Below are 51,669 nucleotides of genomic sequence, written 5' to 3' on the forward strand. Positions count from 1 at the left end.
GTTTGAAGTATGACAAACATTATAAGTCCAGCGGACACCTGTTTATTGGCTGGTCGGCAGGCGTCATTTAGGAGGCATGACCAGTATTTGGGCTTATTTACGGAACTCGGGAACCTGTGCCAAGATGCAAAGTGAAATGCACAATAGCGCAAACTAGAGGCAGAATAGCGAAGCTTGACACAGGGACGGATCAGTCTGTAGTAGTGATGAAGTTTCTGTAATGGAAATGGAGCGAAGGGATTGACTTATTCAGTTTTATCAATTTTTACAACTCGCAAGAGGATGATTGAATTTGAGAAGACAAAATCATTACCTATTACTAAAGAAATGGTATGGGAAGCTTATCTACAGGTAAGGCGCAAAGGGAAAAGTGCAGGGGTAGATGAATTGAGTATGTCACAGTACGACCTACAAAGACATCGACACTTATACAAAGTCTGGAACCGCTTAGCCTCGGGCAGCTATTTCCCACCTCCAGTCCTACAAGTTGAAATCCCTAAGAAAAACGGTTCTGTCCGTCAATTGGGGATTCCTACCATTAGCGATAGAGTAGCTCAAACGGTTATAAAGAATCAACTAGAAGAAAGACTGGAAAAGATCTTTCATCCACACTCCTATGGTTATCGACCAAAACGTAGTGCTCATCAAGCACTTGATCAGGTTCGTGCAAACTGTTGGAAATACGATTGGGTGATCGACTTGGATATCAAGAATTTCTTTGATGACATTGACCACGACAAGTTACTTAAAGCGCTAGGCAAACACGTGGATGAAAAGTGGGTGCTGCGATACATTGAAAGATGGCTCAAAGCTCCACTGCAAACCCGAAGAGGTGAAATTATTTCAAGAACAAAAGGCACACCGCAAGGTGGGGTGATCAGCCCACTCTTAGCCAATTTGTTTTTGCATTACACCTTGGATGTTTGGCTTGGAAGATTGAACCCTTCTATTGAATTTGTACGTTATGCCGATGATATTATCATCCATTGTTCGACACAAAGTCAGGCAGAGCAAAATCTACAAGAAATCAAAGAAAGGGTGGAGCATTGTGGATTGACCTTACACCCAGAGAAAACGAAAATCGTGTACTGTAAGGATTTTAGAAGGCAACAAAAGTATGAAAAAGTGAAGTTTGACTTCTTGGGATATACTTTTCAGCCTCGCACCTCAAAATCCAAGAAAACAGGGAAACTGTTTTTGGGCTTTGATTGTGCAATCAGCATCCAGTCAAGATCACGGGTATTTGAACAGATCAGGAAAATGGAAATCCCAAGAATGCAGTGTAAAAGTATTGTTGGCATAGCACATCACTTGAACCCAAAACTCCGAGGGTGGATACGTTACTTTGGTAAATACCGTGGCTACAGCTTATCCAAAGTGTTTTATGTACTACGCATAAAATTGGTAAGATGGGCTAGATATCGTTACAAACGGTATAGAACTAACTTGATAAAAGCCTATAAATGGTTAGACAGGGTTCGGGAACAATATCCCAGCCTCTTTTACCACTGGCATTTGGGTTATTCGAATTAAAGGTATAAATTGAATAAGAAGAGCCGTATGATGGGAGACTATCACGTACGGTTCTGTGAGAGGCTCGGGGTGAAATTCCCCTTGCCTACTCGACGTGTGCTGTGAGTGGGGCATAAACCTCACGTAACTATTTATAAGATGGTGGAACCGACCCACCAGAATCTGCTTGTAGGAGCTGGTTCTAAACCACTTCTCTAATGCATTCAAAGTAATTTGTTTGTGTGAAGCGAGAGAAGAAAAGGCAGACTGGATCTGTCAGGTGTTGATAAAAGAGATGAGCGAAAGCGAACCTTCCGATGAAGCGTCGAGAAGACAAAACATGTTGCCAAAACCGAGAAATGTCGAGTTCTCAGGGACAAGGATAGCGGAAACCTATTTACTGGCTATTCGGCAACCGTCGTATAGGGGGCATGACTTTTATCTGGGCTTATGGATGGAACGCAGGAAGCCTTACATTAATGTAAAAGGGAAAAATCAAGCAGAGCAACTGCAAGATGATTACCAATGTAGTGTAAGGTGGCGGACTAACTCGTAGTAGTGAAGAAACTCCTGTAATGGGAGTGGAGCAAAGGGGTTAGCTAATTTAAAATATGATTTGCCAACTTGAAAGAGGATGAGCTTATATTTTGTAAATTAAATTAGAAGAGCCGTATGATGGGAGACTATCACGTACGGTTCTGTGAGAGGGGAAGGGTGAAACTCCCTTTTCCTACTCGACACCCAAACGTTGGCAACAAGCTGAAATCAATCAAATGGAACGTCGAACGATAATAATAATTGGATTCCTATTCTGTTTAATCGGAATTTTGATTGCGCCATTATTTTATGAAAATACGCAATACGGAGAAATTTTCTTTTTGTTAATTATATATCCAATTCCTGCACTGATTTTAGCAACTCTAAATGGATACCTACTTCGATTTACGGAATTGAAAACTCAAAATCTGATTTTAAAAATCGGAATTGGATTCATTCCTATTCTAATTATGATATTGTTGGCCAATGGAAAGGAATCACCAATACAATTTATAGCAACTTTTGGAAGTATTGGAATTGGAATAACTGACCTAATTTGGATTACAAAATTGACAAAAAGCCAATTGACAACAAACTAAAATGAACGAAATTAAGAAAGTCAAAATTTTTACAATACTAATTCATTCGTTCATAATAATTGGAGCTGGACACGGAATTGGAATTATGGGAATAATTGATTTTGCGAGTATTCCAAATTTAATAGACAATTACGGATTTACGTTAAATCGAAATTTTGATGATGATATTATGTCAATCGGACATTTATCTCTAATTGGAAAAATATTGTTGATTTTTAGCCTGTTTATAAAAATTAATAGGATTAAAAACCTGACTGCTTTAATCGGAATTTTAATTTTATGGGTTTCAGTTTATTTTCTGACTTCTGGAAATTGGAATTATGACTCACTTTATGAATTAGCTTTTTGGACAAGTATTCCGTTTCTGATTTCATCAATAATTCTAACTTATTTAATAATTAAAAACATCAAACAAAATATAGAACGGAATAAAAAGCCAGTTGCCAACAATGTATCCTATGAAAAGCCCTAGTCCAGTTCTTTAAAGTTACTATTTAATTTTTAATTATCTCATAATGTTGTTTTTGGGGTGTTGAATCGTTGATAATTCCGATAGGATTATCAATCATTCAATACCTATATAACTTGCTCAGCATCCTATATGTGGTCCATGAATTTTCAGTAACCGAAAATGGAACTGAAATATCAAATGGAACTTATGAGTTAATTATGAAAGAGTCTATTTACTCTGGAAAAATGGAAAGACTTATTCAATTTCCTGAAAACGAACAATATTTAGGGTTTGTGAAAACTGGAATAATAAATATTTACAAAAACGAAAAACTCAATATTTCTGACAACAATGCTGATGGAATTGGAAGTGAATTTGTAAGAATTGAATAAAACTACACTAAATAGCTTGCCTTCGTGAGGCCGTTACAGCCTGTCCCGTTGAAGAACGGGAACCCAGAATGAATACCGTGTTGACTGAACCGGTTGGTTGTCTGTTTGCTCGCTATAAGCCAACAGAGTTATGCAGGCAACATCTGCAGATTTAGGACTGATGGTTCTGCCTTACAACCTGAAAAGGTGGTTTAATCTTGGGGTATTCAAAGCTCTTGATTGCGTTATAGCGTACGTTTTAATGCTCATTAAGGCCTTTAGAAAACGTATGAGGTAAACTACAGTCTTAAAACAAAGACATTCCAATATTCGCTTTTTGTTTTGGATATCGCAGTCACTTCAACTACTTTTATAAACAGGTGGTTGTGAGACAAACTGCCGTTAGCACCAATATTCACGAATCTGAAAAATAAGTAAAACTTAAATAATGATAAAGTTATCTAATACTGTAAAAATCACTGGATTAATTTCTATCTGTTTATGGATAATTGGGAGTATTATCTTATTCAATGAAAAAAATGGAAGAGCCACTATTGTCCTTACTGCTGTAATTATAATAGCTGGATTGTATGCCCAAATAATTAAAGAAAGAAAAGTAAATTCGGAACATTAAGGCAAATTTTATTTTAATAAAAAACGCAACTTGTTGTTCTCTCTGAGTATTATAGTAGGACAAAATAATATTCATTGGGAACCGAGAAAATAAAGTGCGTTGCACAATAACTAACGTTCGTGCAGCCGGTACAGCCTGTCCCATTGTAGAACGGGAACCCAGCATGAACCGTGTTGACTGAACCGGTTGGTTGCTTGATGTCTTGATTTTCTCCTGAGTATCCTTATCGCTTCCTAAATGCTGTAGGCTTACAACCTGAAAAGGCTCATCAACCTTGGGATAGCATTCAATACTGCTATTCATTATTCAATGTCTCGTGTTTTTGGTTTGCTAAGGCCGTTAAAAGAAGAATATGCAAACGGTATTGCCTTAAGGCTACTCTTGTCTCTTCTTTAAATTTTATTGGATATCGCAGCCACTTCAATTACTTTTAAAGAATAAACAGGTGGTTATGAGACAGACTGCGTTTGGCAACAAGCTAAAATGAAAATGAATAAATTTTTATGGAAAAAACTACAATAATAGTTGGGATAATTATTCTTTTAATAACAACTTTTTTCAGTTGGAAGATTTTTGGTTCTAATAATAAAAAACAACCGGATAATAATTACAAAAAATGGAAGTCAAAATGGATTTTTTGGCAAGGTGTAATATTCCCGAGTATTATAGCAACATTTCTGATAATGTTCATTTTAAAATGGACTGGTGTATTGATTTTTTAAAATAAAAAACGGATCAGTTATGAATTTTTCGGATTATAAGGAGCACGAAGGAAAAAAGCCCAGTTGCCAACACAAATGGTAGCCGTAGCACAACCCCATAATTCTAAAAAACGTATTCATTTAAACCGTCCCGATAGCTATCGGGATGAGCGGTTTTTTTAGTTGTATACAGATTGTAAATCAACAAACCAGATTTCTTAAATAAGACCTTCCCACTTCCCGTGGATTCTAAGCCCAAGTAAACCGTTGTTCTTACACTAAGGGTTTGATTTTCAAAAAAATAAAAAATAAGTCTCGGTTTTTGTTTAAATTTAGGTATTAGGTATAGAAATAATTTATCCACTATAAAAGCGTTATCTCTTTGCAATTAAATGAATTAGCCCCATATCATTATGAGCAAACGTCTCCTTCTTCTTGTTGTATGGGTATGTTTTACAGCACATACGTTCGCGCAACAGGTTAGTGTTAGCAGTCCTCAACCTGCTGATAACCTGGTTAATCAACTCTTTAACGATGCCTGTGCTGAGGTTTCTAATATCTCCATTTCTGCTACACAAGCCGGTGGAATTTTCAACAATAACGGTGGTGCTTTTCCATTAGCAAATGGTGTTGTCTTACGCACCGGTAATGCACAATTTACGGCGGGCCCCTACACAGACACTAATTTGAGTACCCAACTCAACACCAATAATGATGCATACCTCCAAAGCTTGAATGAGGCTACCGGAAACGGGGCTCAAATTGAAGAAACGACCTTTCTTGAATTTGACTTTATACCGCTTTCCAGCAATTTTAGTTTCGATTTTATTTTCGCATCTAATGAGTATGGCGAATGGCAATGTGCTTCACAAGATATTGTAGCCTTTATATTAACAGATTTGAGCACCGGTCAGTCTCAAAATCTTGCTGTAACTCCTTCCGGTGAATCCGTTTCGGTCCGTAATATTAGAGATAACCAGAACAATCCGTCTTGCAGTTCGGTAAATCCAGAGCTTTTTGACTCGTATGAAGTCTCTAATGCCCAATCAGTTATCAATATGCGGGGGTACAGTGAGGTTCTTAATGCCGCTTCAACCCTTACTCCGGGAACCTCGTATACGATACGGATCGTTATCGGGGATTCTAACGATACCAATTTTGATTCAGCGATTTTTCTTGCCGGTGGAAGTTTTAATACCCGTGTAGATCTTGGACCAGACCTCACCTTGTGTAGTGGTGATGTGGCTGTTTTAGACACGGGTCTTGACGCTTCGGTTTATGCACACAGGTGGCTGCGTAATGGTACGATCATTCCAGGGCAAACGGGAAATAGTATTACCGTAAACCAAAGCGGAACATATACGGTACGGGTAACAAATAAGGGTTGTGTCATTACAGACGAAGTGATTGTTAGTGAACTTTCGGTAACCGAACCTCCAGATATAGAAGCATGCGCAAATGGCGGTCAGCCTTCGGCATTTGATCTCCGGGTAAATGATACAGAAGCACTGGGATTGAACGCTGATCAATTTGATGTCGTGTATTATGCGTCACTTGCCGATTTAAATGCAGATCAACCTATAGCAGAAAATGAGACAACTGCATACCCAAGTACAGGAAACCAGACTATTTATTTGAGATTGCGGAATACAAATACCGGTAGTTTTTGTGATGCTACTTATGATTTTGAACTGGATGTATTACCCGAAATAGCGGTTTCAGAACCGAATCCTTTACGCGTGTGCGCTCCTGAAGGAAATGATGTTTCTGTAGATTTAACACCGATTAATAATCGTATTCTGGGAGGTCAGAATCCGGCTCTTTTTCAAATAACCTATTATGCATCTGAGGCAGATGCGAATAGCGAGACTGACCCTGTAGAATCACCCTATTTAGTTTCTGGAGGAACCGCCACAACGACACGCTGGGCACGTGTTTCTTATGTTGATCAGGATACCTGTTACGAGGCAGTAGCCTTTGATATCATGATTAATGAGTTGCCACCGGTAGATCAATTAGGAAATGTGATAACCTGTAACGCCTATGAGTTAGAAGCACTCACAAATGGAGACTATTATTCAGGGTCTAACGGTTCAGGTATTCCATACAATGCCGGTGATATCATTACTGAAGATACGGTTCTGTTTATTTACAACGGCCCCGATGCCAATGGCTGTAGCAGTCAGTCTTCGTTTAGTATCACATTTGTTTCAGAATATGACTTGGGTGAAGTAGAGGCTTGTGGCGCATTTGTAATTCCACCTACTCCTGCTGGTGCTTTTTATACCGAATCTGGAGGTCCTGATGGAACAGGTGTGCGTTTGAACACGGGAGACGAACTCACTAGCAGTCAAACAATTTATTTTTATTTTAGAGAAAACGGGTCTGTGTGTAGAGATGAAGCATTGGATATCATGGTGTATCCGCTTCCGCCGGTAGATCAGCCTGCAGACGTAGTGGCTTGTAACAGTTTTATGCTTCTAACATTAACAGATGGTAGTTACTTTACCGAACCTGATGGCCAAGGCGCACCGCTTAATGCAGGTGATGATATTACTACGACACAATCGGTATATATTTATAACTATGATAGTACAACTCAATGTGAAAACACCTATGAGTGGCGTATTTTTATAGTTCCGGAGTTTAGCGATCTACAAGTATGTGGTTCTTATACGATCCCTGCTGTAGAAGAAGGTGCTTTTTACACTGCGGCAATGGGAGGAGGCGCTTCAATACCTGAGGGTACTCAACTAACAAGTTCACAGCGCATCTATTACTATGTGAATACCACGGCAGGTTCTAATTGTACTGATAATTCATTTTTTGATCTGGATGTTATCGCCATCCCCGAGGTTGATACCTTATCAGATCAATTATTGTGTGAGGGAGAGACTTACACACTTCCTGCATTAACCGATGGAGAGTATTTTGAAGAACCTGCAAGGGGAGGAGCACAGTACGTTCCGGGCGATGTTATTGACGCAACGCAAACACTATACATCAATAATGAAGTAAGTATTTGTCAAAGTGAAACTCAATTTACGGTTGAAATACGCCCCTTATTACCCGTTGATAATCTCAGCTTTGTATATTCGTGTGAGGCGTATGTTTTACCAGAATTAAATGACGGCAGGTATTTTACAGAACCTCAGGGGCAGGGGACCGAATTGTTTTCAGGAACCGAAATTGCTCAAACCCAAACGATCTACGTTTATAACGCGTACGAGGACTTTCCTTCGTGTTATAGTGAGAATACCTTTACCATAAATATCTTAGGAGTAGAAGTTGAAGAGTTTGAAGATGTGGCGAGTTGTGATTCCTATACGTTGCCTGCTTTAATTGAAGGTGATTATTTTACGGAAGCTGGAGGTCAGGGAACTAGGCTCGCTCCGGGAGATGTTCTTACCACTACACAAGAAGTATTTATTTATGCCAGAAATGGGACGCGTTTTTTCTGCGAAGCTGAAAGCAGCTTTACGCTTACTATTTCAGAAACACCAGTCCTGGTTCCTGAACCTGATGTGGAGCAATGTGGAAGGTATACCTTACCAACATTACCTCAGGATGTATTTACTCAGGGATATTATTTGGGTCCTGATAAACAGGCGCCCATGGATCCTGCCGAATACGAATTGGTACCGGGTACGTATACCATTTACAAATATGCCGAGGCTGCTGATAATCCGGATTGTTTTGCTGAAGATGTCTTTGAGGTGATCGTTTATCCCCTGTTAGATTTTACGGTTGAAGGTGGAACCGTCTGCCGAAATGCAGCGACCGGAGCGGTTGAAAATCCGGTGGTATTAGATTCTGGTTTAAATCCATCAGAATTTTTAGTGAGCTGGTTTTTAAACGAACAGTTGGTTGGTCAGGGGCAAACCTTTACTGCTGAAGAAGCTGGTGTTTATACCGTTTCAACCGAAAAAATAATTCCTGAGGTGGGAGCTGCCTGTAACTACAACCCCACAACAGTAGAAGTGTTTGAGTCTGCAGAGCCTATTTTTGAAGCAGAAGTCACACAGCCCTTTGCAGAGGTGTCAGCTATTGAGATTACTGTTGTTTCTGGTTTTGGAGAATATGAGTACCGTTTAGACGATCAGTCTTTTCAAAACACCCCGGAATTTATAAATGTTGCTCCCGGAGTTCATACCGTTACGGTTAGAGGTGTGAAGGGTACGTGTGGAGAAGCTGTGTTAGAAGTTCAGGTGATTAATTACCCGAAGTATTTTACCCCCAACAACGACGGGTATCACGACACGTGGAATATAGCTTCATTAGCGGATCACCCCGAAGCACAGATCTTCATATTTGATCGCTTTGGCAAGTTGATAAAAAATATCGCACCCACAGGACCCGGATGGGATGGGACCTATCGCGGCAGAAATATGCCTTCTGATGATTACTGGTTTAGAGTAGCATATACTTTTGAAGACGAACCGGCAGAATTTAAAGCGCATTTTACCTTGAAGCGTTAGCTTCAAAATCATATAGGGAATCAATTTTATGTTAGTCTTCAGTAAACGGAACATTTATTGAGGTGTATTTCTAAATTCAATTTATGAAACACCTGTATTCCGTTCTTGCCTTCTTGCTTGTGACCAGTTGTATTCCCTATAAATTCGCTCCTAAAATAAAAGGAGACCACGTTCAGCTTGCAAAGAAGTTCCATAGAAAACTACCGCGTCAAAATGCCTTTATCTTTGAAGACATCAAGGGTGCCGGAGAATTTTATGACTATCTGTATTTTAAATTAAGGCCAGATCCTGATTTGCATCCAGATGATTTCGCCTATAATTTACCTGCAGATATTGAGGGAATAAAAGGCTATCTCACCTTTTATGAGGTAGAACGCTCTTCAAATACGCTCAATTTAATTCCGTTAGTAATAGACGCTGCGCTCGAGGTAAACGATTATGATGCTCTTTTAGAAGATACCTATGCGAGTAGAACCGGTCACTGGTATATTGTGATGATCTTAAGAGATGAGGCGGTAAAGGATATGTTGAATCCTGAACACGAGCACTATAAATTGGCAAAGCAATACCTGAGTGACCTTAAAAAAGAATACCTCAATACCGCTAATTACGAAAGCTTACTGCTGACCCGGCACTAACTACTTATATTAATTATAAATACCAATGCCCAAGTAAATTGTTTTCAATTCTTAAGTAACTTTGCGCCGATGTCAAAATTAGTTACCTCAATATTGTCGATAATGCTATTGACCCAGAGCTTCAATTTGAGCTTTGGTGATTTTTTGCATTTTGAAGATTTGGTAAATCATTACGAGTACCATCAAGAGACGTTTGGGGATGATGTTTTTTCATTTTTGAATAAACATTATGGCGAGCTCAAAGCGGAACACAATCTAGAACATCAGGAAGAACGGGAAGATCACGAGAAACTTCCGTTTGAGCATCAGCATTGCTGTATTCATAGCGTTGTTGCTTTTTTAACTGATTTTGAATTGTTGCCAGCGCCTAAAATTATTCCCTTAGACCAGACAACTTCTAATTTTGCTTACCGGGATTCCTATTCTTTTTCGTTAGCAAACAGCATTTTTCAGCCTCCTAAAAACGTATAGATCTCTTACCAGATTTAATACCTAGAGTGCATTTGCGTGTAGTAAATGCTACTGCTCTAATTCACGTTTTTATATTATTATCATGCTTAATGCTATTATAAATTTCAGCATCAGGAATAAGTTAATTATCCTGTTGCTAACCGCTGCGATTGTTGCCTTTGGGCTGTATTCGCTTTCTCAAATATCTCTGGGTGCTGTTCCTGATGTTACTAACAATCAGGTGCAGGTTATTACCACTTCAGACAATCTCTCTACTGTAGATATGGAGCAATTCATCACCTATCCGGTTGAATTGGAAATGGCCAATTTACCGGGGGTTAAAGAAATTCGTTCGGTATCTAAGTTTGGTCTCTCGGTGGTTACTGTCGTTTTTGAAGACGATATGGGTACCTACTTACCGCGCCAACTTTTAGCCGAAAAAATCAAGTCTGCTTCAGAAAAAATCCCTTCCAGTTTTGGAACCCCGCAAATGGGTCCTATCACAACCGGTCTTGGTGAAATTTATCAATACGTCCTTGATGTAAAACCGGGTTATAAGGATAAATACTCAGCAACAGATCTGCGTACGATACAAGACTGGGTGGTTAAACGCCAGCTTTCGGGTATTCCCGGAGTGGTAGAGATCAATTCCTGGGGAGGTTATCTCAAGCAGTATGAGGTAGCTATCAATACCCAAAAACTCAATGCGATGGGTATTTTGGCAGCTGAGGTTTTTGCTGCATTAGAGAAAAACAACAGTATTGCCGGTGGTGGTTATATTGAGAAAGCCAATCAGTCCTATTTTATACGCGGTGAAGGCCTTGCTGCCTCGCTAGAGGATATAGAAGATATTGTGGTGACTAATCACGAGGGCATACCCGTGTATGTCAAAGACGTCGCGACTGTAGGGTTTGGTCACGCGACACGGTTTGGCGCAATTACCGGTAACGGTGAAGGGGAGAAGGTTTTGGGGCAAATAATGATGCTTAAAGACGCTAGTTCTAACGAAGTTATTAAAGCGGTAAAACAACGGGTTAGTGAGATAGAATCTTCCCTCCCCGAGGGTGTTTACATCAATGCTTTTTTAGACCGAAGTGAACTCATCGCTAAAACTACATTTACCATTGGCGAGAACTTAATTTTAGGGTTTCTCATCGTGATTTTTGTTGTGATTTTGCTTTTGGGCAACTGGCGCAGCGGACTCGTAGTGGCTTCGGTCATTCCCTTATGTTTGCTTTTTGCACTGGGAATGATGCATATTTTTGAGGTAGATGCCAACTTGCTCAGCCTGGGAGCGATTGACTTTGGGATCATCATAGACGGTGCCGTGATCATCGTAGAATATGTGGCTTATAAAATGGCACAAAGCCAACAAACGCTTCAAAAACGGTCTTCAAAAGAAAAACAGGATATCAAGAATGAAATCACGCGGGAGGCTGCTTCTACGATGATGAATTCAGCGGTTTTTGGGCAATTGATCATTCTTATCGTATTCATCCCTATTCTTTCTTTAAGTGGGGTAGAAGGTAAAATGTTTATACCCATGGCGCTGGTGTTCAGCTTTGCTGTAATGGGCGCGATGTTGTTGTGTTTTACCTATGTGCCGGTAGCAGCATCCCTGTTTTTAAAAGCCGAAACGCCTTCAGATCGAAACAGTTCTGTACGCCTGGTGAAGTACTTAAAGCGTCACTACGAGCGGGTTATTCACTGGGCTTTAGACTCGAGAAAATTAGTTATAGGTCTTTCCGTAGGGCTTATGGTGATTGCGGCCTATATTTTTACGACCATGGGAGGCGAGTTTGTACCGCAACTGGATGAAGGGGATTTTGTGATCCAGCCTATATTAAAAACGGGCACTTCCCTTAGCGGAACTATTGAACGCACTACCCAAATTGAAAAAATACTGCTCGATAGTTTCCCCGAAGTTAAGCAAGTGGTTAGTCGTATAGGTGCCGCAGAAGTTCCTACAGATCCGATGTCTATGGAAGACAGTGACGTGATCATCACGCTTAAAGATAAAAGCGAGTGGGTGTCAGCGGATTCTAAAGACGAACTTGCAGCGCGTTTTAAAGAAGCCTTGAGTATAATTCCCGGAATGGGAATTGAATTTACTCAGCCGATCGAAATGCGTTTTAACGAACTCATCACCGGCGTGCGGGCAGATATCGCGATTAAGATTTTTGGCGAAGATCTGGAGGTGCTCAATCAAAAAGCAAATCAAATACGGGACCTCATCGCTGATGTTGAGGGAGCGGCAGATATTTCGGTGGAAAAAGTGACCGGCCTGCCCCAGATGAGTGTCAACTACAACCGCGCTAAAATCGCCCGCTACGGATTGAATATTTCGGATATCAATGATCTTATTAAGATGGGTTTTTCCGGGGAAACGGTTGGGAATATTTTTGAAGGGGAGAAGCGTTTTGATCTGGTGGTGCGTCTTGAAGAATCACAACGAAAGGACATAGATAACCTGCAAAACCTGTATGTAGATACCCCTATGGCTGGTAAAGTGCGCTTGAGCGAACTCGCTGAGATCAGGTATACTAAAGGTGCAGCTAAAATATCAAGAGATGATACGCGGCGGCGTATTGTAGTCGGTGTCAATGTGCGTAAACGCGATTTACAGTCTGTAGTAGATGAAATTCAGAAACGCGTAAAAGCCAATATTAAGTTACCTGCCGGTTATACGATTGACTATGGCGGACAGTTTGAGAATTTGCAGAGTGCAACTTCCCGGCTTCAAATAGCAGTGCCGGTAGCACTCTTACTCATTTTTATCATGCTGTATTTCGCATTCAATTCGGTTAAAGAAGCGTTGTTGATTTTTACGGCAATTCCACTTGCTGCGGTAGGCGGAATCTTCTTATTGTGGTTGCGCGATATGCCGTTTAGTATCTCTGCAGGAGTTGGGTTTATAGCCCTTTTTGGTATTGCGGTGCTCAACGGTATTGTAATGCTCGAGCATTTTAAAGAATTGAAAAAACAAGGGATAACCGATAGGTACGAACTCATAACACGCGGTGCAACAGATCGCCTAAGAGCAGTACTATTAACAGCTACTGCAGCAGCATTAGGCTTTTTACCAATGGCAGTTTCTACAAATGCGGGTGCCGAAGTGCAACGTCCGTTGGCTACAGTGGTAATAGGCGGATTGATCTCGGCAACGTTGCTCACGCTGGTAGTCTTGCCGGTTCTGGTGTCTTGGTTTGATAAAGAATTGAAAAATGAAGGCAGTATGCGTTTAAAAAATAAAACAACATCAAGCTTACTTATTCTTATTTTAATGGGTGGTTTTGCACAAGCTCAGGAGGTAAGTGGTTTTGAGCAAGTCAAAGAGTTGGCTTATAAAAACAATGCCGGTATCAAAGCTGCCGGATTACGAACGGACGCAGCAAGTGCAGCGATTGGCAGTGCGTTCTCTTTTGATAAAACCGAAATCTATTACCATTATGACGAAAACAATCTGGCTACAAACAACAGACCTATTGATGTTTTTGGGATTAGTCAGTCGTTTGCGTTTCCTACGGTTTATTTTGCACAGGCAAAAGCAAATAAGGCCAGTTATACCGTCGCTGCAACGCGTGCCGAACTCGTAAAACTAGAACTGGAGCGTAGTTTGGCTAATGCGTATTACACCTTGCAATATGTAAACGAAAAGCTTCAGCTGTATGAAGGTTTAGACAGTATTTATCAAAATTTTGCTTATGCGGCAAAGCGCCGGTTTGAGTTGGGGGAAAGCAATTATCTGGAGAAAATTTCGGCGCAAGCCAAACAAAAAGAAATACAAACGCAACGTAAACAAATTGTTGAAGAATTTCAGGCGGCTCAAATACATTTGAAGCAATTGGTACAGGTAGATACGCTTTGGGTCAGACCCGGGCCCATACAACGCCTTTTACCCACTAGCACGCAAGAAAACACTGCAGTAGCCAAGGCGTTTTACGATTCTAAAATAGATCTGGCCGAGGCACAACAAAAGCTCAGTAGCCAACAACTCTTGCCAGATCTGACCGTGAATTATTTTCAGGGATCTAATGACGGCTTAGATAAAAACCTGATTGGGTATCAGTTTGGAGTGAAGATTCCTTTATTCTTTTCTGGTGCTTCCAGTCGTATAAAAACGGCAAAAATAGAAGCCCAGGCGGTAAGTCAGGAGGCAGCAAATTATAAAATTCAGCTTCAGGCTCGAATTACAGGTCTTCAAAGCGATCTTAATAAATATGCCGAAAGCCTTAGGTATTACGATACCGAAGGCAAAGCGCTGGCCGACGAACTCGAGAAAACAGCGGTTTCAAGTTATAAAAACGGGGAGGTAAATTTCTTTGAATACATCCAGATTCTGCAGCAGGCGTATGCTATTAAACTCGCTTACCTGGAGAGTCTGCATCAGTATAACCAGACCGTTATTCAACTCAACTATATGCTACTTTAAAGACATAATGATGAAAAATTCAATACAAATACTCGCGCAAATTAGTCTGATGATTTTGATGATAAGTTGCGGAACTAAAGAAAAACAAGGGGATACTACTGACGCATCTCTTGAGCATCATGCAGATGTTACGGTAACTCAGGCACAATTTAAGAATGCAGGGATGACCCTTAGCACTATTGAAGAAACTACGTTTCCAGACTGGGTTGAGGCCAGTGGGATGATCGATGTTCCACCAGAAAACAGGGCGGTTATAACTGCATTTATGGGGGGGTATATTAAAGATAACCCGTTGTTGATAGGTGATGCGGTCAAAAAAGGACAGGTTTTAATCACGTTGGAGAATCCTGAGTTTGTAGCCATTCAGCAGCAGTTTCAGGAATTAGCAGAGCAGCTTAATTACCTGAAATCTGAATATGAGCGGCAACAAGCTTTAGTTGAAGAGAACATCACGTCTCAAAAGAGTTTTTTAAAGGCAGAAAGCGACTATAAACGCAGCGTGGCGACCTATACCGGCTTACGTAAAAAGTTGCAAATGCTACACATCAGTCCGCAACGTGTATTACAAGGTGATTACACATCTCAGGCGCGTATCTATGCACCGATTACAGGTACCATCGCAGAGACTTTTGTGAGTAAGGGAAGCTATGTTTCGGCTGCAGATCCTATTATGGAAATCGTAGATGTAGATCATATTCACCTGGAGCTTAAAGTGTTTGAGAGCGATATGCTTAAAGTAAAAAAAGGACAAAAAATTAAATTTAAAATCCCTGAATCTTCCGATACTTTTTACGAAGGCGAAGTGCATTTAATCGGGAATTCATTGAATCAGGAAGGTAGAACGGTTACCGTTCATGGGCATTTAGAAAATGAGTCAACTAGACCTAATTTTGCAGTAGGCATGTTTATTGAAGCACAAATCGAAACCGGAGAAAGTACTGCGCTGGCACTTCCGGAAGAAGCGGTTGCGAATCTGGGGGATGCCTATTATGTGTTGCAATTGCAAGAGCACGAGCAGGGAGCTTATTTTTTTAATAGAGTTGCGGTTGAAACAGGTAAAACACGCAAGGGCTTTATTGAAATTAAAAATGCAGCCGATTTTCCTAAGGGGGCTCAATTCTTAGTTAATGGTGCTTTTGAACTCATTAAAGAGGGTTCTGAGGGACACTCACATTGATGGATCTAAATTAAAATCAGTAAGTTTCAGGGTATTTTGATACCGTTTTTGATATGAAAAAAAGTTTAGTATTGGTTTTAGCGCTTTTTATGGTTGCAACAGTTTTTGCGCAGCGATTTAAAGCAAAAAAGAATATTCCCTTAGATGCTATTCGGTTGAGCGACCCCTATATTTTAGCGGATGAAGCTTCACAAACCTACTATATGACCGGTACAGGAGGAAAGCTCTGGAAGAGTAAAGACCTTAAGTATTGGGAAGGACCTTTTAAAATAACAGATACAGACCCTGATTCGTGGATGGGACCCAACCCGATGATCTGGGCGGCAGAACTGCATCAATACAAAGGGAAATATTATGATTTTGCTACGTTTACGAATCGGGAAGTAATGATTGATACCGTAAATGGAAACACAATAGAACGTCGTGCCAGTCATATTTTAGTAAGCGATACTCCAGACGGTCCCTACAAGCCTATGGAAGATGAGAGTTATTTGCCGGCAGACAAACCAACACTTGATGGGACATTTTGGGTTGACACAGACGGAAAACCCTATATGATCTATTGTTGGGAATGGTTGCAGAACGGCAACGGTACGATGGAAAAAATAGAATTGAAACCCGACTTAAGCGGTTCTATTGGAACAAGAGTCTTGCTTTTTAAAGCCAGTGACTCACCGTGGAGCCGCGAAAAAGACCAGAATGGAAAGGATAAGAAAAGTAAAGTAACAGACGGTCCTTTTTTATTCAATACGGAAACCGGAAAACTGGGGATGATCTGGACCAGCTGGATTTATGATGAGTACGTTCAAGGGGTTGCCTATTCAAAAAGCGGTACCTTAGACGGCCCATGGATTCAGGAAGAAGAACCCATTACACCGCGTAATTTTGGCCACGGTATGCTATTCACCTCTTTTGATGGCAAGGATTTGATGGCGGTTCACAGTCACGAAGTGGTAAATGGAAATTATCATAGGGTTCCGCATTTGTTTGAAGTAGATCGGTCTGGGGATACATTAAAGGTTGTGGGGCCCTATAAGCCTTAAATAAAAAAGGAGGTGTTGATTTGATCAACACCTCCTTTTTTATTTTTAAATGGTTTAAAGCATCATTCCTCCTGAAACTTCAATACGCTGACCGTTAACCCAGCGGGCTTCCGGCGAACATAAAAAGGCAACGACACCTCCTATGTCTTCCGGTAAACCGGCACGCCCTAAAGCGGTCATACTTGCAACCATTTCGTTAGTCTTTGCGTCATCACGCACGTGACCATTACCAAAATCGGTTTCTATTGCTCCCGGTGCGACCACATTTGCTGTGATTTTACGAGCTCCCAACTCTTTTGCCAGATAACGTGTAAGGACTTCCACAGCACCTTTCATAGAGGCATAAGTTGAAGATCCCGGTAGGCTAAAACGCGCTAAACCAGAAGATATATTGATAATGCTACCACCATCATTCATAAATGGAAGCGCTTTTTGTGTTAGAAAGAACACGCCTTTATGATGAATGTTTACCATCTCGTCAAACTGCTCTTCGGTCGTTTGCATAAAAGGGGCATATAAAGCAGTCCCTGCATTGTTTATTAAAAAATCAAAATTAGGGCTGCCTGTTTCTTCTTTTAGATGCGTTGTAGCTTCAGCAATAAAATTAGCAAAGCTTGCTACTTTCGCGGTGTCTAACTGTAGCGCTAAGGCTTTTCGGCCTAGATCATTGAGCTCTTTTATCACTTCATCTGCAGCTGCTTTATTGCTGTGGTACGTAAATAGAATATCGGTTCCTTTTTTGGCAAGGCTTAGGGCCATATCTCTTCCCAAACCGCGACTTGCACCGGTTATTAGTGCTATTTTGTTTCTAGTTTCCATCTGTATTTTTTTAGATTAAAAGACAGTACAAAGGTCTTAGAAACGCAGTTGCTTTAGTTGCAAACATCAAAGGGTTGTTTGCAAAATTCAAATCATAAGTCTTCAATTTCTGAAATGGAGCGGAGAAAGATTGGTTTGTTTTTTAAAGAAGTTGGAGAAATGCGCCACTTCTTCAAAACCTAAACTAAAAGCAATTTCCGAAACGGTCCAGTCGGTTTGTTTAAGCAGGATTTTTGCTTCCTGAAGCATACGCTTGGTAATGATCTCTGTGGTCGTGTTTCCCAGATTGTCTTTTAAAACTTTGTTGAGGTGATTTACATGAATGGCAAGGCGTTCAGCATATTCTTTTGCAGAGCGTAAGCTAAGTCTTTGGTTGGGTGATTCTATAGGAAACTGACGCTCTAATAACTCTATAAATAGAGAAATAATGCGTTTAGCAGCATGTTGTCCTTCCTTGATTTGAAGGCCCGGTTTTAGTTTTTGACCGTAGTGGATGAGTTCAATTAAATAGGTGCGTAGCAAATCGTATTTAAACTCATAATCTGAGTTTATCTCCGCTTTCATTTTATCAAAGATGCCTGCGATTTCTTTGGCCTGTTCATCAGTAATTTCAAATACCGGAAGACTTCCCGGCTTAAAGATAGGCAGTTGATCCAGCTTGATGCCGCTTTTACTTTGCATCAAAAAAGCATCGGTAAAGACACAAAAATTGCCTTGCTGATTTTCATCAAGCGGTACCCAGTGATAGGGCACTTTTGGAGTGGCAAAAAGCAACGCATTTGCGTTGATCTCGATGACCTTATCTGCATATTCCGCCCTGTTTTTCCCACGAATAAGACTTATCTTGTAATACGCACGCCGGTTGTATGGCATCTGGTTTTTCTTCTTGACTTCGCTGATGGTTTCTGCGATATCAAAAATGTTGAAATGTCCTATTTCTTTATGAATCTCAGGGGGCAAAATACTGTTGAGATCTTTACCGGTAAAGGCTGCGGCTTCTTTGTAGAAATCCTCAAGACTGGTATTCTTAATATCCATCACTTCGCTTAGTTGTAAAAATCAAAGATAAGCAAATGCATACTGTTTAGTTGAGGTGAAAAAACGACTTGATGAATTCTTTCTTAGGCAAACTCCAGATGATTTGTAAATCTTCTTTTAAACTACTCGTGCCGTCCAGAAATCGAAAGATTTTAGTGATAGCATTTTTTTTGAACATCTGCGTAAACAAGGCAGCACCCTGCTCATTTTTGCGGTACAGGACGTCCAGAAAAAGCTTGTCGTACCAGCGGTAGCGGTCGTTGATGTTGAATTTACTGAGATTGGTTTCCTGTTTCAGAAAGGCCACAAGTTCGGCGGTACGCTTCAAGGTATAGCTAAAAGTAAAGCCGGTGCTGCCCCGCGTCCAGCCACCGGCCGTGCCGATGTACATCAGGTTTTTGGTGTTGTGCTGCTCAAACCGGTAGGCGGTCATTGGGATGCTGCCTTTTTCAATGGAAGTTACTTCATACTCAGATGCACCCATTCCTTCCATATAATCTTCAATAGCGGCTTCATATGCTGCGTCGGGTAAGAGGTGTTCCGAAAAAAGCGTGTATTCTACCAGCGCTTGGTTAGAAGCGGTAGGCAAGACATACATAAAACGGGTATTTCCGCGTTGCGGAATGCTAAAATCCATAAAAGTCGCGACTTCCGGGTCAAAGATGTGCTCTTGCGTACGCACTTCCCAACCGATAAAATGCTGCTGCAAAACCGGGAATTGCGTTTGATTTTTCAGCCGTTCCGGCGGAAGGATGCTGCTAAAAACCTTGGTCGCTTTATAGGTACTTTGTGAGGTAGTGACTTCAACTCCGTTCTCTGTTTCCTTCAGGTTCTGGAACGCTTCCGTTTTAAAGGTAACTTGCTTAGAAGCCTGAAGCATTTTAAAAACCGACTCGTAAAAATCGATTCCCTCTATTTTGTTATAGCTGTATTTTTTAAGCGGAATTTCAGCTTGAAAGTTTTCGCCTTTAAACAAAATCGATTCCCATTTTTTAGAAATAATCGCATCCCAATCCTGCGTATTTTCGCTCCAAAAGCACCAGGTACGGTCATTGGTGTTTTTGTCGCTTTTATCCAGAATTAAGATAGACTTATCCTTAAAGTATAGATCACTAACGAGTGCTTTAGCCAGCATCAATCCCGAGAGACCGGCGCCCAAAATGATGTAATCGTAGTCTAAAAACGTGTTTTGCATAGCGGTTTAAAGCTAGAACTTATTCAACGATACCGCAAAACCAAAGGTGTTTATTGTTCCAAAATTTTTAAGAGTTCCCAAGAAGTATAGTATTCAAAAACGCGCTGTTTTATTCCAAATTGCTCATCAAAAAATATAGTCACCGGTAAGGAAAAAGATTTTTCAGGTCGGGAGCCCAAAAGCAAAGCCAGGTCGTGCACGCCGTTGCGTTTGGTCAAGGCCTGCCGGTTTGTAAAGGTTCGCCCGTCAAATCGAATGGTATCTGTCGTTTCGGTGTCCATACGAACGGCGTAATAGTCTGTATTTATTTTTTTGATCACTTCGGGTTTTGTAAACACGACGCGATCTATTTTTTTACAGTAGGCACACCAGTCGGCGTGAAAAAAGACAAAGGTCTTTTTAGGCTTTGTTGCCAAAGCGCTGTCGAGTTCTTCCCAGCTTAACCAGTTGATTTGCTCCCGGTCCTGAGCTGCAAGGCTTCCGCAAGTAAGAAAAAGAAATAGGAGTATTTTTTTCATAGTAATCCAGTTTAGCCCGTGCGACCCGCACTTTTAGCCCGTGCGGCCCGCACCTAGAAGTCGCCGAAGCGAATTCCGAAGAAAAACGAGCGCGGACGATTGGGACCGTAGATATAGTCAGAATCCCGTAAAGCCCCCAGATCAAAATTTTGCTGATAACTGTCAAATATATTCTGAACCCCACCGCTAAACTCCACGTGTAGGTGCTCATCCAGATCCAGATGATAGGTAAGTTTTGCGGTCACATCCATAAAATCAGTAGTTTCTTCAAGTTTAATAAACCCCGTATCGCTAATTACGTGTGGAGCCAGCATCGTACCCGTATAGCTTCCGGTAAGATCCACATTAAAAGAATCACTTACCGTCCAGTTGGTAGTAAAAAAGCCGTAGGCATTCGGAGAGCGTACAAACTGGTCGGTTACCACATCGGTTTCCGAAGGACTGGTTCCGTCAGCTTCAAAAAGAACCTGATCTTCATCGTAAATGGAGCGTTGCCAGGTGATTCCCGCCTGAAAAAGCAGCGCTTTACTCGGCGACAGGTTAAACTCGATATTGGTTCCGGCAACGTAGGCGCCGCTGCCGTTTCGGGATTCTTCTAAGATAGAACCATTAGGTAAAGAAGTACCTGTGCTGACTAGCGTAAACGGATTCTCGAGTGTGGTATAAAAACCTTCTACAAGCAAACTCGTTTGTATTTTATTAAATTCCTTGCTGTAATTTAGGGAGGCGGTATAAGCGTTAGAAAACTCACTTTCTAAATCGTCAGAGAGAATCACAAAGCGTTGCTCACCGCCCACAGAACTGATGTGCAAATCTTCATTAAAAGCCTGCGGCGCTCTAAATCCGCGAGCGTAACCCCCACGAAATTGCAAGTCTTCTGTGAAATTATAAAGCAAGGTCAACCGCGGACTCAAAACTGTTTGTGTGACGTCTGAAGTTCTGTTGATATCTTGTATCTGGTAAAAGCCATCTACGTCGATGTGATCAAGACGCGCACCTATCAGTGCTGTAAAACGCTCTATAGGTTTCCACTCGTATTGGCTATATAGCCCAACGCTATTCACGTTCTGATCTACGATGCGGTTGTAACCGGGTATGGCATCTTCGGTATCGTTGAGTTGATATTCAAAGCCTGAAGTAAGCACATCGTTATTCTTAAAATTCCGCGTGAATTTCACTCCGGAAACAAAAGCCAGATCTGTTGTTTTTCCGAAGGCATTATTGGCTGCGGTGGAGTCGGCACGGGTGCGGCCACCGCCTAACCCTCCATAATAACTATCGCGGTCAGTATGTTGCACAGATGCATACGCCGTCAAATGAGTGGTACGGTCGTTAGTAAATAAATCATAATCTACACCCGTAAACAGGGTATTGTGATCCAGTTCTTCAGTGATGTCTGTAAACTGGGGCGCGAGTTCAATGCGATCCCCGCCGCGACGGTATTCTTTAATCGCAGTAAAGTCAAAGCCTAGCTTACTGTTGTCGTTAGGACGATAAAATGCTTTAGCACCTAGTGAGTTGTTAGTCAGTTTTGTGATCTCACTAAAACCATCATCATTAGCATCATAAGCATCGCGATTGCGGTACATACCGTAAAGCGTTACACCTGTGCTGAGGTCTTCACTCACTATAGACGCGTTAAGATTAAGGCTTCGGTCGGGGGTTGTCCCGTCAATAAGTCCCAGATTGCTAGTGACTTCCCAGCTGTTATTAACCGGTTCTTTGGTGATGATGTTGATGGTTCCGGCAATGGCGCTGGAGCCAAAAAGCGCAGAGCCACCACTACGCACCACTTCAACACGGTCTATGATGCTTACCGGTATTTGTTCCAGCCCGTAAACGCCATTTAAGGCACTAAAAACCGGGCGGCTATTGAGCAAGACCTGAGTGTATTGACCGCCCAAACCATTAAGGCGTACCTGTGTAAAACCGCAGTTTTGACAATTAGTTTCTACCCGAACGCCAGGTTGGTAGTGGAGTCCGTCTGCTAAAGAAATGGATTGCGTTGCTTTGAACAGTTTCGGACTCAAAACAGTTACGATTACCGGGGCTTTCTTTTTACTAAGCCGATTTCGGGTGGCACTTACTACCACTTCTTCAAGACCCAGAAGATCAGGTTTTAGTGTGAAATTTAAAGGAGTATTCTGGTATTCAGAAGGAATTAGTGTTTCCCGAAGGGTTTTAAATCCTATCGCCTGAACGATCAATGTTACAGATTCATCAGGCAATTCCAATTCAAAGTTTCCATCTCCATCAGCTGAAAATCCCACGCTTGTGTTGCTGATGAGAATGTTTGCAAAGGGTATGGGATTGTCTCCATCAGAAACCTGTCCGGTAACTTTTATGGTTTCCTGAGCAGATATATTCAGAATAAATCCTGTAAAGAAGAGTATAAAAGAGTACTTACAAGTCATTTATGAATTTTAAAAAATAAAGTTTAGGCAAACCTAAAAAATATATTTGATATATTTGGTGTATTATTGCGGTATAATTAAATAATAGCATGACGTTATCTGAAGAGAACTACCTAAAATCTATTTATTCGCTACAGCGAGAACACGGTAAGGGGGTGAGTACTAATGTGTTGTCTAAATATTTAGATGCCAAGCCAGCTTCGGCAACAGAAATGATTAAAAAATTGGATGAGAAGGGCTTAGTGCGTTATCAACCCTATCAAGGAGTTTTGTTAAACGAATCCGGTGAGATTTCAGCATTAAAAATCATTAGAAAACACCGCTTGTGGGAAACTTTTTTGGCTCAGAAACTGGATTTTAGCTGGGATGAGATTCACGATGTGGCGGAGCAACTGGAACATATAAAGTCTGATAAATTAATACAGCAGTTGGATAAATTTTTAGGATACCCCAAGTACGATCCACACGGCGATCCTATTCCTGATGAACACGGTCACGTCATTAAAATGGAGAAAAAACGGGTTTCTCAATTGCAACCTGGTGATACGGGAACCTGCATTGGGGTGAATGATACCTCGTCTTCGTTTCTTCAGTTTTTAGATCAGCAAAACATCAGATTGGGTAGCGTGATTCATATTGTGAACTTTCAGGATTTTGATAAAAGTATGACCGTGCGTATTGAAGACCGGGAGTTGATATTATCCCAGATTGCTACAGAGAATATTTATGTGCGTATCTAGTACTAACAGTATAGCCTGATGAAAAACGATGCTGTAAATAAATCACTCGAGGAAGTTCACGGATCTGTAGCTACGACAACCGGTAAAAAGGGGTGGAAGCGTATCCTGGCTTTTTTGGGACCCGCATACCTGGTGAGTGTGGGGTATATGGATCCCGGTAACTGGGCGACAGATATTGCCGGAGGTAGCCAATTTGGGTACTCGTTACTTTGGGTTTTATTGATGTCCAATCTTATGGCATTGTTGCTTCAGAGTTTGTGCTCCAGATTAGGTATTGTACGCGGTGTAGATCTGGCTCAGGCCTCGCGGGAAAACTATCCGCAATTTGTAAATTTTATACTTTGGCTTTTGGCCGAAATAGCTATCGCTGCTTGCGATCTCGCCGAAGTAATCGGGATGGCCATAGGGCTCAATTTGCTTTTTGGCCTGCCTATTTTTTGGGGCGTATGCATCACGGTTTTAGACAGTTTTATCTTGCTTTTTCTCATCAATAAGGGAATTAGAAAGATGGAAGCCTTTATCGTTTCGTTGATATTCATCATTGGCTTATCATTTTTTCTAGAGATGTTTTTTGCTAAACCTGATCTGGCTGAAGTTGCAGCAGGTCTGGTGCCCAGTATGCCTAATAATGCTGCGTTGTATATCGCGATAGGGATTATTGGTGCCACGGTGATGCCACATAATTTATATTTACATTCTTCATTAGTACAAACCCGAAAGATCACCCATACTAAAAAGGGAATACGGAGAGCTTTAAAATTCAACTTTATAGATTCTGCCATAGCGCTCAATCTTGCCTTTTTTGTGAATGCGGCGATTTTGATTCTGGCGGCTTCGGTCTTTTTTAAAAACGGACTTTATCAGGTTGCGGATATCAACGATGCACACGAGTTGCTTCAGGGGCTTTTAGGTACCAAATGGGCGCCTATTTTGTTTGCTGTGGCACTGATAGCGGCCGGTCAAAGCAGCACCTTAACCGGAACGCTTGCGGGACAAATTGTGATGGAAGGGTATCTCAATCTACGCATACAACCCTGGGTAAGACGCCTTGCTACCCGCCTTATAGCAATTGTACCGGCATTAATTACCGTCGCATATTATGGCGAACGCGGCCTGGGAGAATTGCTGGTATTGAGTCAGGTGGTGCTCAGTTTACAGTTGGGTTTTGCGATGATTCCGCTTATTCATTTTGTGAGCGATAAGAAGAAGATGAAAGGATACGCCATAAAATGGCCTATGCGTATCGCGTCGTGGTTGATAACGATTGTGATTGTAGGACTCAATGCACAACTGGTAATTGATGAAGTTTCAAAATTTATGGCCGAAGTTTCAAATCCGTTTTATATCTGGATCAGCGTGGTACCTTTGATTGTAGGTGCGGGTATTTTACTGATTTACATTTCGGTTCATCCTATGCTGCTGAAGCGCAAAGAATTCAATAAATCGCATACGCCTCACATTCAGACTGATTTATCTGAACTAGCCACCCTAAAAGTATATAGGAATATTGCAGTTGCTCTGGATTTTTCTTCTGCAGACCGAAAGAGTATTGCTTCTGCCGTACAATTGGGTAAAACCGAAGCCCGGTATACCCTCATTCATAGTGTAGAATCTCCGGGAGCACTTGTTTACGGGAATGCTATAAACGATCTTGAGACTGAAAGCGATCAGGCACTGCTTGAAGTTTATGCAGCTCAAATGCGTAAACAGGGATATAAAGTAACGACCCAATTGGGTTATGGCTCACCCAAGAAGAGCCTTCCTAAAATCATTAATAAAGGCGATTATGATCTGCTAATATTAGGAGCTCATGGACATACATTTTTTAAAGATCTAATTTTTGGAACTACTGTAGACAGTGTTCGACATAAAGTAAACATACCTGTATTTATAGCTTAAACAACTAATTTATGAATGATATTATTGACTATTTTGAAACGCTAGACCCAGTGATGGGAGCATTTCTGGCAACCTTATTCACATGGGGGGTAACGGCTTTAGGAGCTGCTCTGGTATTCTTTTTTAAAGGGATGAACCGTAAAGTTTTTGATGCCATGCTGGGGTTTGCCGGGGGTGTCATGGTAGCGGCAAGTTTCTGGAGTTTACTGGCTCCGGGGATCGAAATGAGCCCGGGAGAAGGTTTTGTAAAAGTGATTCCAGCGGCGATAGGTTTTGGTTTAGGAGCTGCATTTTTGTTTGGTTTAGATAAAATCCTTCCCCATTTACACGTCAATTTTAAAGAAGAGGATAAAGAAGGAATGCGCAGTCCCTGGCACAAATCGGTATTATTGACCTTAGCAATCACGTTGCACAACATTCCTGAAGGCTTAGCGGTAGGTGTTTTATTTGGTGGGGTTGCCGCCGGTTTTGATGGTGCGACTATAGGAGGTGCCGTGGCACTGGCGATAGGTATTGGTTTACAAAATTTTCCTGAGGGTTTTGCGGTAGCGATGCCCTTGCGCAGACAAGGCTTTAGCCGTTGGAAAAGTTTTAACTACGGGCAGCTTTCTGCCATTGTTGAGCCGGTGGCTGCTGTAGTAGGGGCATATGCTGTCATGACTTTTAAACCTATTTTACCCTATGCTTTAGCGTTTGCTGCCGGTGCGATGATCTTTGTGGTGGTAGAAGAAGTAGTGCCCGAATCCCAACAAGGTAAAAATACAGATATCGCCACACTGGGTTTTATAGGAGGTTTTATCTTAATGATGACGCTTGACGTAGGATTGGGTTAATATTGCAACAGTGCAGTATGTTTTAGGTCTTTATAGAAAGTTCTAATAAGTTAAGGATGCGATTTTCAGCTGTTTTATTTCTTTGGGTTTTCAGTTTTGGACTTGAATCACAAGCGCAAACGGGTACTCTTGAAGTTGATGAACCCGTACATGTACCTTAAATTGTAATAAAATTACCTTTTGGCAAGCTTATCACTTTTGGAGATATGGGGGTTAAAATAACCAAAATCATAGATTCCCGTTGTCCATCTAATGTGACCTGTATTTGGGCAGGTAATGTGATAGTGGATTATGAAGTGTATAAGGATGGAAATTTTTTAGAAACGCGTAAGATAACGATTGAAAACAATAGTGAAGATCGTACGATGATAGATGCTGCTCAGCAATTAAAAGCGTATTCTGTGGCACCTTACCCCAGGACTTCAATGCGAAAAATTCCGCAGGAGGATTATGTAGTCAATCTGGTTTGGGAACGTATTCAAAAGGATTAGAAAATCAACTGATTCACTTAGAGTTTTGAAATACCAATATTGAAGAAAGCGGCAGTTCTTGAATATGAAGAATTGCTTTTCAGTATATATCCGAGACTTATGGTGTCTCCTGCCTGTAAAATAAGGATAATGTTTCCACTACTTCCCCAGTAATCAGAACCTGGTAAATTAACTTGCCCATTCGTTATGATTGATGTATTTGAATTGTTTACGGATACCTCAAGCCGATAACTGATACTTCCAGCAGGAAGACTTGTTGTTGAAAAACCAGCAGAAATCAAATAAGTACCACTTCTTAGAATTCCGATTTCTCCATTATTTTCTGAAAGACTATAAAATTGATCATTAGTAGACAAGGCATTGTTTTGATTTAGGGGAAAAGAAGTAATTGTATTGGTATTGGTGATGATAAAGGCATTATTTGTTTGTCCTCTGTTTAAAATCACCGAAGGGGTTTCAATTCTTACAAAGCTTTGCCAGACACCATCTTTACGAATAAACCAGTTATTTTCGGTAGTATTGAAAATAAAAGCGCCATCTAATGGTGTAGGTATAGCGTTCATTTCCGCAGTAGTCATTCGGGGTTGAACGAGGCCGCCAGAATTACTTTCTATTTGTAATGCTGAACCTGGTGCTATATCAGATGTTCCTATAGCAACACCTTTAGTAGAATTATCTGTCTGACAATATGCAGTTAAGGACAGCATTGATAAAACGAGGGCAGAAAATAGTTTCAAATGTATAGCCATCAGAGTTTTATAATTCCAATATTGAAAAAACGGGCGTTTAAAGGGGTACCTCCATTATTGAGTACATACCGCAAACTTATTTCGTCATCAGCATGGAGTGAGAAAACCAGTACTCCGCTGGTTCCCCATTCATTAGGTTCTGTATCGAAGTTTACATTTCCGCGTACCAGATAGCCAATTAAATTAGTATTACGATAGACTCCAATAATGAATTTTTTATTGCCTGATGGAAGGTTGTTAACTGAAAATCCCGAGGAAATCATGTAATTTCCTTGTTCCAAAATTTTGATTGTACCCTCGGCTACGATCTGAAAAAAGGAGTTGTCAATAAAAGTTACATCCTCTTGCTTAAGAGGAAAATTATAATAAGTATTTGTTCCTGTTTTTACAATTCCATTAGTCGAATTTTCAGGATACTCTTTTCTTAATACTGCAGATGGCAAGTCTGGACGGGTAAGGTCATTCCAAATTCCTGAAGAATATAAAAATAAGGAGGATGCGGTGTTGTTGTATACTATAGAACCATCCAAAGGCGTGGGTATGGCCCGCATTTCGGCATCTGTCATTCGGGGTGGAACCAATGCTCCTACTTTACTGTCAACTTGTAAAGCACTACCATCATCTGGAGTTGTGGTACCTATTGCAACCTGAGCATACGTTTTTGTGAATATTAAGCTGAAAAATAATCCACATGAAATATATAAAAGTGTACGCAATTTAATTTTTTTTCAAAAGTAGGGAAAAGATTTTACTTGTAAGTTTGTTGTGTAGAACTTGTGGTTTGGAATCAGCTTTAAATTAATGACATCCACAGTTATCGCTTCCGCAGGATTTATCGTTAGACTTTCCGGTTAAGAAAGCTGGTTTCCAAATGTATTTGGTAACCAAATATCCTACAGCGATTAAAAAAATAAGCAGTACTAATATATTCTGTATCATAATCGTATTCTTTTAAAGTTTTGCTTCCGCGAAAGCGTGACAAACAGACTTTTAAATAAGCAATTGGTATGCCACTAAAGCGACAACATAGGCAAAACCACTCATTATTACAAGTTGCAATACCGGCCATTTCCAGGTGTTGGTTTCTCGTTTTACAATGGCTAGGGTACTCATACACTGCATCGCAAAGGCATAAAACAGCAAAAGCGAAATACCACTTGCCAGATTAAATAACGGTCCGCCCAAAATAGGGTTCACCTCACCGGCCATTCTGTTTTTTATGGTTTCTTCTTCGTCACTACCTACGCTATAAATTGTGGCGAGTGTACCCACAAATACCTCACGAGCCGCGAACGAACTCACAATAGCGATACCTATTTTCCAGTCGTAGCCTAGGGGTCTCACAACCGGTTCTATCGCTTTCCCCATATAGCCAATGTAGCTATACTCTAACTTTTCTGATGCGATGTGCTTATCTAATTCTTGCTGTGGAAACGCGCCGGCTTCCATACGGGCAATTGCGTTTTCTTCGGCATTTCTAAATTGATCTCCCGGCCCATTTGAAGCTAAAACCCAAAGCACAATAGAAATGGCAAGGATGATTTTACCAGCTCCTAAAACGAAAGATTTTGTTTTTTCGATCACGTTATAAGCCACATTTTTAAATAAGGGAAGCTTATAATTGGGCATCTCAATTACAAAAAAGGTACGGCTTTTTATTTTTAATATTTTGTCTAAGAGCCAGGCAGATAAGATCGCTGTACCAAATCCTATAAGGTATAACAGCATCAATACCAGACTTTGCAGGTTGAAAATGTACAATACACGTTCATCAGGAATCACCAGAGAAATAATAATAAGATAAACCGGTAAGCGTGCGCTACAGGTTGTAAAGGGTGTTACTAAGATCGTGATGAGGCGTTCTTTCCAGTTTTCAATATTTCTTGTTGCCATAATTGCCGGTATGGCACACGCAGTACCCGAAACGAGCGGGACTACACTTTTACCACTCAAGCCAAAACGACGCATAATACGATCCATCAAAAAGACCACACGACTCATATAGCCGCTTTCTTCAAGTAGCGATATAAATAAAAATAAAAATGCGATTTGCGGGATAAAAATTACAATACCTCCCAGACCGGGAATAATTCCTTCGGCAATAAGGTTTGTTAAAGCCCCCTGCGGCATGCTTGTTCGCACCCATTCTCCCATTGCGGCAAATGCTTCGTCAATAAGATCCATAGGGTAGGAAGACCAGTCGTAGATCGCTTGAAATATGAGCAATAAAATGGCAAAGAAAATAAGATAACCCCAGACTTTATGCGTGAGTACGCGGTCTAAACGACTGCGTAAATCTTTAGCCGCAAGATGATCTATACGTAAGGTTTCTTTTAAAATTCCGTTTATAAACTGATACCTGACAATGGTTTCTTTTTGCTGTAGGCGCTTCAGATTAGACTTGCTTTCGGTTTGAAAACTAGTGATACTCTGCATCTCGTTTCGGTCTAGTTTACCAAAATTCACATCCTGAGTAATTACCAGCCAGAGTTTGTATAAATCCTGCTTTGGGAATGCTTTCCGCAGTCTGTCAAAATATTCCGGAGCAATTACTGAAGCATTTACACAAGGCTCAACAGAAAGCGTTTTGTAGTTGCTTATAAGCTCTTTTAACGTATCAAAACCGGTGTTCTTACGCGAACTTACCAGAGCGATTTTGGTCTCCAGACGTTCCTCAAGTTTTTCGATATCAAGACTGATGGCTTTACGCTCCATACGGTCTGCCATATTGATTACCAGAATCGTGGGGATGTGCAAATCTTTGATTTGCGTAAAAAGGAGCAGGTTTCGCTTTAAGTTCTCCACATCAGAAACCACGACGGCAACATCAGGATAATCTTTATCATTCTTATTGAGAAGCAGTTCTATAACCACATTCTCATCTAAAGAACTCGCATTGAGACTGTAGGTTCCCGGAAGATCCAGAATGTGCGCTTTAACGCCTCTGGGCAGTTTACAGATACCTTCTTTTTTCTCAACAGTGATTCCCGGATAATTACCTACCTGTTGTTTTAAACCGGTCAACTGATTGAAAACCGAAGTTTTACCAGTGTTGGGATTTCCTATAAGGGCGACATTGAGCTGTTTACTCATGGGACAGCTTTTCTACGGTGATGTGACTGGCGGTCTCTTTGCGTATAGCAAGATGACTGCCGTTTATATTGAGGTACATCGGGTCTTTAAAAGGCGCGATCTGTACCAGTTCTACTTCGTTTCCGGGCAAACAGCCCATTTCTAAAAGCTTAAGAGGTACCATATCTAAGGTAAACTCAACAATGATGGCTTTTTCGCCACGCTTTAAAAGATCTAATGAAGTAGTCAATTTATTTAGATTGAATTTAAACAAGGCAAAAGTAAAGGAAATGCAACAGATGTAAAAAGATTTTACTCGATAATCGAGATTTAAATGTGTTAAGGCTTGTCTCGAACTCAAAAGCTGTTTATTTCGGTACTAATTGTTCGTTGGCCTATGATCATGATTAAAATAAAAGCTTAATCGTCAGAACGCTTTTCTATCGCTTTTAAAGTCTCGATATCTTCTAAAAGTTGCTCGATAGCCTCGGGGTCTGTACCGTCATAAAAACCTCTGATGCGTTTCTTAGAGTCGATGAGCATAAAGTTCTCGGTATGAATCATATCATATTTATCTCCGTTTCCTTGAGTTTTGACTGCGAGGTAGCTCTTACGCGCCAGCTCATAAATCTCTTTTTTAGGACCGGTGACTAAATTCCATCTGGAAGCATCAACCCCTTTTGCTACCGCATAACGCTTGAGTTGGGCAACGGTATCGGTCGCCGGGATCACGGTATGCGATAACAATTTAACCGAAGGATCGTCTTTAAGCTGTTCCTGAATGTGTAGCATATGATCGGTCATAATAGGGCAAATCGTCTGACAGGTGGTAAAAAAGAAATCGGCTACATAAATGCCCGGATAGTCGTCCTGAGTGATCGTATCGCCATTTTGATTCACCAGTTTAAAGTCGGCTATTTTATGGTATTTTTTTACAAACTGAACCGTGCTGTCTACTAGTGATCGGTCAACCATATCAGGTTGGTAAACAGGCAAACTGGGCGCAGGCTTCATTAAGGTGTAAAACGTATAAAGAATGACTGCGGAAAGAACAGCCATCACAATGGCAAACTTTTTGTATTTAGCAAAAAACTGAAGCATAATCTGCGTTTTAGGCTGCAAAATTACGATGCAGCAAGCGCTTTTAAAAAGTATTAGGGCACTAAGTTTTTAAAAGCCTGTAGCAGCTTGATGCAAATACTTTTGTATGCGAATGTAAAAGGTTACTTTTGTGCACTTTTTAAGGCATAATGCCTTTTAATTGTTTTCTTAATTTCTGTTTTATAAGGGGGTTAACCTTTATAACAAGTGATGGCATTGGCCACTAGTTAATAAAATTTATGGATCCATTTTTTGTAAAAGGAGCTCAGTTATTTTTGAGCCTTTCAATATTGATAGTACTTCACGAGTTTGGGCATTTTATACCAGCCAGACTTTTTAAAATACGGGTAGAGAAATTCTTTTTATTCTTTGATGTCAAGTTTTCGCTCTTTAAGAAGAAGATAGGCGAGACCGTTTACGGTATCGGGTGGTTGCCATTGGGGGGGTATGTGAAGATCGCCGGGATGATCGATGAGAGTATGGATAAGGAAGCGATGGCTCAGGAACCTAAAGAGTGGGAGTTTCGTTCTAAACCAGCCTGGCAGCGACTCATTGTAATGATAGGTGGGGTGACGGTCAATATTGTATTGGGCTTTTTTATCTACATTATGATCATTGCTAGTTATGGAGAAGAGTATTCTACTGCAGATGATCTCAAATACGGTTTTGGTTTTGCGCCTACTATGGAGCAATATGGTTTTGAACAGGGAGATAAAATACGTTCTGTAAATGGAGATCCTTTAGAAGATCAAATGGATTTCCCGCAGATGTTGATGATGCGCGATGTCGCTAAGGTGACCGTAGTGCACGAGAATGGTAGTGAAGAAGAATTAACACTTCCTGACGACATCGGGATGGAGTTGTTTAAATCTGGTGAGATGTTTGGCGTGAATGTACCCCGCACACCGGTCAAACTTGATTCTGTTTTTGGCGGAGCCAAAAAAGCAGGAGTTTTAGGTACAGATGAGTTGGTGAGTATCAACGGTTATCCCATTAAATACAAAAGCGATGCTACTTATGCACTGCAAAAAGAGAAAGATACGGTTGCAACAATTACGGTGCTTCGTGACGGTGTAGAACGTAAGTTTGATGTTGATCTTGGCGGTGCAGAAATGGTAGGAGTAGGGTTTAAATTTTTAGACGAAGATCATATAATGCCTGAGCGTCACAAGCGAGAATATGGTTTTGGCGAAAGCATAACCGAAGGGATTAGTTATGGATATTGGGTATTGCACGATTATGCAACGCAATTTAAATACGTCTTTACAAAAAAAGGAGCCTCTCAGGTTGGAGGTTTTGGAGCCATTGCAGGCTTGTTTCCGGATACGTGGAACTGGTTATCCTTCTGGGAAACAACGGCCTTTATCTCTATTATTTTAGCGTTTATGAACATTCTGCCGATCCCGGCATTAGATGGGGGTCACGTTATGTTCTTATTATACGAGATGGTTACCGGAAGAAAACCGAGCGATAAGTTTTTAGAATATGCTCAGATGATAGGGTTCTTCTTGCTAATTGCCTTAGTGTTATACGCTAACGGAAATGATATTTACCGCTGGATTACCGGTGGCTAATGGCAAAAAATAAAACAGCTAAAAAGCGCTAAATATTTTTTTGAAATTTATTTTGTGGGTTTAAATAGTTGTGTATATTTGCATCCGCTTTCAGCAAATAAGCGAAACGTTCTTTAAAGCACAACAACCGGTAGTATTGCGATACGCCAAAGTGACTTTAAAAATTTTAAGATTAAATTCCTCCTTAGCTCAGTTGGTTAGAGCATTTGACTGTTAATCAAAGGGTCCTTGGTTCGAGCCCAAGAGGGGGAGCATTTAAACCCAACTTATTCATTTAGGTTGGGTTTTTTGTTTGTAATCTATTCGGAAAAGTATTTTTTATGCATACCGTGTACATTTTATTCTCAGAAACGTTAAACCGTTTTTATACCGGAGAAACCACCGATTATGACCAAAGGATTGCGTTTCATAAGTATTCACCGGCAAATAAGTTTACCGCAAATGCTAACGATTGGAAACTGTTTTTAAAATTTGAGTGCGATTGCAAACCTCAGGCCTTAAAAATTGAGCGACATATCAAAAACATGAAAAGCCAAACGTATATCAGAAATCTTCTGAAGTATCCTGAAATAATTGATAAACTTAAAAAACAATACCCCTGTTAATCAAAGCCCCGAAAGCTTTCGGGGTTGGTTCGAGCCCAAGAGGGGGAGCATTTAAACCCAACTTATTCATTTAGGTTGGGTTTTTTGTTTGCTATAAATCCTACTGGGCGAGAAGTTTATCCCGAGCTCAGTCGAGGGAAGCCCAAGCCTGTGCTGAGCCTAGTCGAAGTAAGATGGAGCAAAATGAAGCCTTAACTATACTTGAGGCTTTTTTGTTTTTAAAGGTTTTCAGTTAATACGAGATTTATTTAGTATCCAGACTTTGATCTTAAAAATCGATTTGCTAAATTATCCTGATGGATGTATTGACAAAGGCTCAGAGAAGTAAAAATATGAAAGCCATAAAGAGTCGGAATACCAAAATGGAGGTAAAACTGGCAAAGGCTTTATGGGGAAAGGGATATAGATAGCATAATAAAGGTGTTGTAGTAGTAATATGAAGAAAGGACAAAGGCTTTGGACACGTTCGGAACTAATTCTAGTAATAAACTTATACTGTAAGTTGCCTTTTGGTAGGATGCATAAAACCAATCCGGAAGTAATACTCCTTTCCGTCTTAATACAAAGGACTCCCAGTTCTGTAGCTTATAAATTGGTTAATTTTGCCAGTCTTGACCCAAGTTTAAAAGCTAGAGGAATACAGGGTGCGTCAAATACAAGTAAACTTGATAGAAAAGTTTGGAATGAATTTTATGAAAATTGGGAAGAATTATCATTTGAAAGTGAAAAACTTCGTGCTGAAATAGAAAATAAATCAGTTGAGAATACGTTCAAATTAAGCGAAGAAAGTCTAATTGTAGAGGGTATAACCAGAGAAAGTTTAGTGAAAACCAGAGTGAATCAATCTTTTTTTCGTAGTTCAATTCTTGCATCCTATAATAATACTTGTTGTGTAACAGGAATCAAAAAGCCAGAGCTTTTAATTGCTGGCCATATAAAGCCTTGGAGTGTCGATAGGAAAAATAGACTTAATCCTCGAAATGGAATAGCAATCAATGCTCTCCACGATAAAGCATTTGAAAGTGGATTAATGACTATCACGCCTGATTACAAAATAAAAATTTCAAGTAGTATAATTACAGATATTACTGATGACATTTTAAAAAACTATTTCTTAAAATATGATGGTAAAGAAATAATATTACCTTCAAAGTTTCTTCCAGATGAAAACTTTTTAATCTATCATAATAATGAGTGCTTTAAAAAATAATTTAATGTTTGAATATTTATACCGCGATCCAGGAAATTATAAAACATTTGGACAAATCATTTTTACTAATAAGGAGAATGTAAGGATTGAAGAAGCTACTCTAATTATAGTTAATAGGCTTATAGATAAGGAATATTTTTACCCTTTAGATGCTGGTGTGCCAATTTTGTGTGAAGATAATTTTAATGCAGAAACGGATTGGTATGAATTTATTAAGTTCTCTCATACTCCTGCTAAGATTAATGATACTCGGGATGTTAGAACTTTCCTTTCAAATTTTGAAACTTATTAATATAAATGGAGATAAATATTGAATAATGTATTAAAAATAAACAAACCCTGCCTCAGCTAAGAGGCAGGGTTTGTTATTTAAATGAAACTCGTTTTACTTTCTGATAAACAGTTTAGAATCCTGAATCAAGCATGATACCTTGTATTTCAGTAACTATTACTGTTTTAAAGATTCATCCACTTTCCTATTCTTGAACAATTCATTAATTTCTATCCCCTAAAACATTCCCTATGAGAAAACTTATATTTCTCTTGCTTAACCTTCCTGTTTGGCTAACTGCACAGGGAACCACCTATACCATCAAATCCTATAAGGATGAAGGGGTTAAAGCACCCAATACGCATTATCTGGGAGAAGCCTGGCTGAGTCACGTGCTGGAAGCCGATGACACGCTGGATTATAACATCACAAAAGCTACTTTTAAGGCCAATGCTACACTTGACTGGCACAAGCACGTTACGCCACAGGTGCTTATTGTAGTGGATGGCGAGGGCTGCTATCAGGAACGGGGTAAAGATCCGGTACGTATCAAAGAAGGGGATGTGGTACGCTGTGAACCAAATGTTGAGCATTGGCATACATCTTCTAAAAAAATGATGTAACCTATCTCCCAATCTATGGCGGGGGCGAACCCACAACCTGGACTGAAGTACTTACCCGGGAATACTACGACAGTATAGCTGAAAAACTAAGGGATTAACCCTACAGCGCATGGGATACACTATAAGCAGCAAGCAATACACAAAAACCAATTACGCCTTGTAATAAAGTTCCCGCAGTGTGTTTTCTATAAGCCTCTTTTACGCTCATTTCTCCCATTTGACTTACAATCCAGAAATACGAGTCATTGGCGTGGGACACCGTTAAGGAGCCGGCACCAATGGCAAGAATTACCCATACTTTTCCCATCTCAGTATCTAGTCCAAGAGCGGGCAATAAGGGAAGCATAATAGAACTAATAGTAATGATAGCTACGGTAGAAGAACCCTGAGCAGATTTTAGCAAAGCAGCGAGTAAAAATGGAATGCTAAGTCCCAGACTGTTAGTAAAAGAATCCAGACGCAATCCTTCAGTGAGATTTGCAGACTGAATTACAGCGCCCAGAGCACCGCCCATGGCAGTTATTAAAAGAATGGGGGCCGCCTGCTGAATTCCTTTTTTAAGGATTGTGCTCATATCTTTTTTACGCTTTTTGCAACTGTAAAATGCTGCGAGCATTCCTAATAATAGGGCAATAACAGGATCCCCCACAAATAAAATAAAGTCTGTGAAGAATTGATCTTCAGTTAGAAATAAGGGGATTATAGAAGCGGTTGCCATCAGTAGAATGGGTAAGGCCAAAGGCCAGATAGCTTCTGAAAAAGAAGGCAGGTTTTGTTCCTGATCAAAGTGTTCAATCAAATTATTGCTGTCAAAGGTGTCGTTCAGATTGCTCTTTCTGAAAAAATAATAGGCATAAAATGCGCCGATGAGCATAAGTACAATACCAAAAATTCCACCTGCAAGTAAGAGCAGGGATAAGTTCGCTAACTGAAGATTTCCGGCAGCAGCCAGCGGACCCGGAGTTGGCGGCACCAAAACATGAGCAGAAAACAAGCCGGTAGAAAGTGCAACCGTGAGTGCATTACGCCTGGCTGTATTGTTTGCTGAAAGTTTTTTTGTTAGCGGAGCCAAAATAACAAAAGCAGCATCACAAAAAACCGGAATAGAAACCAGATAGCCCAAAGCACTGATGACAAACGGAAGCGGGAGCAGGGTTAACTTTTTGATAATTCCTTTTGCGATTGCGGTTGTCGCATTTGTTGCTTCAAGAGCAACACCTATCCACGCACCAAAAAGAATCAAAAGACCTATGTTTTTAAACATATTCCCAAAACCTGTACTTAGGGTCTCAGGGATTTGTGCAACGGGTATTTGCAATAAAAAGGCGAGCCCCAGGGCACCTATAAGCAATACAAAAAAAGGATGCCAGCGCAGGTAACTCGTGCCAACAATTATCCAGATAACTACGACTGCAATAAAAAGTAAATCAATACCCATAGGTTAAATGTGGTTTTTGAGATTTTTTAGTACAGCATCTTTCAGCAATGAATAGGCATGGGTTTTGGCATAGTCTAGCGTCATCGTTTCGGTTTTAATAGCGTATGCAGCAGTGATTCCGGCACGCGTTAAAATTTCCGGCGTAGCCGAAACACTCCCGGCAAAAAGCAGTAGCGGTTTATGATATTTTTTAGCCAGTTCGGCTAATTTGAAAGGCACTTTCCCATACTGACTTTGGTTATCTGTTTTGCCTTCTCCTGTGATCAAAAGGTCTGCTTCTCTAACCCTTTCTTCAAGAGCAGTCAGGTCGCTTAACAGATCAAAGCCCGGTTTGAGAGCACTATCAAATAACCCAAACATTCCTGCTGCAGTGCCTCCTGCAGCGCCACCGCCTTTAATTTGTGTGAGGTCTTTATTTCTTTTCTGCTGAACCAATTTTGCAAAGTGTGTGGCGCCTTCTTCAAGTTGTGCTACAACTGCTGGAGATGCACCTTTTTGCGGGGCATAGGTGTAAGCTGCTCCTGTTTTACCCAATAGCGTATTGGTAACATCACACGCAACAATACTGGTTGCGTTTCTGAGGTTTGTGTTTAAATTTTTAAAATCGAGTTCAGTACACCGTGCGAGATGCTCACCTTTAGCGTGTAAGCTGTTTTTAGTGGGATCTAATAATTTTCCACCTAAAGCTTCAAAAATACCAGTACCCAGATCATGGGTTGCACTACCGCCAATACCTAAGATGATAGTTGTAAAACCGTTATCAAGCGCATGATTGATTTGCAAACCGGTGCCATAGGTTGAAGTAAGCAACGGATTTTTTTCAGAATCTTTAAGCAAAGCAAGTCCTGAGGCTTGTGAAAGTTCAACCCACGCGGTCTTACCATCTTTAAATCCGTAATAAGAAGCTTTTAAAGAGCGCCGTAAGGGGTCAAACGTATCACATTCGATTTTCGCTCCTAATTTTAGAGCATCAAACAACTCAAAAGCACCTTCACCACCGTCAGAAAACGGAAGAAGATCAATAGCTGAGTATGGATTTACTGACCGAATTCCTGCAGCAATGGCTTCACAAACTTGTGTTGCTGTAAGGCTTTCTTTAAAAGAATCTGGTGCAATTAGAATTTTCAGAATACTTGATTTTGATGGTTAATTCAAGGGACAAGCTTTCAAGTTCTGATGCCTGACACGAGTTGATTTTCAGCTTACAGGAAGTTATTCAAAGGTAAGTTACTCTTTTTATGCTAATTGTATGTTGAATCTTACGATTGAAAAAATTATATTGTAAAGTTTGCTTTACATTCTAAAATAGTTATATATTTGTCAAGTGAACTTTACATTAATCAAAAATCAAACAGTATGAAATCAAAATTAATTGAATCTAGAAATCGCGTGGCAAAATGGTCTGTCGCTTGGATATTAACCACAGCATTAGTAACATTTGGATCTCAGTTTTTATGGGAATCCCAAATCATTACAGTTTTGACTATTATCTTGAGCCTTGCAGTTGGAGTAGGGATGGTGATGGCAAACCGAAATTTTGTGAACGAGGGAGATGAGCTGCAACGCAAAATACAATTAGAGTCTATGGGGTTGACTTTAGGACTTAGTGTTGTTGTGGGTATCGCGTACGCTCAATTAGACACCACAGATCTAATCGCTCAGGATGCAGAAATTAGTTTTCTGGTCTTATTTATGGGACTGACCTATATTTTATGTGTCTTTTTTAATGCGCGTAAGTACTCATGAAAAATAACATCAAAGAGTTGCGCAATGCAATTAAATTAACGCAGGGAGATCTGGCGGAACGTATAGAAGTCTCCAGGCAAACAATAAATGCGATTGAAAAAGGTAAATTTGATCCCAGTTTGCCAACTGCATTTAGATTAGCAGCTGTTTTTAACTGTACAATTGAAGAACTTTTTATTTACGAATCTTAATACTTTTTATGCAAAAAAACCTGGTAAAACATCTTCCTAAAATAGTTTCAATAGTAATTCTGGTAGCTGTTGTACTGGGTTATTTCTTAATTCCTGAGATGAAAGACTTTATGAACGAAGCCTGGTCTGTTCTCAGTAGTGGTGATGAGCAAAAGATTGAGAATTGGGTATCTTCATTTGGTTGGGCTGGTCCGGTGGTTTTGATCTTGGCAATGATCGCACAGATGTTTCTAATTGTGATTCCTTCGGTAGCACTTATGGTGGTTTGTATTTTGGCCTATGGTCCTGTTTGGGGTAGTTTATTAGTACTGGTTGCCGTAAGCAGCGCATCAAGCGTTGGTTATATTCTGGGAAAAAAACTGGGCTCGGGCTTAATAAATAACCTTATAGGCTCTAGCACCGAAACGAAACTGGAAGATTTTATAGAGGATTATGGGTTTTGGGCTATTGCCATCACGAGGCTCAACCCATTTTTATCTAATGATGCTATCAGTTTTGTAGGCGGAATTTTAAAAATGAATTATTTTAAATTTCTCGCCGCAACTTTGGCGGGTATTGCGCCACTAACGCTCTTTATAGCTATTATGGGTCAAAGTACTTCAGGGATGAAAAGCGGTTTGTTATGGGGTTCTGTGATAAGCCTGGTTATTTTTTGCCTCTATGTGTACTGGAGTAAAAAACGGAAAAAGAAAAAATCTTGATTACCAGAATTTAAAGAAGAGTATAAGCGCTAATATCAAAAGATTGTAGAATATAAATTCAGAACGTTCAAAACCGGTAAAAAACCCTCTAAATCTTCCGGTATATTCATCTGTACCTGTAGAAGTATTTATATAAAATGCTTCGAAAGGCCAGAAACCATCTGGATTTTGCACGAATTCCCCAACTTGTTGCAACGAGGGATTTAAACCTGTTTCTAAATCTGTAAATAAGTATATTTCAAAAGACTCGTTTTCTGCTATCGCTTGTATTTTTGGTGTAAAACCATAATAATTTACACTAAATGCTAAGGTGTTTAATCCTAACAACAGTATAAATAGCCTGATTTTAAGTCCTTTTCTCATGGTTTGTCATTCAGCACAAATGTAGCGTCGTAAACCCTGTGGAATAAGGGGATTTTCCCCCAAATAAATAGATAGCAGCAGAAATTAACATATAGATTAAATTTGCAAGCTCAAGGCATTGTCTTTTCTTTGTGGAGTAAGTTTTGTACTAATGAGAAAGTTTTTTGCTTATCCGCTAAGCGTTATTTTTTACCTGGCTTTTGGTTTAACCATAGTTGTGTTTCATCCGGTGCAATGGGTGTGTTACAATTGGTTTGGCTATCAGGCACATAAAAAGAGTGTAGATTATTTAAATTTTACCATTATGCGGTGTCTAAATCTTTTGGGCACACGCTTTACATTTAATAATCCCTACACGATAGAGAGGGATCAGCCCATTATTATTGTGGCAAACCACCAGGGGCAGTGGGATATCCCTTCTATAATCTGGCATATGCGCAGGTTGCATCCTAAGTTTATTAGTAAAATAGAATTAGGAAAAGGTATTCCCAGCATCTCTTATAATCTGAGAAAAGGCGGTTCTGCTTTAATAGACCGAAAAGACAAAAGACAGTCCATAATGGCGATTCGGGATTTGATTAAAACCTTAAATAAGACAAATCGCTCGGTAGTGATTTTCCCGGAAGGAACACGAAGTAAAGACGGAGTTCCTAAAGATTTTGCAACCGGAGGATTGATCACGTTATTTAAGTTTATGCCAGATGCAATTATCGTCCCTGTGACTATCCACAATTCCTGGAAATTAATGCGTTGGGGTGGTTTCCCGCAGGATATAGGTGTGCATGTAAGTCACACGGTTCACGAGCCTATTAAAGTTGCGGGTAAAAACCCTGAGGAACTGGTTAAGCAGGTTCAGGATAGTGTACTCGCAGATTTTCCGGAGGTGCGCACACATAAATTAAGATCTAATTCTTTGAAAACATGACAGCATCTTTAAAACTTCATTCAGAAGATATTAGGATTATAGAGAAAACAAGTGATTTTGTAAAAAATACCTTATCTGATGCAGAAGGGGGTCACGACTGGTTTCATACGCTTAGAGTCTACAAAAATGCACTCCATATTGCTAAAGGTGAAGATGCAGATGTAGTTAGTGTTGCTCTGGGAGCGCTTTTGCATGATATAGCAGATTCTAAATTTAATAAGGGTGATGAGACCGTAGGACCCAGAATGGCTCGCGAGTTTTTAAAAGAGCAAAATGTATCTTTTGCTCGAATAGAGGCTGTGGTTAAGATTGTAGAAAATGTGTCTTATCGTGGTGGAAATAAAAAGTCTGATTATAATTCAATTGAATTGCAAATTGTACAGGATGCTGATCGTCTTGATGCGATTGGAGCAATAGGTATTGCTCGTACATTCAATTACGGGGGCTTTAAGAACCGTAAACTTTACGACCCCAATATTGAACCTAAACTGGATATGACTGTAGAAGAATATAAAAAATCTGATGCGCCCACCATCAACCACTTCTACGAGAAATTACTGTTGCTAAAGGATAAGATGCACACTAAAACTGCTCTAGAGGTCGCTGAGAAGCGACATCTTTATATGCAAGAATTTTTAGATCAGTTTTATGCAGAATGGGAAGGTAGCCGGTAAAGTTACCAGGCCTTACTTTTTAATATGCTGATTAGCTTGAGTTTTACCCCCTGAAAAAAAGTTATTTACTATATTCATCAAGGTATTAAACAAGCGCCATGAAATTAAATCTATTATGTATTCTTCTCTTCTTTTCAGTACTGATAAGTTGTTCTGACGAAACCCTAACGGGTATCGAAGAAAGTGAGCAGGAAGAGAATCCTGATGTCGAAGAAGAAAACCCCGGAACGTCTGAAGAAACCTACGAACTTGCAGGTGAAATCGAACTTTATAATCAAGAACTTATTGAAGACAGCTATGTTTTAGTGAATGATGCGGGTTTTAACCGGGTCTATTTAATGAATAAAAATAATGCTGAAATACTTCACGAGTGGGAGCTTGAGAGTGGTATAGGTAACGATGCAGAGCTCTTAGCTAATGGGCAGTTGCTGGTCAGCCTCATTGATGAAAATAAGCAGATAGGCTTTGGTGGATATGCCGGAAAAATACAATTGATTAATCCCGATAATGCTATCTCATGGGATTATACTATCTCTTCAGATACTGAAATCTCGCACCACGATGTGGAGTTATTGCCTAACGGAAATATTCTGGTTTTGGTTTGGGAAGGTAAAACTATAGAAGATGCTACTCAAAACTATGGCTATGCTTACGATCTGGATGAACGTATTTTTGCTGAAAAATTAGTGGAGATCAATCCAGAGACCAATGAGATTGTCTGGCAATGGAGTGCTTGGGATCACCTCGTGCAGGATAATGATGATTCATTACCTAACTATGGACTTGTCTCTGAAAATCCTAACCGAATCAATCTCAATTACCGCGATGCCCTACAAGAAGCTCATAACGGCGATATTATGCATGCTAATGGATTAGAATATGATGCTGAAAATGATCTTATTTTGATGAGCGTAAATTTTTATAGTGAAGTTTGGGTTTTAGATCACAGTACTACCACAGGAGAAGCAACAACCAGTGAAGGCGGTTCTCATGGTTTGGGAGGAGATTTGATTTATAGATTTGGCAACCCTGAAGTTTATGAGAATACTCAGGGTACGCGCAGTTTTTACCACAACCACGGTATAAATAGTATTCCAGATACAAACAGAGCATTGATCTATGTAAATGGTGGTTTGAGTAACAATAATGATCAATCAGTAGTATATGAACTGCAGTTACCGGAAAATTATAATTTATTAGCGGAAACCGATAACGAACTGGAGCAGTTATGGAGCTTTACCGATATCAATTTGTTTGCACCAAAAGTATCAGGAGCTTTTAGGTTGCCTAATGGAAACACATTAATTACAGAAGGTGATTACGGTTTTTGGGAAGTAACAAATGACAAACAAGTCGCCTGGAAGTTTAAAGGGAAGGGGTTTTTCTGGAGGGCTTACCCGTATCAGAAAGATGCTGATGCTTTAAACAATTTTGAACTTTAAATAAACCTTCTGGAAGGTATAAAAAGCAAAGGGCTGAATTTTAATTCAGCCCTTTGCTTTTTTTTGAGATTACATATGCTTTTTATGCTCTATATAATAATGTTCTAAAAGATTCATCGTTGCTTTTATAAGGTCTTCAGTTTCTTGAAGAATGCTAAAGTAAAGCATCGTGTTTTTAGGACTAGAGTCTGCAGTGCGCGTACGCTCTACTTGTTTTTCTATTTTCTGAGATACACTGTCAAGCAGGTTTTGCTTTTCTTCTAGAATAGATAATAAATCGTCAAAATTCTTAGCCTTAAACGTGTCTTCAATTCTAGAGAAAAGTTTGTCTAACTTTTCTTCAATCTCTTTAAGATCCTTAAGTTGCGTAAACTTTAAGCCCTTGTGATTATTGTTGAGGTGGTTGTAGCTCGATATGGTTACAAAATCTATAGATTGTGTAACGTCTTGTAAATAGCCGAGTACATCAATGTAAAAACGGCTAGCTTGTACGTGAGTCTCATCTAGATTTTTAATGAAGTAATACAAACTGTTACGCAGTTCTTCTACTTCGGCATTAAGTTTTGCAATACCTTTTTTACTTTTCTTCAGTTTACCTAGATCTACTTTAGCCAGGCCTTCTATAGTACCTACATAAACTTTACTTCCGCGTTTAAAAGCAGAAGCGATATTGGTTGTGCTCTCATTAATAATTCCTTGTATAGAATTACTTACAGCACGCATTAAACGACCTTCTTCAGCTTCCGCTTCAGAACGTTTTTTGTGATTCATATAATTGCGTACTAAAATGGCAATCGCAGCAGCAAATAATAAAAAGAGTGCTATGCTTCCACCTTTATAAAGTATAAAGGCCATAACTGCAGCGGCTGTAAAGGCACTAATGGCAGTCATAAACCAACCGCCTATTACATTAAGAACCCCAGCAACCCTATATACCGCACTTTCGCTACCCCAAGCTCTATCTGCAAGAGATGTACCCATCGCTACCATAAAGGTGACATAGGTGGTAGATAATGGTAATTTTAAAGAGGTTGCAGCTGATATAAGTACACTCGCGATCATAAGATTTACCGCGGCACGAACAAGATCAAACGCCGGCATATCTATAGCGGCAACACGAGTTGTAATTTTTGGTTTAGTGAATTTATGTTCAATATAGTTTTTGGCTCCTTGTGGCAGTACTGCGGTAAACCCTTTGTTTAGGTTCATAGCACCTCTTACTAAAGCTCTTGACAAAGCATTGGCTTTAAAACGCTCTTGCCCTTCATCTTGTCGAGAAAGATCTACAGATGTCTTAACAACACGACGCGCTTTTTTTGAGAAGAATAAGGTTAATATCATTACAATTCCGGCAGATAGTAATAATAGCGGTTGTGTGGGTACTTTTTCTGCCAGGGATTCCATTGTAAAACTGCTGGCTGCTTCGCCACTGGCTTGCCAAATCTCATACGAGTTGTAAGCGGCCATCGGTACACCGATGAAGTTTACCAGATCATTACCAGCAAAAGCCATTGCCAGTGCAAAGGTTCCGAGCACAATGATCATCACATAAACATTCAATTTAAACGCTTTGATCAACAGGTAAGAAATAAGAAACCAAACTACAAAGCTGATGGCTATAAAAGCCAATACGTTTGCATTAGCCCAATCTAAAAATGCACCTTGAACAAAATCCGCGCTTTTCAATCCTTTAATGATTATAAAATAAGTGATTGCAGCAGTTGAAATACCACTAAAAATAGCAGAATTCCAGGTAGGACGTTTGTCGAAATTGAACGTCAATAAAAGTCTGGTAAAAAATTGAACGAGTGCCCCAACTGTAAAGGCGATGACAACCGAGAGCAGAATACCGGTGATAATTTCAATCGCTTTATCTGAATTGATGTATTCTCCTAGATGCATGAAGGTATCAGAATTACCAGATAATTTGATGAAAGTCATACAAAAAGCTGCACCCAGAAGTTCAAATACGATTGAAACCGTTGTTGAGGTGGGCAATCCTAGTGTATTGAAAAAATCAAGGAGCAAAATATCGGTAAGCATAACGGCCATGAAAATGATCATGATCTCGTCAAAATAAAACTTTTCAGGTACAAATATACCTTTACGGGCTACCTCCATCATTCCGCTAGAAGAAAGGGCTCCAAAAGCAATCCCTACACTGGCAACAATCATAATGGTTTTAAAACTTACAGCTTTAGAACCTATAGCAGAGTTTAAAAAGTTTACGGCATCGTTACTTACTCCAACAACTAAATCTGCAATGGCTAAAATAGCCAGAGCGATAAGCATAATCAGGTATATATTATCCATAAAAAGATAGGTCTTTTAAAGCTGCAAATTTGATGTTTATTTTAATGCTGAATGTTATGCGAAGGTTATAAGTGTGCCCAAAATCTCCATATAAAGGCCTCATGGTGCTTTTTACCTCTTCATTTGTTAAGTGAAATCAATCTTAGCAAATGTTTTAATGAGTTAAAAAACAGCTATTTATGTGTTTAATGTAAATTTAATGTTACCAAAATGTAACATTATGATTAAGATTTTTATATATTTGTAAAGTTAAGTTTAACCCAAATACTATTATTATGAAAAAGTTACTAGTTGCCGCAGCCCTGATAGGAGTTGTTAGCTTTGCTACAGCTCAGGAAAAAAAGAACGTTTATGTTAAAGAGGGCAATCTTATTAAAGCAACTTTGTTTCACGATAATGGGCAAATTAGTCAAAAGGGTTACTACACAGAAGATGGAAAACTTCAGGGTGAGTGGATTAGTTATGATAAAGATGGAGTGAAAACTGCAGCTGCTAATTATGAAAATGGAGAAAAGACCGGTAAATGGTTTTTCTGGAATGATGACACTTTAAGAGAAGTAGATTACAACAATTCTCAAATCACAAGCGTAAATACTTGGAAAATTGAGGGTGAGCGTGTGGTGAGCAATGAGTAAACGTCCCTTTAAGGAACAAAGAATTTAAAAATTATAAAACCCGCTGAGCAATCAGCGGGTTTTTTTGTGGTAATTAATCAAAACTTTTATGTGCTCTAACTCATTTGTAAAAAGAAAGGGAATGCCGTTTTAAAGAACATTCCCTTGACCAAAACAAAACTACTTTTTGACTATTTTTTAGTTATTGGGTGCGGAGCATCCCACCATAAATTTGTGTTTAGGTTGTCAGCACCTTGAGCACTAACAGCTGCTTCGTAATTAGCTGTATTAGACTGAGACCAGTCAAGATCGTATCCTTGACGCACAGGGACGTCATCACCATTAAGAGGTTCTACAGGAGGGGTAAGTTCTGGGTATCCTAATCTTCTGTATTCTGCCCAGGCTTCATAGCCTTGTAAGAATAGCGCTTTCCATTTTTCTTCAGCGATTTGTCGCATTGCTGTTGTAGGATTAGTGCTTAATGCAACTGTTGCAGCATATTCTGCACCACCTGTTGCTCCCCATTGATTGAAAGAAGCAATAATTGCTTGCTCATAATAATCACTTGCACTCCCACTAATCCAGCCTAATTGAACGGCTTCTGCATAAGAAAATAAAACCTGAGCATAATTATAAATTACACCAGGTGCACTCTGATTGTAGATAATATCACTTGTAATAAACGAAACATCGCTTGCAGCATAACTAGAAGTCGTTAATCCGTAAGGCATGCCTATATATTGAGGATTTCCTGCAGTTACAGAAGATCTGCTGTATGCTGCATAAGCTTCAATACGATTATCGTTATCTGCAAGTAACCGATCTACTAATGGTTTGCTAACTGCATAATCTTCACGGGTTTCAAAACGGTCTTCCCAAGGATTGTCATACGATTGATCAGCAATAAATGGATAGAGAAGATTTTCTTCTACAGAAGTGATCGAGCCACTCATCGCTTCCTTAAATTGAGTAGCAGCAACACCGTTTGCTTCTGGATAAACATTAGATAATCGCAGAGCCATTGTAAGCTTTAAGGTGTTCGCAAATTGTCTCCAACGAGCCATATCTCCATCAAAAATCAGATCCCCTGTAGGACCTGCTTCACTCTCATTTATTAAAGTCAAAGCATCATCAATCTCATCAAAAAGAGATAAATAGATTTCCTCTTGAGAATCAAAAACAGGGGTTGTATTTTCTAAACCTTGTAAAGCTTCAGAATACGGTAACATTCCCCACCTGTCTGTGGCAAACTGAAAAAAATATGCTTTCAATAGTTTTGCAACTGCAATCTGATTGTCATTAAAACCATAAGCAGATTGACTTAAAGCTGTTTCTTCACTAGAATTTACTTCAATGATCTTTTCAAGATTAATCAAGGGATTATAATACAGATAATCTATGTCAAAGTTTCGCGTACCATATCTAGAAGCTTCTGTGTAGGTAATTGCAGAAACATATTGTACATAAAAATTTCCTATGTCTGAAGTAACTGCATTTCCCAGTTGAGATTCTGCGTAAGTTAGAAGTCCGCTGCTAATTACTTGAGTTGTTGCATCAGGATCAACATTCGTGTCTCCAAAATCAACCGTTTCACAAGAAGTGATTTCGAGCAATATTAGTGCTAAAAACGTTATTTTGAGTATGTTATTTTTCATAATTCTAATTTTTTAGAAACTTAATTTAAGATCTACACCTAGAGTTCGTTGACTAGGACTTTGGCCGGCCTCTACCCATCTTGCATTTCCACTTGAGAAGTAATCTTCAATTTCAGAAGGATCGATGCCATTTACCTTAGAGTAGATTAACCATAGGTTGTTAGCATAAACACTTAATTTCATACTATCAAATGGAAGTTTCTCCATTAAGGGTTTAGGAAATGTGTAACCTAAAGAGACTTGTCTCAACTTGATATAAGAAGCATCGTAAACCCATTCTTCAGCAACCCCATAAAGATTGTTAAAGTACGTACGGGGTTTTACATAATAAGAAACTTCTTGACCTGTGGTCATGTCAGCACCATCTACGCGAATACCACCAGAAGAAGGTTGTACATTGTTTACATTAGCAGAAGTAACTTCGTTTCCTGCATTATCAATTACTAAATCTCGTATGGGGTTACCCAGATCATTTGTTCCCACGGTTTGAGCACCGTTACCAGAACTAGCGTTAAACATTTTGGTTACAGAATAAAAATTACCTCCCTTTTGAAAGTCCATTGAGAAGTTTAAATTGAAGTTTTTATAAGTAAGCATATTGTTAAGTCCGCCTGTAAAGTCGGGCTGGATGTTAGCAACTTTCTCTATGGTATTGGTGTATTGTGGTGTACCAGATTCATCAAGAAGAATGTTGCCATTATCATCTCTTTGCCATTTTGTACCGTAAATATTTCCCCAATCATCTCCTTCGTCAGCGCGTAAAGAGGCATTCCACACACCTGCAAGTGTAGTTTGATCGGTCAGGTCATTTATTTTGATAACTTTTTTGCGGTATCTGGCAATGTTAAAAGTTACATCCCATCTAAAATCATCGTTAGAAAATGGGGTCGCAGCGAGACCCAGTTCCCAACCGTTTGTTTCATTAATAGACTCATTCCCGGTAGTTGCAGTGTATCCTGTAGCTCCGTTAATAGTTAATGAAGATGGAAGTTCACTATCTGTTCTGTTGAAATATGTGAAGTCTAAGCCAAGTTTATTCCCGAAAAACTTAAGCTCTGTACCCAATTCTTTTTCCTCTCTAATCCCTCCTTTTAGCTGAAGGTTAGCAAGTGTATTTGGAGTAGAGATACTCAACTTATCTTGATAAGAGTTTTGAATTGAATACGTATTGTTCAAGGTATAGTTGTCAGGAAATGAAGGTGCTTGAGCGATACCGGCTCGTAGTTTACCAAAGCTTAAGATATCATTGTTCTCAATAAATTTTGAGAAAATCAAACTTGCAGAAAGTCCATAAACATCTACGCTGTTGTCATCTAAATCAGCTGTAGAGCTCCACTCTTTTCTGTATGACCCATCTAAATAGATAAAATTGTCATAACCTACAGATGCTGTTGCAAACATAGAGTAGTTCTTAAAACGTACATGATCTCTGTCGTAGTTGATGTTACCTACTGAAGTTCTGATGCTGTAATAGTCTGGTATTTGAAGACCTCCTGTTGTAGCAGCATTTATGTATGAATAATTTCTTTGATTCCATTGTGCTCCAACATTAGCAACTACATCAAATGCTCCAAATTTATTATCGTAATTTAATTGAGTATATAGCTCATTAAATTCGTTAGTGATAGTTTGTTCAGAATAACCCGGTTGAGTAAGACCATACCAGGCTGTTTTGCTACTATACTCAAAGCTATTAAAGGTACGTCTGATATCTACTAACCCGCTTAAATGATCATTATATTCATACTCTAATCCAATACTTCCATAAACAGCATTTTTAAGTTGTTCATTAGTGTTTTCAGTGGCTTCAAAATAAGGAGAATTCCAGTAAAGTGGGGAGGGGTCTGATGCAGATTTCATATTCCAGGAATAGATCTGACCATTTTGTCTGTAATTTTTCAAACGATTCATGTCTAGTTGACGCTGCCACCACTGGTTGAAGTTAGAACCTAAGCCACCGTAACCTTGGCCCGGGAAATTTTCAGTCAATCGATACTGATAGTTGAAATTACCATTGAACTTCAATTTTTCAGAAACAGTATAAGAACCTTTAAAAGATACAGTAGTCTGCTCTCTGTTAGTATTAGGAACAATAAGAGATGTCTTGATGTTATTGATAGTGGTTTTGATATTATAATCGTCTCCACCTTTTAATAAAGAAAACGTTAAGTTGTTTGTCGTTGCAGTTTCGTAAAAGTCTCTGATGTTATCTGGGTTAGCAGACCATGGTCTTAATTCTCCAAAAGTATCTGAATTGGGAATAAAGCTATCCCAATGTCTTACCAGTGTTCCGTCTAATCGAGGCCCCCAGGATTCATCTGCAGAAAAATTAGGGTGCAGCTGACCTTCGTAGGTTAGAAAGTTTTGATCATATCCACCTCCATATTCGTTTTGATATTCCGGAAGCAAATATAAAGTAGACATAGAGAGAGCTTCGTCAATCGTTATACGCGCTTCACCATTTTTAGCTGTTTTAGTGGTAATGATTACTGCGCCATTTCGTGCTTCTGTACCATACAATGCAGTACCTGCAACACCTTTTAATACAGAAATATCTGCTACGTCTTCCATATTTATATCTGAAGAAGAGTAGATCTTAACACCATCTACCACATATAGAACCCCGGTTTCACCTCTTAAGCGTATTAATGCATTGTCAAAACTAGAACTGGGAGATCCTATGAGTTGTACACCAGCTATTTTACCCGCTAATGCACTGTTAATGTCTGTGTCTTTTGCTTGTACAACAGATTCACCTTTAACAGATTGTTGCGCAAAACCAAGACTTTTCTTTTCCCGCTTAATGCCCAGCGCAGTAACGACAACCTCGTCTAGACTTTCGCCAGATTTTAAGCTTATGTTATAATTGGTTTCTTGAGTTACGGCTACTTCCTGATCTACAAAACCCATAAAGCTTACAACCAGAACGTCTCCGGTAGCAGCATCAATGCTAAAGTTTCCGTCAAAGTCTGTTGAGGTACCGGTGCTGGTTCCTTTAATTACAACAGAAGCGCCTGGTAATGGTAAGCCAGTGTCGTCTACTACTGTACCGGTAAGTGTTTGCGTTTGAGCAAGGGCTAACTGTACAACTAATGCAAAGAATAGCATTAGAAATCCTTTTGTTTTGATTTTCATGTTAGTGATTTAGTTAATGTGAATTTTCGATAGAAAAACGTTTTACCATTTTTCTACGTTAACGAGTCTAGAGTTAACGTTTCTCGAAAGTACCCTTAGTAGATCACCTCCATTATGTAAATATTATCCTTTTGTTATACAATCCTTGCTTGTTGTTGTATTTATTTTAACATATTTTAGTACGATATCGTTATCATTATGTTTAATTATATAAGAATATAGTATTAAAAATTGAAAAATCCATCAATTATTGATGGATTTTTCAATTAGACCTATTTATAAGATAATTGTTAACGC

Annotated in this window: 45 protein-coding genes and 1 tRNA gene; 28 read left to right on the forward strand and 18 right to left on the reverse strand. The window is 39.7% G+C overall.

The window, feature by feature from the left end; translation table 11 throughout:
* Positions 1–282: 282 nt before the first annotated feature.
* From ltrA to DSM02_RS17975, 4 genes are all read left to right on the forward strand, one after another.
* The gene (ltrA, locus tag DSM02_RS17960) at positions 283–1,533 is read left to right on the forward strand and encodes a group II intron reverse transcriptase/maturase (protein WP_128766877.1); all 1,251 of its coding nucleotides are present in this window, start codon (positions 283–285) and stop codon (positions 1,531–1,533) included.
* 752 nt (positions 1,534–2,285) lie between these two features.
* Positions 2,286–2,648, forward strand: coding sequence for a hypothetical protein (locus DSM02_RS17965; protein ID WP_128766878.1), 363 nt, complete (start codon positions 2,286–2,288; stop codon positions 2,646–2,648).
* Between the two features lies 1 nt (position 2,649).
* Positions 2,650–3,120 (forward strand): hypothetical protein, encoded by a 471-nt coding sequence (locus tag DSM02_RS17970; protein WP_128766879.1) that lies wholly within the window; start codon positions 2,650–2,652, stop codon positions 3,118–3,120.
* A 131-nt stretch (positions 3,121–3,251) separates the two neighbouring features.
* Positions 3,252–3,491, forward strand: a complete 240-nt coding sequence (locus tag DSM02_RS17975; protein WP_128766880.1) for a hypothetical protein — start codon at positions 3,252–3,254, stop codon at positions 3,489–3,491.
* Between the two features lie 502 nt (positions 3,492–3,993).
* Here DSM02_RS17975 and DSM02_RS17980 read toward each other — a convergent pair.
* Positions 3,994–4,407, reverse strand: a complete 414-nt coding sequence (locus tag DSM02_RS17980) for a hypothetical protein (protein ID WP_128766881.1) — start codon at positions 4,405–4,407, stop codon at positions 3,994–3,996.
* 811 nt (positions 4,408–5,218) lie between these two features.
* On the opposite strand from DSM02_RS17980, the gene DSM02_RS17985 reads away from it, so the two are divergent.
* The 6 genes from DSM02_RS17985 to DSM02_RS18010 all read left to right on the forward strand — a co-directional run bounded on the left by DSM02_RS17985 (position 5,219) and on the right by DSM02_RS18010 (position 17,023).
* The gene (locus tag DSM02_RS17985; protein WP_128766882.1) at positions 5,219–9,283 is read left to right on the forward strand and encodes a T9SS type B sorting domain-containing protein; all 4,065 of its coding nucleotides are present in this window, start codon (positions 5,219–5,221) and stop codon (positions 9,281–9,283) included.
* 83 nt (positions 9,284–9,366) lie between these two features.
* On the forward strand, positions 9,367–9,921 hold the full coding sequence (locus tag DSM02_RS17990) for a hypothetical protein (RefSeq protein ID WP_128766883.1): 555 nt from the start codon (positions 9,367–9,369) through the stop codon (positions 9,919–9,921).
* Between the two features lie 69 nt (positions 9,922–9,990).
* Entirely contained in the window at positions 9,991–10,392 is a 402-nt protein-coding gene (locus DSM02_RS17995; RefSeq protein WP_128766884.1) for a hypothetical protein, read from the forward strand.
* Between the two features lie 82 nt (positions 10,393–10,474).
* Positions 10,475–14,803 (forward strand): CusA/CzcA family heavy metal efflux RND transporter, encoded by a 4,329-nt coding sequence (locus tag DSM02_RS18000; protein WP_128766885.1) that lies wholly within the window; start codon positions 10,475–10,477, stop codon positions 14,801–14,803.
* Between the two features lie 10 nt (positions 14,804–14,813).
* Positions 14,814–15,980 carry an efflux RND transporter periplasmic adaptor subunit gene (locus DSM02_RS18005; RefSeq protein WP_128766886.1) on the forward strand — a complete coding sequence of 389 codons (1,167 nt, stop codon included), beginning with the start codon at positions 14,814–14,816 and terminating at the stop codon, positions 15,978–15,980.
* 53 nt (positions 15,981–16,033) lie between these two features.
* Complete coding sequence (locus DSM02_RS18010) at positions 16,034–17,023, forward strand: glycoside hydrolase family 43 protein (RefSeq protein ID WP_128766887.1); 990 nt, start codon at positions 16,034–16,036, stop codon at positions 17,021–17,023.
* 54 nt (positions 17,024–17,077) lie between these two features.
* On the opposite strand, the gene DSM02_RS18015 is transcribed toward DSM02_RS18010, so the two are convergent.
* From DSM02_RS18015 to DSM02_RS18035, 5 genes are all read right to left on the reverse strand, one after another.
* Positions 17,078–17,842 carry an SDR family NAD(P)-dependent oxidoreductase gene (locus DSM02_RS18015; RefSeq protein WP_128766888.1) on the reverse strand — a complete coding sequence of 255 codons (765 nt, stop codon included), beginning with the start codon at positions 17,840–17,842 and terminating at the stop codon, positions 17,078–17,080.
* Between the two features lie 102 nt (positions 17,843–17,944).
* Positions 17,945–18,880, reverse strand: a complete 936-nt coding sequence (locus DSM02_RS18020; protein ID WP_205875172.1) for a helix-turn-helix domain-containing protein — start codon at positions 18,878–18,880, stop codon at positions 17,945–17,947.
* Between the two features lie 46 nt (positions 18,881–18,926).
* Positions 18,927–20,075 (reverse strand): lycopene cyclase family protein, encoded by a 1,149-nt coding sequence (locus DSM02_RS18025; RefSeq protein ID WP_128766890.1) that lies wholly within the window; start codon positions 20,073–20,075, stop codon positions 18,927–18,929.
* A 50-nt stretch (positions 20,076–20,125) separates the two neighbouring features.
* The gene (locus DSM02_RS18030; RefSeq protein WP_128766891.1) at positions 20,126–20,593 is read right to left on the reverse strand and encodes a thioredoxin family protein; all 468 of its coding nucleotides are present in this window, start codon (positions 20,591–20,593) and stop codon (positions 20,126–20,128) included.
* Positions 20,594–20,646: 53 nt separating this feature from the next.
* The gene (locus DSM02_RS18035) at positions 20,647–23,007 is read right to left on the reverse strand and encodes a TonB-dependent receptor (RefSeq protein ID WP_128766892.1); all 2,361 of its coding nucleotides are present in this window, start codon (positions 23,005–23,007) and stop codon (positions 20,647–20,649) included.
* Positions 23,008–23,096: 89 nt separating this feature from the next.
* Here DSM02_RS18035 and DSM02_RS18040 point away from each other — a divergent pair, with 89 nt between their 5' ends.
* The 4 genes from DSM02_RS18040 to DSM02_RS18055 all read left to right on the forward strand — a co-directional run bounded on the left by DSM02_RS18040 (position 23,097) and on the right by DSM02_RS18055 (position 26,970).
* On the forward strand, positions 23,097–23,747 hold the full coding sequence (locus tag DSM02_RS18040) for a metal-dependent transcriptional regulator (protein ID WP_128766893.1): 651 nt from the start codon (positions 23,097–23,099) through the stop codon (positions 23,745–23,747).
* 18 nt (positions 23,748–23,765) lie between these two features.
* Positions 23,766–25,646 (forward strand): Nramp family divalent metal transporter, encoded by a 1,881-nt coding sequence (locus DSM02_RS18045; RefSeq protein ID WP_128766894.1) that lies wholly within the window; start codon positions 23,766–23,768, stop codon positions 25,644–25,646.
* Positions 25,647–25,657: 11 nt separating this feature from the next.
* On the forward strand, positions 25,658–26,479 hold the full coding sequence (locus DSM02_RS18050) for a ZIP family metal transporter (protein WP_128766895.1): 822 nt from the start codon (positions 25,658–25,660) through the stop codon (positions 26,477–26,479).
* A 206-nt stretch (positions 26,480–26,685) separates the two neighbouring features.
* Positions 26,686–26,970 carry a hypothetical protein gene (locus DSM02_RS18055; RefSeq protein ID WP_128766896.1) on the forward strand — a complete coding sequence of 95 codons (285 nt, stop codon included), beginning with the start codon at positions 26,686–26,688 and terminating at the stop codon, positions 26,968–26,970.
* 17 nt (positions 26,971–26,987) lie between these two features.
* Here the strand turns inward: DSM02_RS18055 and DSM02_RS18060 are convergent, their stop codons facing one another.
* The 6 genes from DSM02_RS18060 to DSM02_RS18085 form a co-directional block, all read right to left on the reverse strand.
* A complete protein-coding gene (locus DSM02_RS18060; protein WP_128766897.1) occupies positions 26,988–27,719 on the reverse strand; it encodes a hypothetical protein in 732 nt (243 codons plus the stop codon).
* Positions 27,719–28,435 carry a hypothetical protein gene (locus DSM02_RS18065; protein ID WP_128766898.1) on the reverse strand — a complete coding sequence of 239 codons (717 nt, stop codon included), beginning with the start codon at positions 28,433–28,435 and terminating at the stop codon, positions 27,719–27,721. Before DSM02_RS18065 ends, DSM02_RS18060 begins: the two co-directional genes overlap by 1 nt.
* Positions 28,436–28,517: 82 nt before the next feature.
* Complete coding sequence (locus DSM02_RS18070) at positions 28,518–28,658, reverse strand: FeoB-associated Cys-rich membrane protein (RefSeq protein ID WP_128761780.1); 141 nt, start codon at positions 28,656–28,658, stop codon at positions 28,518–28,520.
* A 51-nt stretch (positions 28,659–28,709) separates the two neighbouring features.
* Positions 28,710–30,812: a ferrous iron transport protein B gene (gene feoB / locus DSM02_RS18075; protein ID WP_128766899.1), complete on the reverse strand. Its 2,103-nt coding sequence runs from the start codon at positions 30,810–30,812 to the stop codon at positions 28,710–28,712.
* Entirely contained in the window at positions 30,805–31,041 is a 237-nt protein-coding gene (locus DSM02_RS18080; RefSeq protein WP_128761778.1) for a FeoA family protein, read from the reverse strand. Before DSM02_RS18080 ends, feoB begins: the two co-directional genes overlap by 8 nt.
* A gap of 170 nt (positions 31,042–31,211) precedes the next feature.
* Positions 31,212–31,892, reverse strand: a complete 681-nt coding sequence (locus tag DSM02_RS18085; protein ID WP_128766900.1) for an SCO family protein — start codon at positions 31,890–31,892, stop codon at positions 31,212–31,214.
* A 239-nt stretch (positions 31,893–32,131) separates the two neighbouring features.
* Here DSM02_RS18085 and rseP point away from each other — a divergent pair, with 239 nt between their 5' ends.
* The 7 genes from rseP (at position 32,132) to DSM02_RS18120 (ending at position 36,175) form a co-directional block, all read left to right on the forward strand.
* Positions 32,132–33,466 (forward strand): RIP metalloprotease RseP, encoded by a 1,335-nt coding sequence (gene rseP, locus DSM02_RS18090; protein ID WP_128766901.1) that lies wholly within the window; start codon positions 32,132–32,134, stop codon positions 33,464–33,466.
* Positions 33,467–33,644: 178 nt separating this feature from the next.
* Positions 33,645–33,718 (forward strand) — tRNA-Asn (locus DSM02_RS18095).
* 68 nt (positions 33,719–33,786) lie between these two features.
* Entirely contained in the window at positions 33,787–34,071 is a 285-nt protein-coding gene (locus DSM02_RS18100; RefSeq protein ID WP_128766902.1) for a GIY-YIG nuclease family protein, read from the forward strand.
* 296 nt (positions 34,072–34,367) lie between these two features.
* Entirely contained in the window at positions 34,368–34,481 is a 114-nt protein-coding gene (locus DSM02_RS18105) for a PDDEXK family nuclease (protein ID WP_128766903.1), read from the forward strand.
* Positions 34,482–34,507: 26 nt separating this feature from the next.
* Positions 34,508–35,281 (forward strand): HNH endonuclease, encoded by a 774-nt coding sequence (locus tag DSM02_RS18110; protein ID WP_128766904.1) that lies wholly within the window; start codon positions 34,508–34,510, stop codon positions 35,279–35,281.
* Positions 35,262–35,573 (forward strand): hypothetical protein, encoded by a 312-nt coding sequence (locus DSM02_RS18115; RefSeq protein WP_128766905.1) that lies wholly within the window; start codon positions 35,262–35,264, stop codon positions 35,571–35,573. The genes DSM02_RS18110 and DSM02_RS18115 overlap by 20 nt, the downstream gene beginning before the upstream one ends.
* Before the next feature lie 230 nt (positions 35,574–35,803).
* A complete protein-coding gene (locus DSM02_RS18120) occupies positions 35,804–36,175 on the forward strand; it encodes a cupin domain-containing protein (protein ID WP_317128260.1) in 372 nt (123 codons plus the stop codon).
* 100 nt (positions 36,176–36,275) lie between these two features.
* Here DSM02_RS18120 and DSM02_RS18125 read toward each other — a convergent pair whose 3' ends face one another.
* Together DSM02_RS18125 and DSM02_RS18130 are read right to left on the reverse strand one after the other, a co-directional pair.
* Complete coding sequence (locus tag DSM02_RS18125) at positions 36,276–37,613, reverse strand: GntP family permease (RefSeq protein ID WP_128766906.1); 1,338 nt, start codon at positions 37,611–37,613, stop codon at positions 36,276–36,278.
* Positions 37,614–37,616: 3 nt separating this feature from the next.
* The gene (locus DSM02_RS18130) at positions 37,617–38,744 is read right to left on the reverse strand and encodes a glycerate kinase family protein (RefSeq protein ID WP_128766907.1); all 1,128 of its coding nucleotides are present in this window, start codon (positions 38,742–38,744) and stop codon (positions 37,617–37,619) included.
* 225 nt (positions 38,745–38,969) lie between these two features.
* On the opposite strand from DSM02_RS18130, the gene DSM02_RS18135 reads away from it, so the two are divergent.
* From DSM02_RS18135 to DSM02_RS18145, 3 genes are read left to right on the forward strand one after another with little or no spacing between them, the layout of a single operon-like run.
* A complete protein-coding gene (locus tag DSM02_RS18135; RefSeq protein ID WP_128766908.1) occupies positions 38,970–39,359 on the forward strand; it encodes a hypothetical protein in 390 nt (129 codons plus the stop codon).
* Positions 39,356–39,550: a helix-turn-helix transcriptional regulator gene (locus tag DSM02_RS18140; RefSeq protein WP_128761768.1), complete on the forward strand. Its 195-nt coding sequence runs from the start codon at positions 39,356–39,358 to the stop codon at positions 39,548–39,550. The genes DSM02_RS18135 and DSM02_RS18140 overlap by 4 nt, the downstream gene beginning before the upstream one ends.
* 8 nt (positions 39,551–39,558) lie before the next feature.
* Positions 39,559–40,251, forward strand: a complete 693-nt coding sequence (locus DSM02_RS18145) for a TVP38/TMEM64 family protein (protein ID WP_128766909.1) — start codon at positions 39,559–39,561, stop codon at positions 40,249–40,251.
* Here the strand turns inward: DSM02_RS18145 and DSM02_RS18150 are convergent, their stop codons facing one another.
* A complete protein-coding gene (locus DSM02_RS18150; protein ID WP_128766910.1) occupies positions 40,252–40,614 on the reverse strand; it encodes a hypothetical protein in 363 nt (120 codons plus the stop codon).
* Between the two features lie 151 nt (positions 40,615–40,765).
* Here DSM02_RS18150 and DSM02_RS18155 point away from each other — a divergent pair, with 151 nt between their 5' ends.
* From DSM02_RS18155 to DSM02_RS18165, 3 genes are all read left to right on the forward strand, one after another.
* Positions 40,766–41,539 carry a lysophospholipid acyltransferase family protein gene (locus DSM02_RS18155; RefSeq protein ID WP_128766911.1) on the forward strand — a complete coding sequence of 258 codons (774 nt, stop codon included), beginning with the start codon at positions 40,766–40,768 and terminating at the stop codon, positions 41,537–41,539.
* Positions 41,536–42,213 carry an HD domain-containing protein gene (locus DSM02_RS18160; RefSeq protein WP_128766912.1) on the forward strand — a complete coding sequence of 226 codons (678 nt, stop codon included), beginning with the start codon at positions 41,536–41,538 and terminating at the stop codon, positions 42,211–42,213. Before DSM02_RS18155 ends, DSM02_RS18160 begins: the two co-directional genes overlap by 4 nt.
* A gap of 98 nt (positions 42,214–42,311) precedes the next feature.
* Complete coding sequence (locus tag DSM02_RS18165; RefSeq protein ID WP_128766913.1) at positions 42,312–43,655, forward strand: aryl-sulfate sulfotransferase; 1,344 nt, start codon at positions 42,312–42,314, stop codon at positions 43,653–43,655.
* A 69-nt stretch (positions 43,656–43,724) separates the two neighbouring features.
* Here the strand turns inward: DSM02_RS18165 and DSM02_RS18170 are convergent, their stop codons facing one another.
* Positions 43,725–45,968: an inorganic phosphate transporter gene (locus DSM02_RS18170; protein WP_128766914.1), complete on the reverse strand. Its 2,244-nt coding sequence runs from the start codon at positions 45,966–45,968 to the stop codon at positions 43,725–43,727.
* A gap of 275 nt (positions 45,969–46,243) precedes the next feature.
* On the opposite strand from DSM02_RS18170, the gene DSM02_RS18175 reads away from it, so the two are divergent.
* Complete coding sequence (locus DSM02_RS18175) at positions 46,244–46,603, forward strand: toxin-antitoxin system YwqK family antitoxin (protein WP_128766915.1); 360 nt, start codon at positions 46,244–46,246, stop codon at positions 46,601–46,603.
* A 170-nt stretch (positions 46,604–46,773) separates the two neighbouring features.
* Here the strand turns inward: DSM02_RS18175 and DSM02_RS18180 are convergent, their stop codons facing one another.
* Positions 46,774–48,237, reverse strand: a complete 1,464-nt coding sequence (locus DSM02_RS18180; protein WP_128766916.1) for a SusD/RagB family nutrient-binding outer membrane lipoprotein — start codon at positions 48,235–48,237, stop codon at positions 46,774–46,776.
* 12 nt (positions 48,238–48,249) lie between these two features.
* Entirely contained in the window at positions 48,250–51,372 is a 3,123-nt protein-coding gene (locus DSM02_RS18185; protein WP_128766917.1) for a SusC/RagA family TonB-linked outer membrane protein, read from the reverse strand.
* Positions 51,373–51,669 lie beyond the last annotated feature (297 nt).

It is taken from the genome of Leeuwenhoekiella polynyae, from assembly GCF_004104075.1.
Classification (GTDB): domain Bacteria; phylum Bacteroidota; class Bacteroidia; order Flavobacteriales; family Flavobacteriaceae; genus Leeuwenhoekiella; species Leeuwenhoekiella polynyae.

Excerpts from the sequence above, each read along its gene's own strand:
- ltrA (WP_128766877.1), top strand. The coding sequence starts at position 283 with ATGATTGAATTTGAGAAGACAAAATCATTACCTATTACTAAAGAAATG.
- DSM02_RS17965 (WP_128766878.1), top strand. The coding sequence starts at position 2,286 with ATGGAACGTCGAACGATAATAATAATTGGATTCCTATTCTGTTTAATC.
- DSM02_RS17970 (WP_128766879.1), top strand. The coding sequence starts at position 2,650 with ATGAACGAAATTAAGAAAGTCAAAATTTTTACAATACTAATTCATTCG.
- DSM02_RS17980 (WP_128766881.1), bottom strand. The coding sequence starts at position 4,407 with ATGAATAGCAGTATTGAATGCTATCCCAAGGTTGATGAGCCTTTTCAG.
- DSM02_RS17985 (WP_128766882.1), top strand. The coding sequence starts at position 5,219 with ATGAGCAAACGTCTCCTTCTTCTTGTTGTATGGGTATGTTTTACAGCA.
- DSM02_RS17990 (WP_128766883.1), top strand. The coding sequence starts at position 9,367 with ATGAAACACCTGTATTCCGTTCTTGCCTTCTTGCTTGTGACCAGTTGT.
- DSM02_RS17995 (WP_128766884.1), top strand. The coding sequence starts at position 9,991 with ATGTCAAAATTAGTTACCTCAATATTGTCGATAATGCTATTGACCCAG.
- DSM02_RS18000 (WP_128766885.1), top strand. The coding sequence starts at position 10,475 with ATGCTTAATGCTATTATAAATTTCAGCATCAGGAATAAGTTAATTATC.
- DSM02_RS18005 (WP_128766886.1), top strand. The coding sequence starts at position 14,814 with ATGAAAAATTCAATACAAATACTCGCGCAAATTAGTCTGATGATTTTG.
- DSM02_RS18010 (WP_128766887.1), top strand. The coding sequence starts at position 16,034 with ATGAAAAAAAGTTTAGTATTGGTTTTAGCGCTTTTTATGGTTGCAACA.
- DSM02_RS18015 (WP_128766888.1), bottom strand. The coding sequence starts at position 17,842 with ATGGAAACTAGAAACAAAATAGCACTAATAACCGGTGCAAGTCGCGGT.
- DSM02_RS18020 (WP_205875172.1), bottom strand. The coding sequence starts at position 18,880 with ATGGATATTAAGAATACCAGTCTTGAGGATTTCTACAAAGAAGCCGCA.
- DSM02_RS18025 (WP_128766890.1), bottom strand. The coding sequence starts at position 20,075 with ATGCAAAACACGTTTTTAGACTACGATTACATCATTTTGGGCGCCGGT.
- DSM02_RS18030 (WP_128766891.1), bottom strand. The coding sequence starts at position 20,593 with ATGAAAAAAATACTCCTATTTCTTTTTCTTACTTGCGGAAGCCTTGCA.
- DSM02_RS18035 (WP_128766892.1), bottom strand. The coding sequence starts at position 23,007 with ATGACTTGTAAGTACTCTTTTATACTCTTCTTTACAGGATTTATTCTG.
- DSM02_RS18040 (WP_128766893.1), top strand. The coding sequence starts at position 23,097 with ATGACGTTATCTGAAGAGAACTACCTAAAATCTATTTATTCGCTACAG.
- DSM02_RS18045 (WP_128766894.1), top strand. The coding sequence starts at position 23,766 with ATGAAAAACGATGCTGTAAATAAATCACTCGAGGAAGTTCACGGATCT.
- DSM02_RS18050 (WP_128766895.1), top strand. The coding sequence starts at position 25,658 with ATGAATGATATTATTGACTATTTTGAAACGCTAGACCCAGTGATGGGA.
- DSM02_RS18055 (WP_128766896.1), top strand. The coding sequence starts at position 26,686 with ATGGGGGTTAAAATAACCAAAATCATAGATTCCCGTTGTCCATCTAAT.
- DSM02_RS18060 (WP_128766897.1), bottom strand. The coding sequence starts at position 27,719 with ATGGCTATACATTTGAAACTATTTTCTGCCCTCGTTTTATCAATGCTG.
- DSM02_RS18070 (WP_128761780.1), bottom strand. The coding sequence starts at position 28,658 with ATGATACAGAATATATTAGTACTGCTTATTTTTTTAATCGCTGTAGGA.
- feoB (WP_128766899.1), bottom strand. The coding sequence starts at position 30,812 with ATGAGTAAACAGCTCAATGTCGCCCTTATAGGAAATCCCAACACTGGT.
- DSM02_RS18085 (WP_128766900.1), bottom strand. The coding sequence starts at position 31,892 with ATGCTTCAGTTTTTTGCTAAATACAAAAAGTTTGCCATTGTGATGGCT.
- rseP (WP_128766901.1), top strand. The coding sequence starts at position 32,132 with ATGGATCCATTTTTTGTAAAAGGAGCTCAGTTATTTTTGAGCCTTTCA.
- DSM02_RS18100 (WP_128766902.1), top strand. The coding sequence starts at position 33,787 with ATGCATACCGTGTACATTTTATTCTCAGAAACGTTAAACCGTTTTTAT.
- DSM02_RS18105 (WP_128766903.1), top strand. The coding sequence starts at position 34,368 with ATGGATGTATTGACAAAGGCTCAGAGAAGTAAAAATATGAAAGCCATA.
- DSM02_RS18110 (WP_128766904.1), top strand. The coding sequence starts at position 34,508 with ATGAAGAAAGGACAAAGGCTTTGGACACGTTCGGAACTAATTCTAGTA.
- DSM02_RS18115 (WP_128766905.1), top strand. The coding sequence starts at position 35,262 with ATGAGTGCTTTAAAAAATAATTTAATGTTTGAATATTTATACCGCGAT.
- DSM02_RS18120 (WP_317128260.1), top strand. The coding sequence starts at position 35,804 with ATGAGAAAACTTATATTTCTCTTGCTTAACCTTCCTGTTTGGCTAACT.
- DSM02_RS18125 (WP_128766906.1), bottom strand. The coding sequence starts at position 37,613 with ATGGGTATTGATTTACTTTTTATTGCAGTCGTAGTTATCTGGATAATT.
- DSM02_RS18135 (WP_128766908.1), top strand. The coding sequence starts at position 38,970 with ATGAAATCAAAATTAATTGAATCTAGAAATCGCGTGGCAAAATGGTCT.
- DSM02_RS18140 (WP_128761768.1), top strand. The coding sequence starts at position 39,356 with ATGAAAAATAACATCAAAGAGTTGCGCAATGCAATTAAATTAACGCAG.
- DSM02_RS18145 (WP_128766909.1), top strand. The coding sequence starts at position 39,559 with ATGCAAAAAAACCTGGTAAAACATCTTCCTAAAATAGTTTCAATAGTA.
- DSM02_RS18150 (WP_128766910.1), bottom strand. The coding sequence starts at position 40,614 with ATGAGAAAAGGACTTAAAATCAGGCTATTTATACTGTTGTTAGGATTA.
- DSM02_RS18155 (WP_128766911.1), top strand. The coding sequence starts at position 40,766 with ATGAGAAAGTTTTTTGCTTATCCGCTAAGCGTTATTTTTTACCTGGCT.
- DSM02_RS18160 (WP_128766912.1), top strand. The coding sequence starts at position 41,536 with ATGACAGCATCTTTAAAACTTCATTCAGAAGATATTAGGATTATAGAG.
- DSM02_RS18165 (WP_128766913.1), top strand. The coding sequence starts at position 42,312 with ATGAAATTAAATCTATTATGTATTCTTCTCTTCTTTTCAGTACTGATA.
- DSM02_RS18170 (WP_128766914.1), bottom strand. The coding sequence starts at position 45,968 with ATGGATAATATATACCTGATTATGCTTATCGCTCTGGCTATTTTAGCC.
- DSM02_RS18175 (WP_128766915.1), top strand. The coding sequence starts at position 46,244 with ATGAAAAAGTTACTAGTTGCCGCAGCCCTGATAGGAGTTGTTAGCTTT.
- DSM02_RS18180 (WP_128766916.1), bottom strand. The coding sequence starts at position 48,237 with ATGAAAAATAACATACTCAAAATAACGTTTTTAGCACTAATATTGCTC.
- DSM02_RS18185 (WP_128766917.1), bottom strand. The coding sequence starts at position 51,372 with ATGAAAATCAAAACAAAAGGATTTCTAATGCTATTCTTTGCATTAGTT.